Below are 57,671 nucleotides of genomic sequence, written 5' to 3'. Positions count from 1 at the left end.
CCGTCGTGGCCGTGTCCGCGCACCACCCCGGGCAGCCGGGACTCGACCGTGTCGTCCACGCTCAGCCTGCCCTCCGCCTCCAGCTGCAGCACGACCGTCGCCACGAACGTCTTGGCGATGCTGCCGGTCCGGAAGTGGTCCCGGGGCAGGAAGGGCCGTCGCGTGGTGAGGTCGGAGACGCCGGCCGAGCCCCGCCAGGCGCCGCGCCCGTCGTGGGCCCGGCCCAGCACTCCGGGCACGCCGTCCCGGACGGCGGCCTCCATGGCGGCCAGGGTGCGCTCGTGGCCCCCGCCGCCCCGGGCTCCCGGGCCGGAGGCCGCGGCCGCGGTGACGGCCGCGACGAGCACGGCCAGGAGGGTGCGCAGCCTGCGCCGGCCACGCCCACGTCCCGCCGGCCGTGCCCGCTCCCCCACGGCATCCGCCATCGCTCCGCCCCCCGTGCGCACGACGTCCCCCTTGCCCAGGCCCCACTCCCCCCGTGCGGCCGGGGCGAAACGCACCGGCCCGGCCACTCACCCGAGTAGGTGAACTGACGTTCCGTCGGGGTGTCCTGAAGACCACGCCCACGATCCGTCGCATCCTTGACTCACCGTCACCCCGGGCGCACCGTCGGCGCTGACATCGATGCCGCTTCGAGGGGCGTGGTCTATGAGACGGGCCGTACACCCACTGCTGCGCCGCGCGGGCGCGGGCGTGCTCGCCCTCGTGGCGGTTCTGGGCTCCACGGCGCTCGCGCCCCCGAGGACGGACGGGGCGGACGGCGAGGAGCTCACCTCCCTCGTCAACCCCTTCATCGGCACGCAGAACGAGGGCAACACCTTCCCCGGCGCCGCCGTGCCGTTCGGCATGGTGCAGCTCTCCCCGGACACCGGGCACAACACCGGCTACGACTACAAGGACCACCACATCCGCGGCTTCAGCACCGTGCACCTCTCCGGTGTCGGCTGCCGCATCGGCGGCGACCTGCCCGTGCTGCCGACCACCGGCGACGTCGTGCAGACGGACAACGCCCGGTACGCCGCGGAGTTCAGCCATGCTGACGAGCGGGCCCGTCCCGGCTACTACCGGGTCCGCCTCGCCTCCTACGGCGGCATCACCGCGGAGCTGACCGCGACCGCCCGTACGGGCCGGCAGCGCTACACCTTCCCCGCCACGCAGAAGGCCAACGTGCTCTTCAACGCGGGCCAGTCGCTGCACAAGACGGTCTCCACCAGCATCGAGGTCGTCGACAGCCGTACGGTGCGCTCCACCATCACCGGCCGGGGCTTCTGCCAGGACACCCGCCCGTACACGCTGCACACCCTCACCCGCTTCGACCGGCCCTTCACCGGCCACGGCACGTGGAACGGCGACGGGCTCTCCGAGGGCTCGCGGGCCTCCAGCTCGCGGACCGGCAACGGCGCCTGGGTCCGCTTCGACACCACCCGCGACCGGGACGTCGAGGCGACCACCGCCATCAGCTACGTCGACGCGGCGGGCGCGGAGCGCAACCTGCGGGCCGAGGAGGCCGGCTTCGACCGCACGGCCCTGGCGGCGCAGGACGCCTGGGAGCGGCGGCTGGGCGACGTGCGGGTCCGAGGCGGCGCACCGGCCCTCCGCCGGACCTTCTACTCCTCGCTCTACCGTTCCTTCCTCGCCCCCAACGTCGGCAGCGACGTCGACGGCCGCTACACGGGCTGGGACCAGCGCGTGCACCGGGCGGACGGCTTCACCTACTACCAGAACTGGTCCCTGTGGGACACCTACCGCACCCAGGCGCAGCTGCTGGCCCTGCTGGCGCCGCGGGAGTCGAGGGACATGGCGCTGTCGGTGCTGCGGATCGACGCCGAGGGGGGCTGGCTGCCCAAGTGGGGTTACGGGACGGTCGAGACGAACATCATGACCGGTGACCCGGTGACGCCGTTCCTGACCAACGCCTTCCACCACGGCCTGCTCGCGGGGCACGAGGAGGAGGCGTACCGGGCGTTGCGGAAGAACGCGGACGGGGTGCCGCCGGCGGGCTCGCCGTACGTGGGGCGCGAGGGCAACGCCGAGTACGTGCGGAGCGGTTACGTCCCGCTGCTGCCCGACCGGACCCGGCACAAGCCCGGCGACTCCGACTACCACGAGGGCGCCTCGGCCACCCTGGAGTACGCGCTGGCCGACGGGGTGCTCGCCCGGATGGCCCGGGACCTGGGCCACCGCGCGGACGCCGAGCGCTATGCCGGCCGGTCCCGCAACTACCGCAGGCTCTTCGACCCGGCGACCGGCTTCTTCCGGCCGCGGGACGCCGGCGGGGCGTTCGCCGGGTCCGCGGACCCGGCGAAGAGCCCGGGCTTCCACGAGGGCACGGCCTGGCAGTACCAGTGGCTGGTGCCGCAGGACCTGCCGGGCCTGATCGGGCTGCTGGGCGGCAGGGAGGCGACGGAGCGGCGGCTGGACTCCTTCTTCGCCTACGACCGGCTGCTCGCCGACCCGGCGCGGACCGCACGCCAGGTGTGGGTCAACGGCCCGTACGACTACTACAACGCCGACAAGTACAACCCGCAGAACGAGCCGGACCTCATCGCCCCGTACACCTACCTCTCGACGGGCAAGCCGTGGAAGACCACGGACGTGGTGCACGCGGCGCTCACCCTCTTCACCGACTCCCCGACCGGCATGACGGGCAACGACGACCTGGGGACGATGTCGGCGTGGATGGTGCTCTCCGCCATCGGCGTGTACCCGGTGCAGCCGGGCGCGGACGTGTGGGGGCTGAGCACCCCGGTCTTCGACCGGGTGGACCTGCGGCTGGACCGCCGCTGGTACCCGCGGGGCCGGTTCACGGTGAGCGCGCCGGGCACCTCGGACCGGGACCGGTACGTGCGGTCGGTGCGGCTCGACGGGGCCGCGCACGAGCGCACGTACCTGACGACGGAGGCGATCCGCGAGGGCGAGCGGCTGGAGTTCACGGTCGGGCCGGAGCCGTCCGGGTGGGGGACGGGTGCGCGGTCCGTCCCCCCTGCCATCGGCTGATACGCGCCCGGGGTGCGGGGCGGCGCCTTCCGTCGCCGCCCCGGCTCCGCCATGATGGCCGCGATTCGCGGCTTATGTGTCCAGGGGCGAGCCGCCTCGGGGCCGACGGGAGGACAGGCCATGGCAGAGCTCGGGACGGGCCGGGGGGTATGGCGCCGCAAACCGATCGAGACGATCGAGGAGGCGGAGGAGACCGAGGCGCACGGCGAGCACCTGACCCGCACCCTCGGCCTGTGGCAGCTGACGGCCATCGGCGTCGGCGGCATCATCGGCGCGGGCATCTTCAGCCTCGCGGGCACCATCGCCAACGGCGTGGCGGGCCCGGCGGTGCTGGTGTCCTTCCTCATCGCGGGCGTGGCGAGTGCGGCGGCGGCCTTCTCGTACGCGGAGTTCGCGGGCCTCATCCCGCGGGCCGGTTCCGCTTACACGTACGGCTACGCGGTGCTCGGCGAGATCGGCGGCTGGTTCATCGGCTGGGACCTGCTGCTGGAGTACACGGCGATCGTGGCGGTCGTGGCCATCGGCATCTCGGGGTACATCAACTTCCTGCTCGGGGAGACGCACGCCCAGCTGCCCGACTGGATGCTGGGGGCGCCCGGGACGGGCGACGGGCACCGGGTGGACCTCTTCGCGGCGCTGCTGTGCCTGCTGATCGCCTGGCTGCTGACCATGGGCATCAAGAACGCGGCCCGGTTCGAAACGATCGTCGTGGGGCTGAAGATCCTGGTGGTCCTGCTGGTGGTCGTCGTGGGGTTCTTCCACATCGACACCGCCAACTACCACCCCTTCTTCCCCTTCGGGCTCAGCGGCGCCTTCACGGGGGCGGCGACGGTCTTCTTCGCGGTGTTCGGCTACGACGCGATGTCGACGGCGGCCGAGGAGTCCAAGGACGCGCAGCGGCACATGCCCCGCGCGATCATGTACTCCCTCGCCATCTCGATGGTCCTCTACGTCCTGGCCTGCCTGGTGCTGACGGGCATGCAGCACTACACGGAGATCGACAAGGAGAGCGGCTTCTCGACCGCCTTCAAGTCCGTGGGGCTGAGCGGCATCGCCGACGTCATCGCGGTCGGCGCGATCATCGGCATCCTCACGGTGATGTTCACCTTCATGCTCGGCGTGACCCGCGTGTGGTTCGCGATGAGCCGCGACGGGCTGTTGCCGAAGTGGTTCGCCCACACGCATCCGACGCGGCACGTGCCGACCCGGGTCACGTGGATCGTCGGCGTGGCCTCCGCGCTCATCGCGGGCTTCGTGCCGATCGGCGAGGCGGCGGAGCTGACCAACATCGGCATCCTGCTGGCCTTCGCCGTGGTGTGCACCGCCGTGATCGTGCTGCGCTACCGGCAGCCGGAGCTGCCGCGCTCGTTCCGCTGCCCGGGCATGCCGGTCGTCCCCGCCATCGGGGTCGCCGCGTCCATCTGGCTCATCACCTACCTGGCGTGGCAGACGTGGGTGCGGTTCGCGGTGTGGTTCGCGATCGGGCTGGTCGTGTACTTCGCCTACTCCTACAAGCACTCGGAGCTCTCCCACGCGGACGCCCGGGGCATTCCGCGGGACTAGGACGCCGGCTCGCGGCAGGTCGCGTCAGCCGGCGAAGCGCGGCACGACCAGACCGGACTCGTACGCGATCACCACCGCGTGGGTCCGGTTCTGCGCGCCGAGCTTGGTCAGCACGTTCCCGACGTGCGTCTTCACCGTCTCCAGGCTCACCGTGAGCGACTCCGCGATCTCCGGGTTGGACAGGCCGGTGGCCATCAGCCGCAGCACTTGCTCCTCCCGCCCCGTCAGCGCCGCCTTCGGCAACGCCTCGGCGGACCCCAGCGGGCGGGCGGCGACCATCCGGCGCAGTGCCGCCGGGAAGAGGATCGTCTCCCCTTCCGCCACCACCCGCACCGCCTCGGCGATCCGCCGGACCGGGAGCCGCTTGAGCACGAACCCACTGGCCCCCGCGCCGAGCGCGGCGGTGACGTGGTCGTCGTTCTCGAAGGTGGTGATCACCACGACCTTCGGCGGTTCGGCCGATTCGGCCAGCAGCTGCCGGGTGGCCTCGATGCCGTTGCGACGGGGCATGCGCACGTCCATGAGGACCACGTCCGGCCGGAGCCGCCGCGCCTGTTCGACCGCCTCGATGCCGTCGGCGGCCTCCCCGACCACCGCGATCCCCGGCTGTGCCGCAAGCAGGGTGCGCAGACCGCTGCGGGTCACCTCGTCGTCGTCCGCGATCAGCAGTGTGACGGGGGTGCCGGTGGGGCTGGTGGAGCCGGGGCCGGTGCCGGTGCCGGTCATGACGGCTGCGCTCGCGTCGGAGCCGGTCATGCCGGCAACCGGACCGGCAGCCGGACCGCCAACCGCCAGTGCTGCGGCCCGTCCGGACCGGCCTCGATCTCACCGTTCAGCAGCCGCACGCGCTCGGCCAGCCCGGGCAGACCGTGCCCGGACGTCGGGAAGGCAGCCCGGCCCGTACCCACGCTCGTCCCCGCCCCGGTCCGGTTGACCACGCCGATCTCCAGCCCGTCCGGCGCGGCCGCCACGCGGACGTGGACGGGACCGCCCGCCCCGTGCCGCAACGCGTTCGTCAGCCCCTCCTGCAGGATCCGGTACGCCGCCCGGGAGAGCGGCCCCCGCACCAGCGTCAGCTCGCCCGACAGCACCGGCTCCACCACCGCGCCCGCATGCCGCAACCGGTCCAGCAGTTCCGGCAGGTCGGCCAGGGTCCGGCTGGGCGCCGTCTCCGCCTTCTGTTCGCGCAGCGCGCCCAGTACGTAGTCCAGGTCCTCCAGCGCGGCCCGGGCCGACTCCTCGATGCTGCGCAAGGTGGCCCGCGCCGCCACCGGGTCGGCGGAGAGCACCTCGCCCGCCACCGCCGCCTGGATCGTGGTCGCCGTCAGCGTGTGCCCGATCGAGTCGTGCAACTCGTGGGCGAGCCGGTTGCGTTCGGCCAGCGCCAGTTCCCGCTCGGCCGCCAGCGCGAGCCGCTCGGCCGGCGACGGCCCCAGCAGCCTCGGTGCCAGCCCCCGCAGGACGTTCGTCACCACCACGCACACGGCCGCCGCCAGCAGCACGCAGCCGAGCGCCACCGCCCAGCTGCCCCAGCCGTCCTTCACCCGCACCGTCCGGCCGAACAGACTCAGCCCCGCCTCGGCGCCGAGCGGGAGGGTCAGGCCCGCGAGGATCAGCACACCGCCCACCAGCACCCCCGTCCACCCCAGTGCCACGTGCAGCAGCAGCCAGAGAGGAGTCCGCCAACGGTCGCCGCCCACCGGACGGCGCGCGGCCACAGGGTCCGGCAACGGCACCTTCAGCAGGCGACGGGCGCACGCGATCAGCACCCGCCGCGTGGGGCGGGCCAGCCCGGCCACGCCGATCAGTGCCGCCCAGACCAGCAGGGCCAGAACGCACTGCACCCCATAGGGAGCGGACGGCCACACCAGCGCCGGCAGCATCGCCAAAGGCAGCAGCGGAAGGCTCACCAACGCGCCGCACGAAGCGAACAGCACACCCGCATACGTGGAGCCGCGCAGCAGCGGCCGGACTCTCATGATCATCACCGGCCAGTATGACCGGACGGCTCACCGGGGGTCCTCCCCCGATCGAGGGAGCACGATGTCCCGCCTTTCCGCGATGCGCGCCCAGGAGCCGGAAGCCAGGATCGTGTCCTGCCCGGTCGACCTCCCCAGAAGGACCAGCATCACCATGCGCAACGGACGAATGGCACCTCTTATGACTGCCGGCATCACGGCGGCGGCTTCCCTTTCGGCCCTGACCCCCGCAACGGCCTTTGCCGCGTCCGGGCCGTCCGCCGCCGAGGACCCCCTGCGGCAGTACACGCAGCAGCAGCTCACGTGGCAGCGCTGCGAAGCCGGCGGCCCCGCCACCTTTCAGTGCGCGACGGTCAAGGTGCCGCTGGACTACGACGATCCCGACGGCAAGAAGATCGACATCGCGATATCCCGGCTGAAGGCGAGCAGCGCGACGGAACGCCGCGGCGTTCTGCTGCTCAACCCCGGCGGCCCCGGGGCGCCGGGGCTGAATCTGCCCGTCGACCCGATACTGAAGGTTTCCGCGGAAGTGAAACGGCAGTACGACGTCATCGGGTTCGACCTGAGAGGTGCCGGGCAGAGCTCTCCCGTCAGCTGCGGTCTGACCGCGGACGAGCAGGACGGCACCCCGTACAAGGCCGGGACCTTCGCGAAGGACGCGGAGCGGGCACGTACGTTCGCGGGAGAGCGGGTCCCGCGGGCTCACTTCAGCAGGCGTGACAGCCGCCGGTCGGCCAGCGGCTTGCCGCCCGTCTGGCAGGTCGGGCAGTACTGCAGCGACGAGTCGCTGAAGGAGACCTCGCGGACGGTGTCGCCGCACACCGGGCAGGGCTCCCCGGTGCGGCCGTGCACCCGCATGCCGCTCTTCTTCTCCGCCTTCAGTTCGGCGGCGGCGTGCCCGCGCGACCGTTCGACGGCCTCCCGCAAGGTGGTGCCCAGCGCTTCGTAGAGGTCGGCCGTCTCGGTGTCGGTGAGGGCCGCGGCGAGCTTGAACGGCGACATGCGGGCGGCGTGGAGGATCTCGTCGGAGTAGGCGTTGCCGATGCCGGCGATGACCCCCTGGTCGCGCAGGACGCCCTTGATCTGGCGTCGCTCGCCGCGCAGCAGCCCGGCGAAGACCTCCGCGGTGAAGCCGGGGGCGAGCGGGTCCGGGCCGAGGCGGGCGACGCCGGGGACGTCGGCGGGGTCGTGCACGCAGTACACGGCGAGCCGCTTCTGGGTGCCCGCCTCGGTCAGGTCGAAGCCGTCGCCGCCGGCCAGCCGCACCCGGAGCGCGAGCGGCCCCCTGCCCGGGCGCGGGGGTGCGGCGGGCAGGCTGTCGTGCCAGCGCAGCCAGCCCGCCCGGGCGAGGTGGAAGACCAGGTGCGGCCCGTCGTCCGTGTCCAGGTCGAGGAATTTGCCGTGCCGCCGCACCGCGGTGACCGTGTGCCCTTCGACGGCGCTCAGGGGCGGGTCGTAGGTCTTGAGGACGCTCACCGCGGCGGGCAGAACGCGCTCGACCGTACGGCCCACGAGGCGCTCGGTCAGGAACCCGGTGAGGGCCTCGACCTCCGGCAGCTCCGGCATGGCTCCAGTCTGCCGCAGCGGGCCGGGGCGGCAACTCAGTGGACGGGGGCGCCCCAGTCGATGCGGTAGCCGGTGAGCCACTCGGTGCCGCCCCCGGTGTCCTCCGCCATGCGGCGGGCCACGTCCTCGTCGCGGGCGCGCCGCTCCTCGGGGGTGGCGGCCACGCGTCCGGCCATGGCGGCGCTCATGGCGACGACCCGCTCGACGCGCTCGCGCCGCAGCCGCTCGTACGCCGCGAACGCCTCCGCCGGGACCGGCAGGTCGCGCAGGCAGCGGGCCAGGACGACGCCGTCCTCGATGGCCATGGACGCGCCCTGGGCGGCGTTGGGGGCGGTGGCGTGGGCGGCGTCGCCGACGAGGACGGTGCGGGTGTCGTGCCACACGGGCGTGGTGGGGATGTCGTAGGCGTTCGTTCCGACGATGTCGTCCCCGGTGGCGGCGGCGATCGCGGCGGCGGGCGTACGGTCGTCGGCGAAGGTCCCGGTGACGCGGCTGCGCCACCGGTCGGGGGTGAGGGAGGTGAGCGAGGCCCTGGGCAGTTCCGCGCCGGGGATGTTGGCGAACCAGTAGGTCGTGCCGTCGGGCCCGGTGGTGCAGCCGAAGAAGCCGCGGCGGCCGTACATCATCCGGTAGGTACCGGCCGGCACGCGATGGCCGGTGGCACGGGTGCGGCCGCAGACGGTGAGCTGGCCGGTGTGGCGGGGGACGGGCGCGGTGGCGTCCAGCAGGGTGCGGGTGCGGGAGTGGATGCCGTCGGCGCCTATGACCAGGTCGCCTTCGGCGCGGGTGCCGTCCGCGAAGACCGCCGTGACCGCCGGGCGACGGCCGCTGGACGTGGCGGTGGAGGTGGAGACGAGCCGTTTGCCGTGCTCGACGCGGATGCCGCGCCGCGCGGCCTCGTCGCGCAGCGCCCGGTAGAGGGCGGCGCGCGGGAGCGTCCGCGGCCTCGGCCCGTCACCGCTGCCGGCGATGGGCCGGGCGCCGAGCGTGCTGCCCGTGTCGCTGAGGAACTCGACGGTGCCGGAGGGGAAGGAGTTCTCGCGCACGGGCCGGTCGGCGTCGATGACGGCCAGCGCCTCCAGGCCGTTGGCGAACAGGACGAGGAACGCCCCGGCGTGGTCGGCGCCGCTGGGGTACGCCTCGTAGACCGTGGAGCCGATGCCGGCCCGCTGGAGCGCCATCGCGGTGACGGGCCCGGCGATGCCGCCCCCGATGATCAGGGCATGGGTCATGGCGCTCCATCCCAACACGTCGCGTCCGGCCTCCCGGTCCCCGGATGCACCGATCGCCCGGTCGAACATTCATGCACGACGAAACCAGACGGAGTGCGGCGCGTCCAGAGCCCGTGGCGGCCGCCGTCCCGGCCCGCGCGGCCGCGCGTCGCCGTCGACGCGCGGCCGCGGCCGGGGCTACCGCCCCGTGCGGAGCGCCGCGGCCAAGTAGGGCGCCGTGGCGCTCCCGGCGGTCTCCGCGACCTCGCGCGGGCTGCCGGCCGCCACGATCCGGCCGCCCTCCTCGCCCCCGCCGGGGCCGAGGTCGATCACGTGGTCCGCGCCCGCCACCACGGCCATGTCGTGCTCGACGACCACGACCGTGTTGCCCGCCTCCACCAGCCCGTGCAGCTGACGCAGCAGCACCTCCGTGTCCGCCGGGTGCAGCCCCGTCGTCGGCTCGTCCAGCACGTACAGCGTGTGCCCGCGGTGGGTGCGCTGCAGCTCGGCCGCGAGCTTGATGCGCTGCGCCTCCCCACCGGACAGCTCCGTGGCCGGCTGGCCCAGCCGCAGGTAGCCCAGGCCCACGTCCTGCAGCGTGCGCAGGCCGCGCAGCGCGGCGGGCACGTCGGCGAGGAACGCGGCGGCCGCGTCCACGGTCATGTCGAGGACGTCGGCGATCGTCCTGCCGCGGTGGGTGATCTCCAGGGTGCCGGGGTTGTAGCGCGCTCCGCCGCACGCGGTGCAGGGGGCGTACGTCCCGGGCAGGAAGAGCAGCTCCACGGCGACGAACCCCTCGCCCTGGCAGACCTCGCAGCGCCCGGCGACGACGTTGAAGGAGAAGCGCCCGGCGCCGTAGCCGCGGGCCCGGGCCTCGTCCGTGGCCGCGAAGAGCTTGCGCACGGCGTCGAACAGGCCGGTGTAGGTGGCGAGGTTGGAGCGGGGCGTGCGGCCGATCGGCTTCTGGTCGACGCGCACGAGCCGGCCGAAGGCCGCGAGCCCCTCGGCCTTCACCTCCGGCTGCCGCCCCTCCAGGTGCGCCCCGACGGTCTCCGCCAGCGCCTCCCCCACCAGCGTCGACTTGCCCGAGCCGGACACGCCGGTGACGGCCGTGAAGACGCCGAGCGGGAAGTCCGCGTCGACGCCGCGGAGGTTGTGCCGGGTGATGCCGCGCAGCCGCAGCACGCCGGACGGCTCGCGGGGTGTGCGGGCGCGGGGTGCGGCCCCGCCGGGGAACACGAACCGGCGCGTCGCCGACTCCGCGACGTCCGCGAGCCCGGCGACGGGTCCGCTGTAGAGCACCCGGCCCCCGTGCTCGCCCGCCTGCGGGCCGACGTCGACGATCCAGTCGGCGCGGCGCACGACGTCCATGTGGTGCTCGACGACGAACAGCGAGTTGCCCGCGGCCTTGAGCCGGTCCAGCACGGTCAGCAGGGCGGCGCTGTCCGCCGGGTGCAGGCCCGCGGAGGGCTCGTCGAGGACGTAGACGACGCCGAAGAGGCCGGAGCGCAGCTGGGTGGCGAGCCGCAGCCGCTGCAGCTCTCCGGCGGAGAGGGTCGGGGTGGGCCGGTCGACGCTGAGGTAGCCCAGGCCCAGCTCGGTGAGGACCTCGATGCGGGCGAGAAGGTCCTGGGCGAGGGCCGCGGCGGCGCCGTCGCCCGTGCCGGCGGCCGGGCGCAGCGTCCGCGCCAGCTCGGCGAGCGGCAGGGCGGCGAGGGCGGCGATGTCCCGCCCGGCGAAGGTGACGGCGAGCGCCTCGGGCCGCAGCCGCCGTCCTTCGCACGCGGGGCAGGGCCGGCTCACCAGGTGCCGTTCGGCGCGGGCCCGCAGAGCGGCGCTCTTGGAGTCGGCGAAGGTGTGCAGCACGTAGCGGCGGGCGCTCATGTACGTGCCCTGGTAGGGGCGTTGGATGCGGTCGGCGTCCCGCACGGGGTGGACGGTGACGACGGGCTGCTCGTCGGTGAAGAGGATCCAGTCGCGGTCCGCCCGCGGCAGCTCCCGCCAGGGCCGGTCGACGTCGTGGCCGAGGGTGTGGAGGATGTCCCGGAGGTTCTTGCCCTGCCACGCGCCCGGCCAGGCGGCGATGGCGCCGTCGCGGATGGACAGCGACGGGTCGGGGACGAGGGAGTCCTCGGTGACGGTGTGGACCCGGCCCATGCCGTGGCACTCGGGGCAGGCGCCGGTGGCGGTGTTGGGCGAGAAGGCGTCGGAGTCCAGCCGCGCGGCCCCTTCGGGGTAGGTGCCGGCGCGCGAGAAGAGCATGCGCAGGGAGTTGGAGAGGGTGGTCACCGTGCCGACGGAGGAGCGCGAGGTGGGCGCGGAGCGCCGTTGCTCCAGCGCGACGGCGGGCGGCAGCCCGGTGATCTCCTCGACCTTGGGCGCGCCGACCTGGTGGATGAGGCGGCGGGCGTAGGGGGCGACGGACTCGAAGTACCGGCGCTGGGCCTCGGCGTAGACGGTGCCGAAGGCGAGGGAGGACTTGCCGGAGCCGGAGACGCCGGTGAAGACGACGAGGGCGTCGCGGGGGATGTCGACGTCGACGGCCCTGAGGTTGTGCTCGCGGGCGCCGCGCACGCGGACGCAGGGGTCGTGCGGGGTGGCCTCCGGCCGGGTTGCCGGGTCGTGCATGGGGGGCTCCGCGGATCGGGTCGGCGTGCGTTGCGGGGGGGGACCGATTCTATTTCCCCGGCCCCGCCCCTTCCCGTAACCGGGGCTCCGCCCCGGGCCCCGGTCCTGGGGAAGGGGCGGGGCCGGGGACGTGCCCTCCGGGGTGCCAAGCTGGGGACATGCACGAAGGCCCCCCGCCCCACGTCCTGGTCGTGGACGACGATCCGACCGTCGCCGAAGTGGTGGCGGGCTATCTGACCCGCGACGGCTGCACCGTCGACCGCGCCGCGGACGGGCCCACGGCCCTGGCGAAGGCCGCCGCGGCCCGTCCCGACCTGGTGGTCCTCGACCTGATGCTCCCCGGCGGCATGGACGGCCTCGACGTCTGCCGCGCCCTGCGGCACGACCACGGCCGGCTGCCCGTCGTCATGCTCACCGCCCGCGGCGAGGAGGAGGACCGCATCCTCGGTCTGGAGGTCGGCGCGGACGACTACGTCACCAAGCCGTTCAGCCCCCGCGAACTCGTCCTGCGGGTACGGTCGGTCCTGCGCCGCACCCGTCCGGTGGCGACGACGGCCGCGCCGCCGCTGTGCGCGGCCGGCCTGACGCTCGACCCCGTGGCCCGGCGCGCCGCCAAGGACGGCCGGGAGCTGGCCCTCACGCTCCGCGAGTTCGACCTGCTGGCGTTCCTGCTGCGCCACCCGGGGCGGGCCTGTGCCCGCGAGGAGCTGATGCGCGAGGTGTGGGGCTGGGAGTTCGGCGACGTGTCCACCGTGACGGTCCACGTGCGGCGGCTGCGCGCCAAGGTCGAGGACGACCCCGCCCGGCCGCGGCTGATCCAGACCGTGTGGGGCGTCGGCTACCGCTTCGCCGCGTACCCCGGCGAGGAGGCACCCGGCCGTGCGTGACGTGCTGCTCATCGCCCTCTACGCCCTCCTCGGCGCCGCTGCCGCCGGGCTGCTGGGCGCCCTCGCGCTACGGGCCGTGCGCCACCGGTCCGTCGCCGTGTCGCTCGCCGTGGTGGCCGCGGTCCCGGTGGCCGCGATGCTCGCCGGGACGCTGACGGTGGCGTGGGCGATGTTCCTGTCCTCGCACGACCTGACCGCCGTGACGACCGTGTGCGCGATGGCCGCCGTGATCTCGCTGGCGACCGCGCTGCTCCTCGGGCGCTGGGTGGTGGCGCGCAGCGCGGACCTGACCCGCGCCGCCCGTTCCTTCGGGGAGGCCGGCGCGTTCGCGGCCCCCGGCGGCGCGGCCACGGCCGAACTGGACGCGCTCTCCCGCGAGCTGGCCGCGACCAGCGCCAGGCTGGCCGCGTCCCGCGAGCGCGAGCGCACCCTCGACGCGTCGCGGCGCGAGCTGGTCGCATGGATCTCGCACGACCTGCGCACGCCGCTGGCCGGGCTGCGCGCCATGTCCGAGGCGCTGGAGGACGGCGTGGCCGAGGATCCGGAGCGCTACCACCGGCAGATCCGCACCGAGGTGGACCGGCTCAACGCCATGGTCGGCGATCTCTTCGAGCTCTCCCGCATCCACGCCGGCTCCCTGCCGCTGCGCCCGAGCCGCATGTCGGTGAACGACCTGGTGGACGGGGCGCTGGCAGGCGCCGGCCCGCTGGCCCGCGAGCACGGCGTCCGCCTGGTGGGGGACGCGGTCGAGGCGGTGCCGGTCGAGGTGGACGGCAGGGAGATGACGCGGGTGCTGGGGAACCTCCTGGTCAACGCCATCCACCGGACGCCCGCCGACGGGACGGTCGCGGTGGCCGCGCGGCGCACCGGCGCCGGCGTCGTGCTCTCCGTCACGGACGAGTGCGGCGGCATCGCGGAGGAGGATCTGCCGCGCGTCTTCGACACGGGCTGGCGCGGCTCGGCGGCCCGTACCCCGCCGGCCGGCGGCCGCGGCGGCGCGGGCCTGGGGCTGGCGATCGTGCGGGGCATCGTCGAGGCGCACGCCGGCCGGGCAACGGTCCGCAACGTGCCCGGCGGTTGCCGGTTCGAGGTGACGCTGCCGGCGGCCGGACCGTAGGAACGGGCCCCGGCCGCCGTCAGCTTGGGGCCTGCGCGGCCCCGCCGAGGGTGATCACGGGCCAAGGCGCTGACGTGATCAGGGGTGGTGCGCCACGATGCACCCTCCGGCAGAGCCACGAGCGTGGAAGTGAACGGGATAGCCCATGTCCGACACTGACGCAGCAACAGATTCCGGTACGGGCGGCAGCGGCTCCGGGCCCCTGCGCAGGATCGCCGCCGCGGTCGACCGGGAGCGGGACGTCTCCTCCCGCACGTGCCTGACATGCGGCGGACCGACCAGGGTGGTGGTGCGGGAGGAGCTCACCGGGCACAGCCCGCCCGTCGTCAGCGCGCGGAAGGAGTGTGCGGGCCCGGGGTGTCCCCGTCCGTGACCGCAGCCGGCGTCCCGGGGCCGGCGGCCGGTGCGGCGGCCGTGCGGGAGGCCCAGCGCTGCTCGACCTTCGCCAGGCGCCAGTAGGCGAGCGCGATCGCCCACACCACCACGAACAGGCCGACGATGACGAAGCCCACGTTGTCCAGGTTCAGCCCGGCGATCCAGCCGCTGACCGGGTCGTCGAGGCCGAGCTTCTCGTGCAGGACGCCGACCAGTTCGATGGTGCCGATGAGGAAGGCGACGGCGATGGACAGGCCGGTGATGGTGAGGTTGTAGTAGACCTTGCGCACCGGGTTGGAGAACGCCCACTGGTAGGCGAAGTTCATGAATGTGCCGTCGAGGGTGTCGAAGAGGCTCATGCCGGCGGCGAACAGCAGCGGCAGGCACAGGATCGCGTACCACGGCAGCCCGGCGGCGGCGCCGCTGCCGGCCATCACCATCAGCGTGACCTCGGTGGCCGTGTCGAAGCCGAGGCCGAAGAGGAAGCCCAGCGGGTACATCTGCCCGGGGCGGGTGATGGAGCGGGTGAAGCGCCCGAGGAGGCGGTTCATGAACCCGCGCGAGTCCAGGTGCTGTTCCAGCTCGGCCTCGTCGTAGCGGCCCTCCCGCATGGCCCGGAAGATGCGCAGGATGCCGGCGAGCGCGATGAGGTTGAGGGCGGCGATGAGGTAGAGGAAGCCGCCGGAGACGGTCGTGCCGACGATGCCGAGGGTCTGGTGGGTGGTGGACTCCTCGTCCATCAGCGTCCCGGCGAGCTGGGTGCCGCCGGCGACCAGCAGGGCCATCAGGACGACGACGCTGGAGTGCCCGAGGGCGAACCAGAAGCCGACGGAGACCGGGCGCTTGCCGTCGGCCATCAGCTTGCGGGTGGTGTTGTCGATGGCGGCGATGTGGTCGGCGTCGAAGGCGTGCCGCATGCCGAGGGTGTAGGCGGTGACGCCGAGGCCGACGCCGAAGACCTTGGAGTCGACGGTGTAGTGGTTCGGGACGACGAGCAGGAAGAGCACGCCGAACGCGACGACGTGCAGGGCGGCTATGACGGCCAGGAGGCCGGCGGTCCGCACGGTGTCCTGGCGGCGCCAGCGGAAGGCGGGCAGGACACCGCCGGGCGACGCGGCGGGATCGGCGGAAGGGGTGGAAAGGGACATGGTGGGGTGAACGCTCCAGCACCTCGTGGATCATTTCGAGATGCCGTGGCCGGTCTCCTGGCTTACGGGTCCGTTCGCCACCGCCCCAGCCTTCCCGGCAGCCGGATGCTGCCAGTGGCTCCGCGCACCCGGGGTGCGCGGAACGGGACGGTCACTCCCCGATCACAGTGGCGAGGGCCGCTCCGGAATCGGACCACGGGGGTCTGTCACCGGTCTTCCCGAACACCACGGCCGGGCCACCTTAGCGCCCGGCCGCCCTCCTATGGCGCAAAAGTGGCTCTTGCCACGTCGTCGCAACAAGGACGGCCCGGCTCACGGACGCCCCGTCACGGAGCGGGCCGTTCCAGCGCGTGGCCGCCGAAGCCCCGCTCGCCGTCGGAGATCCGCCGCCACCAGTCCTCGACCGTCCGCTGGTCCATGGCCGCCCAGTCGGGAGTGGCCTCGACCTGCGCCCGGCCCAGCCGCCGGGCGAGGTCGACCACGGCTCGCCCGCTGGGCGAGCGTTCGGCGTCGTAGGCCCGCACCCCCTCCGCCCAGGAGTCCGCCGCACACAGGGAGCGTTCCAGCACCACCACGTCCTGGAGCGCCTTGACGGCGCCGCCGCCCATGTGCGGGCGGGCCACCGAGGCCGCGTCGCCCACGAGGACGAGGCGGTCCTGGCCGTAGTGGGGCACGGCGAGGTCGTACAGCGGCTGGACCGCGGCCGCGGAGCGCGGCGTGGCACGGACCACGTCCTGCCAGTAGGGCGGGAAGTACCGCTCCACGATGCCTTCGTGATGCTCAGTCAGCTCCGCCGTCACCCTGCCGGGCGGCAGGCTGGTCGGGTCGGCCGATGCCAGGGCGGCGGTGGACGGCGGGGTGGCGTAGAAAACCCAGTTGGCCGAGACGCCCTCCCCGCGCGCACCGGGAATGCGGTAGGCGATCATGTGGCCTCCGGGGAAGGTGACGGTCGTCGCCTCGCCCTCGGGCCAGGCGGACCGCGGCTCCGGCAGCAGCTCACCGGGGACGGCGCCGCGCCAGGCCAGGTAGCCCGCATAGCCGGGCACCTCGGGGGTGCGCGTCGCGGCCCGGACGACGGAGCGGTATCCGTCCGCGCCGACCACCAGGTCGAAGCGCTCTTCTCCCCCGCCGGCGAAGCAGAGCGTGACCCCGTCCGGTGCGGGCACCACCCGTTCCACCACGGCGCCCTGCACGTAGGCCACGGAGGCGGGGATGCGGGCCCGCAAGGCGCTCCACAGCGGACCCCAGGCGTACGAGCGGAAGGGGAACGGCACCCCGCCCAGCAGCCGTCCGGCGTGCCCGCCGCCCTCGGCGGTGATCCAGGTGCGCCGGGTGAGCCGCACCCACGGCATGGAGCCGTCGGTGTACCCGGCGGCCTCCAGCTCGGCGTAGCGCTCCTTGTGCACCGCGAGGCCGATGCCGCGGTCGTGCAGCGCGCCGGCCGCCCGCTCGTAGACGACGACCTCGCCGGCGCCGGCCCTGGTCAGCGCCAGGGCGGCCGCGCACCCCGCGACGCTGCCGCCCACGACGGCCACTCTTCCTCCGCGCATGCCCCGCCCCTTCCTTCGCTTCACGCCACTTCCCGCCCGGTAGCAGTCCGTGCACAGATCTTGACCGACCGTCGGGCGTACGACCAGAGTCTCCGACACTCCGCAGGTGATGGACGCGTCAGGCGGGCCGGTGTACCAGTGCAGTATGACGAGAAGGGGCTGACGCCATGACAGATTCGGCAGCGCGCACGGAACACGGGCCCGGGGAGCCGGCGGTGCCGGGCCAGCGGGGCGCGTTCGTGCGCCGCATCGGCCTGTTCCAGGCCACCGCCATCAACATGAGCCAGATGTGCGGCATCGGTCCCTTCGTGACCATTCCGCTGATGGTGGCCTCCTTCGGCGGGCCGCAGGCGGTGATCGGCTTCGTGGCCGGTGCGGTGCTGGCCCTGGCCGACGGGCTGATCTGGGCCGAGCTCGGCGCGGCGATGCCGGGCGCCGGCGGCAGCTACGTCTACCTGCGGCAGGCGTACCAGTACCGCACGGGCAAGCTGGTGCCGTTCCTGTTCGTGTGGACGGCGATGCTCTTCATCCCGATCGGCATGTCCACCGGCATCATCGGCTTCGTGCAGTACCTGGGCTACCTCTGGCCGGGCATGGGGCAGACGGAGGGCGACGTGACGGGCCTCGTCGTCATCGCGCTCATCCTCACGCTGCTGTGGCGGCGGGTCGACCACATCGCACGGATCACGGCCGCGCTGTGGTGCGTCATGCTCACCTCGGTGCTGCTCGTCATCATCGCCGCGTTCAGCAACTTCAGCCCCGACCGGGCCTTCACCTATCCGGCGCACGCCTTCGAGCTGACGACCCATCACTTCTGGGTCGGCTTCGCCGCGGGCCTGACCATCGGCATCTACGACTACCTGGGCTACAACACCGTCGCCTATCTGGGTGCCGAGATCAAGAACCCCGGCCGCACGGTGCCACGGGCGATCGTCTACTCGATCCTCGGCATCATGGGCATCTACCTGCTGCTGCAGATCGGCACGCTGGGCGTGATCGACTGGAAGGAGATGCTCGACCCCGACTCGACGGCCTCCTCGTCCGTGGCCTCCGCGGTGCTGGAGCGCTCCTGGGGCAAGGGCGCGGCGGACGTCGTCACGCTGCTGATCCTGGTCACGGCGGGCGCGTCGGTGCTGACCGGGCTGCTGGGCGGTTCGCGCGCGCCCTACGACGCCGCCCGCGAGAAGGTCTTCTTCCGCCCGTACGCCAAGCTCCATCCGCGCCACGGCTTCCCGGTGCTGGGGCTGGCGACGATGGGCGTCCTCACCGCCGTGGGCTTCCTGATCGGCCGTCACACCGACCTCGCGACGCTCATTCAGCTGCTGACCGCCGTCATGGTGATCGTGCAGGCCCTGGCGCAGGTGCTGGCGCTGTCGGTGCTGCGGCGGCGGCAGCCGGGGCTGCGCCGGCCGTACCGGGTGTGGCTCCACCCGCTGCCCAGCGTGGTGGCGCTGGTCGGCTGGCTGGTCATCTACGGCTACGCGGACGAGAACGCACCGGGGCGGCACCCGATCGAGTGGTCGCTCGCCTGGGTGGCCGCCGGCTGCGTGGCGTTCGTGCTGTGGGCGGCGTACGAGAAGGTGTGGCCCTTCGGGCCACGGGAGATCAGCGAGGAGTATCTGCACGCCCCGGACCCCGACGCCGTGGCCGATGCCGCGGACGACCGGGGTCAGGATCCCGACGGGAACCCCGACAGCAAGGAGCCGACCCCCGCCTGACGGGGCGTCGGTGCCGTCGGCCCCACGGACCGGACTCCGGTGGTCCGGCCGAACGGTGATAAAACGGCACCCATGCCCGTGACCACTGCCCCCTCCCCGTCCCCTCCCGCCGCCCAGCAGCGCAGGCTGCTCTGGCACCGCCTGATATTCGGGCTCTGGTACCGGCCCGTCGAAGTCCTCGACGAGGCCCGGGACCGGAGCGTGTGGGGGGCGGCCGCGTTCGTGTCCCTGCTGTGCGGGGCGCTCGGGACGCTGGCCAAGGACTCCTTCTGGGGGCAGTGGGGCGTGAGCCCCGTGCTCGCGCTGGAGGCGATGGCCATCGGCTCCGCGGTGATGATGCTGGCGAGCCTGCTGCTGGGCGCCGCCACCCACGCGATCGCGCGGCGACTGGGCGGCAACGGCAGGTTCGGGCCCACGACGAGCCTGTTCGTGGTCATCTTCTGGGCGAGCGACCTGCCCCGGCTGGCCCTCGACACCTGGCTGTCGGCCGGCTCGATGCCGGTACGGGCGGCCGCCTCGGTGACGGCGGCCTTCGGCTGTGCCCTCGCGACGCTGCTGATCCGCGGCCAGCACCACCTGCCGACCCACCGGGCCGTGGCGTCGGTGAGCATCCAGATGCTGGCGGCGGTGGTCCTGCTGAAGTTCCCGCCGGGCAGCGGCTGAGCCGGACGACGAAGGCCCGCCCGGTGCGACGGGGGATGCACACCGGGCGGGCTCGATGACAGTTCTACCTCATCAAGGATGGGTTATGCACCAAAAACCTGTTCGGCTTCTCGATTACCAGCGCACCGGGAGCGAGATCAGGCCACGCGCCCGGATGGTGGGACGCCACCGCAGCGCCTCCCTCGGAACGTCGAGTTCCAGCTTCTCGAAGCGCTCCAGGAGCGCGGCCAGCGCGGTCTCCGTCTCCATCCGGCCCAGCGCGGCCCCCAGGCAATAGTGGATCCCGTGCCCCAGCGCGAGGTTCCCGGAGCGGTCCCGGTCCAGGTCAAGGCGGTCCGGGTGGGCGAAGTGGGCCGGATCGCGGTTCGCGGAGGCCAGGGACAACAGCACCGTCTCACCGGCCGGTACCAGCACGCCGCCGATCTCCATCTCCTGTGCGGTGAAGCGCCGGATCGCCAGCGGAACCGGACCGTCCCACCGGCTGACCTCGTCGACGAGCGCCGCGAGTCCGTCCGGATTCGTTCTCACCGAACGCAGCAGTTCGGGACGGTCCAGAAGGGCGAGGACCGTGTTGCCGATGAGGTGGACGACGTTCTCGTAGCCGCCGAAGAGGATGAGGAAGGCCAGCGAGGTCAGTTCGTCCTCGGAGAGCGTGTCACCGGCCTCCCGTACGGCGATCAGGTCCGAGAGCAGGTCGTCGCCCGGCTCGGCCCGCTTGCTCGCGATGAGCCCGGTGAAGAAGCGCATCAGGGAGACGACCGCTTCCTTCGCCTGGTGGGGCCGCTCGGGGTCGGGGGTGATCAGGGCGTCGGTCCAGGCCCGGAAGTCGACCCGGTCCTCCTGCGGCACCCCGAGCAGGTCGCAGATGACGATGACGGGCAACGGACCGGCGTAGGCGGCCAGCAGGTCGGCCCCGCCCGCCGGTTCCACCGCGTCCAGCAGCGCGTCGGCGACCTTGCGCACCGGCGTGCGGAGCTTGTGCACGCGGCCGGGCGTGAACGCCTTCACCACCAGGCGGCGGACCCGGGTGTGGTCGGGCGGGTCCATGTTGAGCAGGTTCGCGTCCAGCGCCGGCGGCAGCGAGAAGCCGCTGTAGTTGCCCGGGCGCGCGGTGCTCTTGTCCAGGGAGAGCCGCGGGTCGGCCAGGCCCTTGCGCACGTCGTCGTAGCGGGTGACCAGCCAGGCGGGCCGTCCGTCCGAGCCGGTCACGCGGTGGACGGGGCCGCTCTCGCGGAGTTTCTCGTACGTGCCGTACGGGTCGTCGATCAGGGTGTGGGCATCGATGGGGTGCATGTGACCCGACTCTAGACCGGACCGGAGGATCGGTTTGTAGCAGTCGTTCGCACGGGCGGCGCCGGGGGCGGTGCGGATCGTGCGATCCGCACCGCCCCCGGCGCCGGCCTGTGTCGCAGGCGGCCTTGACCCCCGTCCAGGGCCGCCTCGTCCATGGGCCGCCGCGCCGTCAGGGACGGCGGGCCGCGCTGATGTCTCTCAGCTCGGTGAGCACCGCGTCCACCATCGGGTCGTGATAGACGTCCGCGACGCGGGCCAAGTGCTCGTGCTCCTCGGCCGGGTCGGCGCTGACGGTCACCACGACGCTGTCGGCGTGGGGCGTCGGCACGTGCCCGGTCTGCTGGTTGGCCAGCCCCCGGCGCAGGGCGGCGGCCTCGACGACGGCGGCGGTACGGTGCTCGTCGAGCGCGGCGGCGCGCGCCTTGCTCCGGGCGATGTCCAGGGCGGCCTGCTCGACGTGGCGCCGGACGCCGCGCTGGATGTCGCGGATCTCGGCCATCTGCCGGTTGGCCCGCCACTCCAGGTCGGAGAAGGGCCAGCGGGTCGTCCAGCGGGACTCGCCGATGGTGACCTCCGGGGCGTGGGCGGTGACCTCACGCCACAGCGGGGCGAGCCGGCGCAGCCGGCGCCAGGCCGCCGCGCGCGGGCCGATGGCCGGCAGCGAAAAACCCAGCAGGACCAGCAGGGCGGCCACCGAGGCGCTCATCGGCGCCACCCCGTTGGAAAGCCAGTACACGTCGTGCCCGGCCCAGGTCAGGATGAAGCCGACCAGCTTGCAGGCGCAGTACAGCAGCCCGAGCCAGCAGCCGGCGGCCAGCGTCCGCAGGCCCCTGGAGAGCCAGGACCGGCCCAGCTGGGCGGCGTAGCGCGGGCAGAGGGTGCCCAGCCCGGCGAGGCTGATCCCGAAGATGGCCAGGTACAGGACGAGGAAGGCCACCACGCCGGGAGCGTCGGCGTAGGCGGTGCTGAAGTCGCGGGGGTGCTCCACGTCGTCGGGCCGCCCGACGGCGAAGCAGACGATCGCGGTGGTCCAGGCCACCGCGAGGGCGGCCACGGCGAACCGCGAGCGGGCGGCGGCCCGGGCGTGGGCCGCGGCGTCGCCCCTGCTCGTCCAGCGGAGCAGCAGGACGGTGGCGCCCGACGCGAACAGCACGACGGCCGAGTACAGGAACACCATCGCCAGGTTCGCCACGCCGGTCAGCCGGTCGAACGCGCGGTAGACGCTGGGCGCGGAGAAGAGGAAGACGACGGGGACGCCCGAGGTCATCAGGGCGGTCAGCCCGAGGTCGGTGTTGCCGCGGTCGCGGAACCAGGCCCGGGCCTTGTAGCCGACGATGGCCCAGGCGATGGCGCTGAAGGTGAGGTAGAGGGCGTCAAACACCGGCGTCACCCCGCGGGTGCGGGCCGTGCGCGGCGTCCGCGGTGCGCAGCTGCCGGCGCACGTGCTGCAGCGCCGGGCCGAGGGACGCGGCGAGCGCGGCGGCCTCGCCCTCCAGCGGCTGCTCCTGGCCCGGCGGCGGCGGGACCACCTTCGCCATGAGCAGGGTGCCCAGGATCTCCGTCTCGCGCTCGGTGAGGTTGTCGTAGCAGTGGTGGCGCGCCAGACCCATCGTCAGGCCCATGCGCCGCATGGCGGTGGCGACGTCGACCGACGGCGTCCACACCTTGAGGGCGTCCTCGGTGACGGCCGGGTCCTGGTCGTGGCCGAGCAGCAGGTGGCCGATCTCGTGCAGCACGATGTGGACTTGGTGCCAGGGCGAGGTCTTCTGCTCGTAGACGATCCAGAAGGCGTCGTCGGTGGTGGCCGTCATGCCCGAGACCACGCCGTCCAGGCTCATCGGCACGAGGTGGATGGGCCGGTCGACGTGGCGGGCGACGGCGTCGCACATGCCCCGCAGATCGGTCGACGCGGGCAGCGCGAGCTCATGGATGAGCTGCTTGCAGCGCCGGCGTATCCGCCCCACCCGCATGCTTGCACCGTCCTCGTCCTCGGTACGCCGCCAGTAAGTGAAGAGCCGGTCCTCCGCCAAGACGGTCACGAGCGCTCCTCACCACCCGCGTCGGGCGGGTCGGACGGAAGGTTCATCTGCTGCCGGAACTGCGAGATGATCGTGGTCAGGCTGTCCTGCACCTCCGGCGGCAGACCCACCGAACGCAGGGCGATCGCCCGGACGCGCTGATCCCTCATGGCGACGAGGAAGCGGACCTCCTCCTCGACGCGTTCGGCCTGGGAGGCCGACAGGTCGCCCAGCAGATAGCCGACCGGCACGGCGAAGAACTTCGCCAGCGCCCGGAGCACATCGGGGCTGGGGTTGGCGCGCTTGCCGTTGCGCAGCATCGACAGATACTGCTCGGTGAGCGTGACCCCGCCGTACTCCTCCCCCCGGCTGATCTCCTCCGCCACGTGCCCGTTGGTGTAGGGAGCGCCCGGCGGGTGCATGTTCGCGAACAGGTAGTTGAGCCGCTGCGCGAGCGGGCTGCCCGCGTCACCTGCCGGCCTGTCCCCCCCGACTGCCATCTGCCCCGTTCCTTCGAACCCTTTGCGTCACACGGCTTCATGGCCTTTCACGGCCAGTTAAGTGCCGACCGGCCACGAGAGGCATCCTGTCACGGGATGAGCGCCGAGCACTAGTCCGCGTGCGATGACGAGCGGATGAACGACTTAACCACGAGTTGATGCGGGCTCGGGGCCCGGACCGCTCGTCTACGGTGGGGGCACGGCGGAACGCGGGGGCAAAGGTCTGGTCATGCTATCGGCGAAAGGTTGCGGGGGCGGCGTGCTGGACGGTAAGGGCGACACCAACATGGACCGCCGGACGCCGGACGCCGGACGCCGGACGCCGGACGCCGGACGCCGGACGCCGGACCGTGCGGGGCGGCGGCCGGGGGATCTGCGGGTACCGGTCGGGGCGGACGCCGGACGGTGGCGGACGTTCGGGGGTGGGCGCGTCCTCGTCGCGGCGGCCCGCACCGTCACCTCGACGGTCCGTCTCCTCGACGTGCTCCCCGCCCTCCTGCGCTCCGACCCCCGCGTCGACGTCGTCTTCGCGTTCGACCCCACCTCCGCCTTCGACGACGGCGTCCATGACCTGCTCCGCACCGCCGGCGTGCGCGTCATGCCGTGGGACCAGCTCTCCCGCACCCGCTGCCACCTCGTCGTCTCCGCGAGCGAGAACATCGACCTGACGGCCGTCGCGGCCGACTGCCCCGTGCTCGTCCTGCCGCACGGCGTCGGCTTCCACAAGCTGGTGCCCGACTCGCGCGGCGAGGGCCGGCGGCTGTCCGGGGTCATGGACGACGCCCGCGCCTGGCACGCCGTCTCGCACCCCGGCCAGATCGCCCAACTCGACGCGCACCACCCGCGGCTGGCCGCCCGCAGCCGGCTGGTGGGCGACCCGTACCACGACCTCATGCTGGCCTCGCGGCCGCTGCGCGCCCGCTACCGCGAGGCGCTCGGCGCCGACGACGGCCGGCGGCTGGTGGTGGTGACGTCCACGTGGGGACCCCAGTCGGTACTGGGGACGGACCCCGGCCTGCCGGCCCGGCTCGTCGCCGGGCTGCCGCTCGACGAGTACCGCGTGGCCGCCGTGGTGCACCCCAACGTCTGGTTCGCGCACGGTCGCTGGCAGGTCCGTGCCGTCCTGGCCGCCGCCCTGGACGGCGGGCTGCGGCTCATACCCCCGGAGCGCGGCTGGCAGGCCGCGCTCGTCGCCGCGGACGCCGTGCTCGGCGACCACGGCTCGGTGACCTTCTACGCCGCCGCCCTGGGCAGACCGCTGCTCCTGGCGGCGTTCGGCGAGGAATCGGTGCCGGACACGCCCATGGCCGAACTGGGCCGCATCGTGCCGCGGCTGGAGCCGTACGGGCCGCTCGGCGCACAGCTGGAACGCGCGATGGCCGAGCACGACGCGGAACGCGTGCGGAAGGTGACGGACGGCGCCTTCGCCGAGCCGGGCCACGCGCTGGAACGGCTGCGCTCGACGGTGTACGAGCTGCTGGAACTGGCCGCGCCGGCCGCCGCGGGCCCGCCCCCGCTGTACGCCTGCCCGGTGCCGGACGCCGAGGGCGGCGAGGTCACGGCGGCGTGGGTGAGCACGTCGGTCACCGGCGACGGCGTGTCCGTCCGCCGGCTGCCCGCCACCGGGAACCAGCCGGAGGAGGGGGACGGAACGTTCTGCCATCTGTCCTGCGACGAGGAGGAACGGGACCTGCGGCTGCTGGGCAGCGCGTCGGCGGTCGTCTCCGGAGCGCTGCGGGAATCGGCCGCGGCCGGGGTGCGGTGGGCGTGGCGGACGCTCGCGGCATGGCCGGGCAGCCGCCTCGCGACGGCCGTGGTCCCCGGGGGCTGTGTGACGGCACTGCGGGACGGGCGGGTCGTGGAGTCGACGGCCACCGGACCGCTGCCGGATGCCGCGCTGCACGCGGCCGTCGTCTACGCCCGGCTACGGGCAGGCCACGCCCTGACGGGGACGGTGTCCCTGAACGTGGCCGGGCGGGCGGAGGACATGACGCTCGCGGTACGCCCGGCCATCCCCTCCCCCGGCCGGGCCGTCCCGCAGGAGCCGATGACCGGTCCCCCTGCGTGACGGCCCGGCAGGCGCCCGCGGCGGGGCCGGGCTCCGCTCCTCAGGTGCCGGGCGGGGGCGGCGTGCCGGGACCGTTCAGGGCCTCGAACCGTTCGCGCACCTCTGCGGCCCGCGGGCTTCCGTCCCGTTGCAGCAGCTCGACGGCCCGGGCCAGGTGCCGGCGCGCGGCGGCCGGATCCCCGGCACGCACGGCGTGCTCCGCCAACTCCTCGCGCACCGGGGCCTCGTAGAACGAGGCCCGCTGCTCCTGGAGCGTCTGCGCCGCGCGTTCGAGTGCCCGTACGGCCTCGTCCGTGCGCCCCAAGTGGCCGTGGGCCCTGCCCAGCGCCGCCAGGGCGCGCCCCGCCATGCGCGCGTCGCCGAGGCCGGTCAGCCGGTCGCAGGCGTCCGTCAGCGTCCCGACGGCGCGCTCGTGCTCACCCATGGCGTCCTGCGTGCAGCCGGTGAAGTAGCGCACGAGGGCGACGCCCCGCCGTTCCCCGGCCGCCTCGTTCAGGGCGAGGGCCTCCTCGTACTGGGCCAGGGCGCGGGGCGGATCGTAGCGGTCCCAGTAGCGCGCGGAGAACTCCCGCACCGAGGCCCGCAGCACGCGATGGTCCGTGGCGTCCGCGAGTTCGAGTGCGGCGTCCAGCTCGCGGCGGGCCCGGTCCGTGAGGCCCATGTCCATGAGCGGGCGGGAGAGCAGGCTGCGCAGCCGGGCCTCCATCGCCCGGTCCCCCAGGCGGGCTGCGGCGTCGGCGCCGAGGGTCCCCGTGTCGACCCAGTCGGTGGGGTGGCGGTGGTTGAGGAAGAGGGCGGTGAGGGATTCGGCGAGCTGGGCCGTCTGCCGGTGGAGGCCGAGGCCGGCGGCGGCGTGCACGGCGGCCACGGCGTTGTGCCGTTCGGCCTCCAGCCAGTCGAGCGCGTCGTTGCGGGCCCCGGCTCCGGTGAACGGCCTCGCGTGCCCGGCCAGCAGCACGGCGTGGTCGGTGATCCGCAGCCGGTCGCCCATGACCGCGCCGTCGGCGAACGCGGCCCGGACGACGTAGAGGTCGACCACCCGGCGCAGTGCGGTGTCCCGTTCGGCCTCCGTGTCGCCGTCGTCGCCTTCCGCCAGGGAACGGGCGTGCAGCCGTACGAGGTCGTGCATGCCGTAGCGGCCGGTCGGCTTCCCGTCCACGATCTCTTCCTCCAGCAGACTGGCGGAGTACAGGTCCTGGAGCGCTTCGTGCACGGTGAGCGGGTCCCCGCCGGCCACGGCGGCGGCGACGTCTGCGGGGAACGTGCGGCCGGGCAGGAGTCCGAGCCTGCGGTAGAGCCGCAGGGGCTCGGCGGAGAGGTCGCGGCAGGCGACGGAGAGGGCCGCGGCGACGCCGCGCCGCCCGCGGCCGGAGCCGATCGACAGCGTGGCCAACCTGCCCCGCTCGGCGTTCAGTTCACTGGCGACCGAGGCCAGGCTCAGTCCCCGGCGGGTGGCGAGGCGCGTGCCGGCGACGGTGAGCGCCATGGGCAGTCCCCCGCACAGCTCGACCAGGCGTGCGGCCGCCTCCGGTTCGGAGCGGACGCGCTCGGCGCCGCACAGATTCGCGAGCAGCTCCGTTCCGTGTCCGGGGCCCAGGGGTTCGAGGGGCATCAGGTGGGCGCCGTCCAGAGCGAGCTCGTCGAGGCGCCTGTTGCTGGTGACCACGACGGCGCTGCCGGGAGCGGTGGGGATCAGGGCGAGGACCTGTGCGGGCTGGGTGACGTTCTCCAGGACGAGCAGAATGCTTCCGTACCGGGAGGTCTCGGTGCGGTAGAGGTCGTCCAACTCGGGCCCCGGCAGGTCCAGGTACCGCTCCCCCACCCCGGCCACGGAGCGCAGGACCTTGGCCTGCGCGCCGCGGACGTCGCCGCCGTCCGCACCGCTGCGCAGCTCGGCGAAGTCCACGTAGGGGACGCCGCCGGGGTACGCGTCGCGCACGCTCTCCGCCCAGCGGCGGGCCGTGCTGCTCGTACCGATGCCGGGCAGGCCGCTGATCACGCAGGTGCGGGGCGGCCCGTGGCCGGTGCGGCCCAGCCATGCGCGCAGGCGGGCGAGTTCGTCGCTGCGGTTGGTGAACCGGGGCGTGCTCGGCGGAATGTGGTACGGACGTACCGGCCGCTTCGGGGCGGGGGGACGGTGGTCGTGGTAGTGGATGTCCCCGCCGGCCTGGAAGACCTGGCCGGCCTCCCCGGAGAAGTCGTTGCGGACGTGCGGGCCGCTCATCGTCCCGTCACGTTGATGCTGTGTCCCTGGTAGAGCGTGCCGACCCTGGCGTTGCCCGAGACGGTGTTGGTGACCGTGGTGTTGCCGACGGACACTCCGGCCGTCCGTGCCTGCTCCTCCCAGCCGCGGTACTCGGCCGCGAACGCCTCGTCCTGCAGGATCCGTCCGAACAGCATCGCCGCCAGGGCCTGGACCTCCTGCCCGTTCGCCGCGTCGAGGGGCAGCGGCGCGACGTCGCCCCCGTCCTGCCGGCCCCTGCCGAAGGCGCGGCGCGTGAGGTCCACGAGCGAACCCCAGACCTGGCGTCCCGCCTCCGTCCCCACGGAGCCCGCGGCGGCCGTCACCGCGGTCGTGACCGCATCGAGCGACACCGGATCGACCATTGCCAACTCCCCACCCCGCGGCCCCTGCAGGCCCGGACAACCCGACTCACTGGTGCCCACAGGCTACCGGCCGCCTCCGACAGCGGCGGTGCGTCGTTGTGGTGAATCCTGTCGCGTCGGCGTCTCACCACGCGCACCCCGCCCGTAGGACGATGGCACGCTCACCCCGTGCGTGCACCTCCGCGCACTCGGCTTCCGGGAGGTTCGTCCATGCGCTGCAGACCCCTCGCCATACGTGGATGCGTCACCGCCGCCGTCACCGGCCTGCTGGTGGCGGTCACCGCCCTCCAGGGGCCGGCCGCGGCCGGCGCGGGCGGCCCGGGGCGCGCCCGGGCCGCGGAGGCGGCCCCTTCCGTCTCCGCCGCGACCGCCGACGCCTACTGGACGCCCGAGCGCATGCGGGCCGCCCTGCCCGCCGGCAGCGACCGGAGGGGCCCCGCGGCGGACGACCCCGTACCGCCCAGCCACCCCTTCGACGGCCTGCCCCAGGTGGGGACGTTCTTCTGGACCGACGGCCAGAACACCGGCCGCTTCTGCGGCGGCACGGTCGTCCGCAGCCCGCACCGCGACCTCGTCGTCAGCGCCGCCCACTGCCTGCGCTCGCCGGACCCGAGGAAACGGCTGTCGTTCGTGCCGCAGTACCACGACGGCCTCAAGCCGCACGGCGTCTTCCCCGTCGAACTCATCTACATCGACCAGCGGTACTACGACCTGGGCACCGACGGCGGGGCGCGCTGGGACTACACGGTGGTCCGGCTCGGCCGGCGCGCGGACGGCACCCGGGTGGAGCGGGCCGTCGGCGGGTTCGACCTGGCCGTCCGCCCCGGGTACCGGCACGGGAACGTACGGCTGATCGGCTATCCGGGCAGCAGCGACGCGAAGTACCCCAAACCGCTGGACTGCAGCTCCTCCACGCACCGCTACACCAGCACGGACCCGGCCGCGCCCGGTGACTTCCTGGAGATCGCCTGTGCGGGGTACGTCGGCGGCACCTCCGGCGGGCCGTTCCTGGTGCGCGGGTTCGGCGGGTACGCGCTGATCGGGGTGATCGGCGGCTACCACACCGGCGGTGACACCCCGGACATCTCCTACAGCTCGTACTTCACCGAGGATCTGTGGGAGCTGTACCTGCAGGCGGTGCGCGGCGACGACCCCGCCGGCCCCTGAACGCGGGCCGGCGGCGTCCTCGCCGTGCGAGGACGCCGCCGGTCACCGGTGCGGCCGCGGCTAGCGGCGGCGCGGGTGGCGGGTCAGGGTGTACCCGCCGATGGCCGCGAGGGCGCCGAGTACGGCACCGCCGACCGTCCATCCCCAACGGGACGAGAACCAGCTGCCGTTCCAGCCGCTGTCGGGCTCGGTGACGGCCTTCGCGTGCAGCGGCGCACCCAGCTCGCCGCCCTCGGCCCGTTCGCCGCCCATGTCCTCGGCGGTGGCCTCGACCGCCGCCTTCACCGGCAGGCCGAGGTCGCGCTCGGGGGCGTCGGTGACGGTGAGCCGGATGTAGTAGGCGCCGGGCAGCGGGTCGTTGGCCCACCGCTCGGCCCAGGGGCGCACGGTCCGCAGGGTGCAGGTCAGGTCGACGGTGGCGGCCTGGCCGGAGGCCCGCTGCGTGGGCCGGCCGGACGTGCACGCCTGGCGGCGGCGCAGCCCGTCGAAGACGTCGAGCCGCCAGGTGGCGGAGCCGTGCCGCGCGGACGTCTCGGGCAGCGTCACCGTCGCCTTGACGGTGGGCCGCTGCCCGGCGCCCGCGGGGAACTGCCAGTAGAGGTAGTCGCCGGTGGAGGCGTCGGCGGTGGCCTTCTCGCCCTGCTCGATCGCCACGGCGGTGCGGAAGGCGGTGCCCGCCTCGGTGGGTGCCTCGTCGTCGGCCACGGCGAGGGCCGCGGGGCCGAACGCTGCGGCCGCGGCGAGCAGCCCGGCCGTCAGCACACGTGTCGTCCGTCGCATCAGTTCTCCCTCCACACCGCTACGCGCCAGCGGGCCAGCCAGCCCCACGCGAGCCCGGCCAGCAGCCCCGTCACGCCCAGGACCAGGAGCAGCACCCAGCCCCGGCCGAGACCGAAGGCGGCCAGGTCGGAGGGGTTGTCGGGGGCGTCCACCAGATCGACGGCGAGCTCGACGGGCAGGCCCGGCTCCCGCTTGACGGAGGGGGGCGCGGAGAAGGAGTTGGAGACCTCCAGGCAGATGTTCCTGGGGTCCTTGTCGTCCTTCTTGGCCTTCCACACCGGAAGGCGGAGCCCCGACGCCATCACGTCCGTGCGTCCGCTGCCGGCGTCCGACCCGCGGACGAGTTCCTGGCCGCCTTCGCCCACCGCACGGACCAGCACCCCGTAGTCCCGGTCGACGGCGCGGTCGGCACCGACGCTGACGGAGGCGCGCAGCTCCTGCCCGGGCTTGACCTTGACGCGGTACCAGCGGTGCTCGGAGAACTTCTCCCGGTCGGTCCAGGTCCCGGCACCGATCTCGGGCGCGGTCGGGCACGCGTTCGCGCCCTCGACGGGCTTCGGGATGTCGACGGGCGTCTCCGCCCGGCGCACCAGCTGCTTGATCCGGCCGGAGAGCTCCTTGCGGTGCCGCACGGTGGTGTACGTGCCGCCGGTGGCCTCGGCGATGCAGCTGAGCTGCTCGCGCGTCTTGTCGTCCTGGGTGAGGCCGAGCGTGTCGACCGTCAGGTGCGTGCCCTTGGCGGCGAGTTCGCGCGCCACGTCGCACGGGTCGGGCAGCCCGCAGGAGTCCTCACCGTCGGTGATGAGCACGATCCGGCGCGTGCCGCCGTCCGTCCCCAGATCCTGGTCGGCGCCGCGCAGGGCCAGACCGATGGGCGTCCAGCCGGTGGGCTGGAGCCCCGCCACGGCCGCCTTGGCGTCGGTCCTGTCCACCTTGCCGACGCGGTACAGCTGCTGGCTGTCGCGGCAGCCGAGCTCCTTGTCCTCGCCGGCGTAGGAGGCGCCGAGCGTCCGGATGCCGAGCCGGACGCCGTCCGGCACCGAGTCGATGACCTCGTTGAACGCCTGCTTCGCGGCGACCATGCGGGTGTCGCCGTCGACGTCCCGCGCCCGCATCGAGCCGCTGACGTCGAGGACGAGTTCGACCTTGGGCGAATCCTTCGGGGGCCGGTCGGCGGCGCTCGCCGGCGCAATGCCCCCGGCCAGGGCGGCGAGCAGGGCACAGGCACCCGCCGCCAGCCGTTTTGTGATGATCATCGGGTGATCCTAGTGATCCCCGGGTGGCGGACCCAAATGGCCGGAGCGGGCCCGCGCCCGCTCCGGCCGGGGCGTCACTCCCCGCCCTCCAGGTTCCCCTCCGTCTCCAGGAAGACCTGGCGCAGGGCTTCGAGGGTCTCGGCGTCCGGCTTGGCCCACATGCCGCGGCTCTCGGCCTCCAGGAGGCGTTCGGAGATGCCGTGGAGGGCCCAGGGGTTGGCGTCCTCAAGGAAGGCGCGGTTGTCCGGGTCGAGGACGTAGGTCTGGGCGAGCTTGTCGTACATCCAGTCGGGGACGACGCCCGTGGTGGCGTCGTAGCCGAACAAGTAGTCGACGGTGGCGGCGAGTTCGAAGGCCCCCTTGTAGCCGTGGCGGCGCATGGCCTCGATCCAGCGGGGGTTGACCACGCGGGCGCGGAAGACCCGGGAGGTCTCCTCGACGAGGGTGCGGGTGCGGATCGTCTCGGGGCGGGTGGAGTCGCCGATGTACGCCTCGGGGGCCGATCCGCGCAGGGCCTTGACCGTTGCGACCATGCCGCCGTGGTACTGGAAGTAGTCGTCGGAGTCGGCGATGTCGTGCTCGCGGGTGTCGGTGTTCTTCGCCGCGACCGCGATGCGCTTGTACGCCGTCTCCATCTCCTCGCGGGCCGGGCAGCCCTCCAGGCCGCGGCCGTAGGCGTAGCCGCCCCAGACGGTGTAGACCTCGGCGAGGTCGGCGTCGGTGCGCCAGTCGCGGCTGTCGATGAGCTGGAGGAGGCCGGCGCCGTACGTGCCCGGGCGGGAGCCGAAGATGCGGGTCGTGGCCCGGCGCTCGTCGCCGTGGGTGGCGAGGTCGGCCTGGGCGTGGGCGCGGACGTGGTTCTGCTCGGCCGGCTCGTCCAGGGAGGCGACCAGGCGCACCGCGTCGTCCAGGAGGCCGATCACGTGCGGGAAGGCGTCACGGAAGAAGCCGCTGATGCGGAGGGTGACGTCGATGCGGGGGCGGCCCAGTTCCGCCAGGGGGACGGGCTCCAGGCCCGTCACGCGCCGCGACGCCTCGTCCCACACCGGGCGGACGCCCAGCAGCGCCAGCGCCTCCGCCACGTCGTCGCCCGCCGTGCGCATCGCGCTCGTGCCCCACAGCGACAGGCCCACCGACTCCGGCCACTCGCCGTTGTCCGTGCGGTAGCGCTCCAGGAGGGAGTCCGCCAGGGCCTGGCCCGTCTCCCAGGCGAGGCGGCTGGGGACGGCCTTGGGGTCGACGGAGTAGAAGTTGCGGCCCGTCGGCAGGACGTTGACCAGGCCGCGGAGCGGGGAGCCCGAAGGGCCGGCCGGGACGAAACCGCCCGCCAGGGCGTGGACGGCGTGGTCGAGCTCGTCGGTGGTGGCGGCCAGGCGGGGGACGACCTCCGTGGCGGCGAACGTCAGGATCGCGGCCACGGGATCGGTGCCCGGCACCGTGGGTTGTGCCCACCCTCCCCCAGCTACCGCTGGGAGGTGCCCCCATCGCCCTGCGGGACGATTGCCCACAACGGTGGGCACGGCCGCCGGGTCCCAGCCTGCGTCCTCCATCGCCTGGACCAGCGCCCGGGCCTCGGCCTCCGCCTCGTCCGCCGTCGTGCGGGTGGCGGCGGACTCGTCGAGGCCCAGGGCCTCGCGCAGGCCCGGCAGCGCGGACTTGCCGCCCCAGATCTGACGGGCGCGCAGGATCGACAGGACGAGGTTCACCCGCGCCTCGCCGGTGGGCGCGCCGCCCAGCACGTGCAGGCCGTCGCGGATCTGGGCGTCCTTGACCTCGCACAGCCAGCCGTCGACGTGGAGGAGGAAGTCGTCGAAGCCGTCGTCGTCCGGGCGCTCCTCCAGACCGAGGTCGTGGTCGAGCCTGGCGGCCTGGATGAGGGTCCAGATCTGGGCGCGGATCGCCGGGAGCTTGGCCGGGTCCATCGCGGAGATCTGCGCGTACTCGTCGAGGTGCTGCTCCAGGCGCGTGATGTCGCCGTAGGACTCGGCGCGGGCCATGGGCGGCACGAGGTGGTCGACGAGCGTGGCGTGGGCGCGGCGCTTGGCCTGGGTGCCCTCGCCGGGGTCGTTGACGAGGAAGGGGTAGACCAGGGGGAGGTCGCCGAGGGCGGCGTCGGGGCCGCAGGCGGCGGACAGGCCGGCGTTCTTGCCGGGCAGCCACTCCAGGTTGCCGTGCTTGCCGAGGTGCACCATCGCGTCGGCGCCGAAGCCGCCGTCCTCGCGGGTGGCCGCGATCCAGCGGTAGGCGGCGAGGTAGTGGTGCGAGGGCGGCAGGTCGGGGTCGTGGTAGATGGCGATGGGGTTCTCGCCGAAGCCGCGCGGCGGCTGGATGAGGATGAGCAGGTTGCCGCGGCGCAGGGCCGCGAGGACGATGTCGCCCTCGGGGTTGCGGCTGCGGTCGAGGAACATCTCGCCGGGCGCCGGACCCCAGTGCTCCTCGACGGACTCGCGCAGCTCGGCGGGCAACTGCGCGTACCAGCGCTTGTAGTCGGCGGCCGGGATGCGGACGGGGTTGCGGGCGAGCTGCTCCTCGGTGAGCCAGTCCTGGTCGTGGCCGCCGGCCTCGATCAGGGCGTAGATCAGCTCGTCGCCGTCGCCGGAGGCGAGGCCGGGGACCTCCTCGTCGCCGAAGTCGTAGCCCTCCTCGCGCAGCCGGCGCAGCAGCGCCACGGCGCTGGCGGGGGTGTCGAGACCGACGGCGTTGCCGATGCGGGAGTGCTTGGTGGGGTACGCGGACAGGACGAGCGCGATCCGCTTGTCACCGGCCGGGATGTGGCGCAGCTTGGCGTGGCGCACGGCGATGCCGGCGACGCGGGCGGCGCGCTCGGGGTCGGCGACGTAGGCGGGCAGGCCGTCCTCGTCGACCTCCTTGAAGGAGAACGGGACGGTGATGATGCGGCCGTCGAACTCGGGGACGGCCACCTGCGTGGCGGCGTCGAGCGGCGAGAGCCCCTCGTCGTTCTCCTCCCAGGCGCTGCGCGGGCCCGTCAGGCACAGGGCCTGCAGGATCGGCACGTCGAGGGAGGCGAGGGCGCCGGCGTCCCAGGATTCGTCGTCGCCGCCGGCGGAGGCCTCGGCGGGCCGGGTGCCGCCGGCGGCGAGGACGGTGGTGACGACGGCGTCGGCCGCGCCGAGCGCCTCGACGAGCTCGGCCTCGGGGGCGCGCAGGGAGGCCACGTACAGCGGCAGGGCGCGGCCGCCGGCGTCCTCGACGGCGTCGCAGAGGGCGTGCACGAAGGCGGTGTTGCCGCTCATGTGGTGGGCGCGGTAGTAGAGCACCGCGACGAGCGGGCCGTCGGCGCCCGGCTTGGGGGTGCGCTCCAGCTCGCCCCAGGTGGGGGCGGCGGCCGGGGCCTCGAAGCCGTGGCCGGTGAGCAGCACGGTGTCGGAGAGGAAGCGGGCCAGCTGTTCGAGGTTGGCGGGGCCGCCGTGGGCGAGGTAGGCGTGGGCCTCGGCGGCGATGCCGATGGGGACGGTGGACGCCTCCATCAGCTGGGCGTCGGGGGCCTGTTCGCCGGTGAGGACGACGACGGGGCGCTCCTGGGCGAGCAGCAGGTCGAGCCCCTCCTGCCAGGCGCGCAGGCCGCCGAGGAGCCGGACGACGACGAGGTCCGTGCCCTCCAGGAGCGCCGGGAGGTCGTCGAGTGCGAGCCGGGCGGGGTTCGCCAGCCGGTACGGGACCGGGCCCCCCTGGGCGGCGGCCGCGCGGGCACTGAGCAGGTCGGTGTCGGACGTCGACAGGAGAAGGATCACGCGGCGCTCCCGAGTGCTTCGAGGGTCGCCCGGGGTGCGCGGCACCGGAACGTGCGCATGCTGCGGCTGGCCTTCCTCGGGGTCCGCGCCCCGGGCGGTTGGAGGACGGCGGGAGTTCCTGACTCGCGCGGCATCGCTGCCGCGCTCACAGTGGCGGGACCGTGCCGGAGTCTCACCGGCTTCCTCCCCTGACGCCGTCGCTGGCGTACGGCGGGCCGGATATCCGACGGGACTGCTGGATACTGCCCACCTGGTGAGCATAGTAAGCGCTGGTGATCCGGTACGGGACGGTGCACCGGGCCCCGGCGTCGGTATGCTCGCCGCCATGCCTGTGCCCCCCACATCTCCCGCGGACCGGGACGAGACGTGCCGAACCGGCGCGTCCCCGCGCAACCGCGGCGACGCGTGCCCCGGCGCGCTGCGGCTGCACTCCGCGGCCGACGGGGCACTGGCCCGCATCCGGCTGCCCGCCGGGCTGTTGACGGCCCGTCAGGCCGAGGTCCTGGCCGGGCTGGCCGGGGAACTGGGCGACGGGCACCTCGACCTCACCTCGCGCGGCAACCTCCAGCTGCGCGGCCTGCCTTCGGACTGCGGGGCCGTGCTGGGAGCGCGGCTGCGCGCGGCCGGCCTGCTGCCCTCGGACGCGCACGAGCGGGTGCGCAACCTGGTCGCCTCGCCACTGAGCGGACTGGATGGCTCCGGGTACGCCGACGTCCAGGCGTGGGCACGGGACCTGGACCGGCTGCTGTGCGCGAACCCTGACATCACTGCGCTTTCCGGGCGCTTCCTCTTCGGGCTGGACGACGGGCGGGGCGACGTCGCCGCCCTCGACCCCGATGTGACATTGATCGCAGAGGAGGGCGGACGGGCCGTCCTGCGCTACGGCAGGGGGCCGGCCGGGCTGCGGATACCGGCCGCGGACGCGCCGCGGGCGGCGGTCCTGGCCGCCGAGCACTTCCTCGGCACGTTGCGCGCACACGATGCGACCGCCTGGCGGGTCAAGGACCTGGCTCCGCAACACCGGCCGGCCCTGGGCGCCTTGGCCGACCGCCTTGCGGAGGCCGGCATCCGGGCCGAGCCGACGGCCACGACGCCGACCGGAGGGCCGACCGTATGCGGGGCACCCACCGGTGCCGGGCCGGACGGGGGCGGATCGGCCGATACCGGTCCCCCGGCGGCCGGACCCACCCACGGCCCGACGCCGTCCCTCGCCGCAGCAGCCGAACCGGGGGCGGTGGCCGAACCTGCGTCGGTAGCCGAACCGGGGGCGGTGGCCGGACCGGGGCCAGTGGCCGAACTAGGGGCTATGGCCGGACCCGCGTCGGCAACCGAACCAGGACCGGCGGCTGGACCGGGGGCCGTGGACGGGCCCGGCGGCCGGTGTGCCCTGTCCGTCATGGCGCCCCTCGGCCGGCTCACCGTCGCGCAGTGGCGGCTCCTCGCCCGTACCGCCGCCGAAGCCGGCACCGGCGAACTGCGGGTGACGCCCTGGCGCGGCATCGTCGTCCCCGGCCTGACCCCCGGGGCGGCTCCCGCCCGGCTGGCCGCGCTCGCCGACGCCGGCCTCGTCACCTCCCCCGCCTCCCCCTGGCACCGCGCAGGCGCGTGCGCCGGGCGCCCGGGCTGCGCGAAGTCGCTCACGGACGTACGGGCCGACGCGGCCGCCGCTCTCACCGGCGCGCGCCCTGGCGGCCCCCGGGCGCTGCCGGTGTACTGGTCCGGATGCGAACGGCGCTGCGGCCACCCCTCCGACGGCCCGTGGGTCGACGTGCTGGCGACCGCGGACGGCTACCGCGTCGCCGTACGCACCGGGACCCCGGACACGGCACGCACCGCACCCCATGCGGTGGCCCCGGAGACGGCGCAGGAGTTGGCCGACGCGGTGGCCACGGCCCGTACGACCGCAACGACGACCGCCGCGGCAACGGCGGCACCCCCACCAGGCACCACCCGTACGACATGAACGACGAAGGCGACGAGGGCACAGTGTTCGACTACGAAAAGGACGGCGCGTCCATCTACCGCCAGTCCTTCGCCACCATCCGCGCCGAGGCCGACCTCGGCGGGCTGCCGCCGGACGTCGGCCAGGTCGCGGTGCGCATGATCCACGCGTGCGGGATGACCGATCTCGTACGGGACCTCGCGTACTCCCCGCAGGTGGTCGCGCGGGCGCGCGAGGCGCTGCGCGCCGGGGCGCCGATCCTGTGCGACGCCAACATGGTGGCCAGCGGGGTCACCCGCAAGCGGCTGCCCGCGGACAACGAGGTGCTGTGCACGCTCGCCGACCCGGCGGTGCCGGAGCTGGCCCGCCGCATGGGCACGACCCGCAGCGCCGCGGCGCTGGAGCTGTGGCGCGAGAAGCTGGACGGCGCCGTGGTGGCGGTCGGCAACGCGCCCACCGCGTTGTTCCGTCTGCTGGAGATGGTGGCCGAGGGGGCGCCGCGCCCGGCCGCGGTCCTCGGCATTCCGGTCGGCTTCATCGGCGCCGCCGAGTCCAAGGACGCGCTGGTGGACAGCCCCCTGGGGCTGGAGTATCTGGTGGTGCGGGGCAGGCGGGGCGGCAGTGCCATGGCCGCGGCCGCGATCAACGCGATAGCGAGCGAGGAAGAGTGAGCGAGCAGCATCCGCAGACGGCCGGCCGGCTGTACGGCGTCGGGCTCGGTCCCGGCGACCCGTCACTGATGACCGTACGGGCCGTGGAGGTCATCGCGGCGGCGGACGTCGTGGCGTACCACAGCGCCCGGCACGGCCGCAGCATCGCGCGCTCGATCGCCGCAGCGCACCTGCGTCCCGGCCAGATCGAGGAGCAACTGGTCTACCCGGTGACCACGGAGGCCACCGACCACCCCGGCGGCTATCGCGGGGCGATGGAGGAGTTCTACGAGGAGGCCGCGGCCCGGCTGGCCGCCCACCTCGACGCCGGGCGGACGGTCGCGGTGCTTGCCGAGGGCGACCCGCTCTTCTACAGCTCGTACATGCACATGCACAAGCGGCTGTCCCACCGCTACCCGACGGAGGTCGTGCCCGGGGTCACCTCGGTGAGTGCGGCCGCCGCCCGCCTGGGCGAGCCGCTCGTCGAGGGCGAGGAGGTGCTGACGATCCTTCCCGGCACGCTGCCGGAGGAGGAGCTGACGGCCCGCCTGGCCTCGACGGACTCGGCCGTGGTGATGAAGCTCGGCCGGACCTTCCCCGCGGTGCGCGGCGCGCTGGAGCGCTCGGGCCGGCTGGCGGAGGCGCGGTACGTCGAGCGCGCGACGATGAGCGGCGAACGGACCGGCCGGCTGGCGGACGTGGACCCGGAGTCGGTGCCGTACTTCTCGGTGGCGGTGCTGCCCAGCCGCATCGACGCGCCGCCCGTTGCCGGGGGCGGCGAGGTCGTGGTCGTCGGGCTCGGCCCGGCGGGCCCGCTGTGGCTGACGCCCGAGGCGCGGGGTGCGCTGGCGGCGGCGGAGGACGTGGTGGGCTACAGCACGTACGTGGACCGCGTTCCCGTACGCCCCGGCCAGCGCCGGCACGCCTCCGACAACAAGGTGGAGTCCGAACGCGCCGACTTCGCCCTCGACCTCGCGCGCCAGGGCCGGCGCGTGGCCGTCGTCTCCTCCGGCGACCCGGGTGTCTTCGCGATGGCCACGGCGGTGCTCGAAGTCGCCTCCGAGGACCCCTACCGCGAGATCCCGGTCCGGGTGGTCCCCGGCATGACGGCCGCCCACGCCGCCGCCGCCCGTGCGGGCGCCCCCCTCGGCCACGACTACGCGGTGGTCTCCCTCTCCGACCGCCTCAAGCCGTGGGAGGTCATCGCGGAGCGCCTGCGCTCCGCAGCGGCCGCCGACCTGGTGCTCGCCCTCTACAACCCCGGCTCCCGCAGCCGCATCTGGCAGGTCGGCAAGGCCCGCGACCTCCTCCTGGAACACCGCACGCCCGACACCCCGGTGGTCCTCGCCCGCGACGTGGGCGGCCCGGAGGAGTCCGTCCGCATCGTCCGCCTGGGCGAACTCGACCCGGACCAGGTCGACATGCGCACCCTGCTCATCGTGGGCTCGACGCAGACGCGGACGGTCCGCCGCGGCGAGTCCGGCGCCGAGGAGATCGTCTGGACACCTCGGCGGTACCCGGAGCGCTGACGCACTGCGGATCACAGTCCGAGGAAGGAGACCTGGCGGATGCAGACCCGCTGGTGGCGGGGCACGACCTGATACACGAACATCCCCGACGCGTCGATGGTCTCCTCCTGCATGCGGGGCGAGGTACCCGAGTACTTCGCCCCGTCCAGGTAGAGCGCCGCGCCGCGCGGACCAGTTCGTCGGCCCGCTCCTCGACCCTCGCGATGAAGGCGAGGTTGTCGATGCCGCCGATGACGTACCCGGGGTCGGGGTCGTACTCCCACGCCCAGGTCTCAGTCACAGGTCACCGCAGCACGGGCCTCGTTCCGGACGGCCATGCACTCGTCCATGGCCGCACGCCACCTCGGGTCGTCGCGGTCGAAGGTGTTCGCGCCGTCCAGGGCAGCTCGGTATCGAGCGGCCAGGGCCGGCCTGCGCTCGATCTCGATCTCGGTCGCCCACTTGACCTGGAACATACGGATCGGGTTGAAGGAGGCGTGCTGAGTGGCCGCGGTGAACGCGGAATCACGGTCTGCCTGGAACTCGGCAAGGCGGGAGGACGCGACGCGGGCCAGTGCGGCGCGCAACGCCGGGAAGGTCATCTCCGGCCTCGGAACGAGCTCGGCAGGTTCTTCGGCGTGCTGTGCGGTCACGGGTCCTCCGTCCTCAGGCGCTCTTCGCACCGTACCGGCTCACCCACCGATGCCGGACCGGAACCCACCCGTCACCGACCGTCCAGGACCCCTCGCACCCACTCCACCGCCTCCGCCGGGCCGGCGGCGGTCGGTACCCCCTCCGGCACACTCGGCCGCCGGACCACCACGACCGGGATGCCCGCCTCGCGGGCCGCGGTCAGTTTCGCGGACGTCGCCGCCGCCCCGCTGTCCTTCGTCACCAGGACGTCGATCGCGTGCCGGCGCAGCAGGGCGCGTTCGCCCTCGACCGTGAACGGGCCGCGGTCCAGCAGCACCTTTGTGTGCGGGGGCATGGGCGGCTCGGGGGCGTCCACGGAGCGGACCAGGAACCACCTATCCTCAAGGTGCGCGAAGGCCGCCAGGCCCATCCTGCCCGTGGTCAGGAAGACGCGCTCCCCCAGCGCGGGCAGTGCGTCCGCCGCCTCGGCCAGTGAGCCCACCGGGTGCCAGTCGTCGCCCGGGCCCGCGACCCAGCCGGGTCTGCGGACGGCCAGCAGGGGAACATGGACGGCGGCGGCCGCCCGTGCCGCGTTGAAACTGATCGTGCCGGCGAAAGGATGGGTGGCGTCGATGAGCGCGTCCACCTGCTGCTCGCGCAGCCAGCGGGCGAGGCCCTCGGGCCCGCCGAAGCCACCGATCCGCACCTGCCCCGCCGGCAGCCGCGGTGCGGCGACGCGTCCGGCGAGTGAGGTCGTCACCCGCAGCGCGGTGTCGGCGGCGAGGGTGTCCGCCAGGCGGCGGGCCTCGGTCGTGCCGCCGAGGATCAGGACGTGGCGCGTGGCGCTCACCGGGTGCCTCTCGTCGTGCTGTGCCCGGCCCGCCGGGCCGGCGCGGCGGGAAGGCCAAGCCTACGACCGCGCCCGGAGGCCCTCATGACCGAGGTCGCCGCCGGCACGCCGGGGGCGGCGGAAGCGGCGGCCCCGGCCGGCCAGGCCATCGGCGGGCGCACGGCCCAGCTGCAGCACACCGGTCTCCGGCACGGCTGGACGACGGGCGCCTGTGCCACCGCCGCCACCACCGCCGCCTACACCGCGCTGCTCACCGGCGAGTTCCCCGACCCCGTGACGATCACGCTGCCCAAGGGGCAGACGCCCGCCTTCGCGCTCGCCGCCGAGGAGGCGGGTGACGGGCGCGCCATGGCCGCCGTGGTCAAGGACGCCGGCGACGACCCCGACGTCACGCACGGTGCCCTCATCCGCGCCACGGTACGGATCCTGCCCGCCGGCTCCGGAGTCGTCTTCCGGGCGGGCCCCGGCGTCGGCACGGTCACCCGGCCCGGGCTGCCGCTGCCCGTCGGCGAACCCGCCATCAACCCCGTGCCCCGGCAGATGATGCGCGACCACGTCGCCGAGGTCGCCGCCCGGCACGGCGGCACCGGCGACGTCGAGATCGAGGTCGCGGTCGATCACGGCGAGGAGATCGCCCGTTCCACCTGGAACCCGCGCCTGGGCATCCTCGGCGGCATCTCCATCCTGGGCACCACCGGCATCGTCGTCCCCTACTCCTGCTCCGCCTGGATCGACAGCATCCGGCGCGGCGTCGACGTGGCCCGCGCGGCGGGCCGTACACACGTGGCGGGCTGCACGGGCGCGACGTCCGAGAAGGTCGCGGTCGCCGTGCACGGGCTGCCCGAGGACGCACTCCTCGACATGGGCGACTTCGCGGGGGCCGTGCTCAAGTACATCCGCCGGCACCCCGTGGACCGGCTCACCATCGCCGGCGGCTTCGCCAAGCTCTCCAAGCTGGCCGCCGGCCACCTCGACCTGCACTCGGGCCGCTCGCAGGTGAACAAGGCGTTCCTCGCCGAACTCGCCCGCCACGGCGGTGGCGACGACGTCCTCGCCGCCGCCGTCACCGACGCCAACACCGGGCTGGAGGCCCTGCGCCTGTGCGAGGCCGCCGGCGTCCCGCTCGGCGATCTCGTCGCCGCCCGCGCCCGTGACGAGGCCCTGGCCGTGCTGCGCGGCGCGCCCGTCACGGTCGACGTCATCTGCATCGACCGCGCGGGCGTCATCGTGGGACGGGCGGAGCCGCGGGGGTGGTGACCTAGCGGTTCACGGGGCCGAGCACCGCCGGCTTCTTGAGCGTCTTCCCGGTCGTGCCGCAGAACGCACCCTCGAACATGTTCTCGAAGGGCGGGCTCTGGTCCAGCCAGTCGCCGTTGATGTTGAAGGTGAGCGCGTTCTTGCCGTCGCGGGTCACGGCCGCTCCGGACAACGAGCCCCAGACCACGCCGTCGTGGCCCCAGACCGTGGTGCCGCAGGTCAGCGAGCGCGACATGATGCCCAGGCCGTACCGGAACTGCTGCCCGGTGTCCACGGTCGTGAGCATCGCGTCCAGCTGCTTGCGCGGCAGCAGCTTGCCCTGCAGCAGTGCGCTGTAGAAGCGGTTCAGGTCGCCGCTGGTGCTGACGACCTCACCCGTCGCACCGGACCAGGAGGGGCGGTACTCGGTGGCGTCGTGGACCTCCGGGCCGGGGTTCTGGACGTAGAGCTTGGAGTAGCCCACCGGGTGCGGCGCCGGCAGCTTCGGGTCGGTGCCCGGGAACGTCGTCTCCTTCAGACCCAGCGGCTTGACGATGCGGCGCTCGACCTCGCTCGCGTACGGCTTGCCGGTCACCTTCTCGATGACCATGCCGGCGAGGACGAAGCCGGTGTTGGAGTAGTTCCAGCCCTTGCCCGGCTCGAAGTCGGGGCCGTACTTGAGCCCGTACGCGATGACCTCCTGCGGGGTCTTGACGTCGTAGCGGTGCTCCAGGAAGCCGGGGCCGTTCATGTCCTTGTCCCACTCCGGGGTGTACACCATGTCGTGCACACCGCTGGTGTGGTTGAGGAGCTGACGGATCGTGATCTTGTTGGCGTCGTAGCCGTTGCCCTTCACGACGCCCGGCAGCCAGCGCTCCACCGAGTCGTCCAGGCTCAGCTTCCCCTCCGCTTCGAGCTGGAGGAGCGTGGTGGCCACGAACGTCTTGGTGATGCTGCCCGCCCGGAAGTGGTCGGCGGCGGTGCGCTTGCGCTGGGTGGCGGTGTCCGCGTAGCCGGACGAACCGAACCAGCTCCCCCTGGGCGTACGGGTCTCGGCGGCGACGCCCGGCATCCCGGCCGCGACGAGGCCGTCGAGGGCCCGCTGCGTCGCGGCACGGGTGCCGCCCGACTCCTCCGCTCCGGTCGCGGCGCCGGCCGGCCCGGCCGCGACCGTTCCGCCGACCACGGCCACGGCCGCGGCGAGCGCGACGAGCCTGCCACGGGTACGGGTTGTGCGCTTCTGCATGGATTCCCCCCTTGGAACTGCGCGGCCCGGCCGGCCGCCTCATGATCATTCCAAGGTGAGCACACCCCGGGAGGCGTGGCTATGACCGATCACACAACCGGGCTCACCCGGCGTCGGTCACCGGCTCCTGGATCTCCGTCACCCATCCCGCGGGGTCGCCCTCGCCGTACGCGAGGTACACCTCGCGCGCGTAGCCCGTCGACCGGTAGCCGTTGGCGCCGATCCAGTGGGCCAGGGTCTGGGCCGTGGGCACGATCTCGTCCATGGAGCCGTGGTGGACGAGGGCCGCCACGGTGGGCACGGCCGGCAGGTCGACGACCTCGAAGTCCTCGCCGCGGGCGGCCGCGCCGACCGGGAAGGCGACGTGGACGACGATCCCGCCGCCGTCCGGGGCGTCCTCGTAGTGCTGGACGCCCGGTCCCGCCGGCGCGACGCCCGCGGCCGCCAGCCGGCGGCACAGTTCGTCGAACAGCGGTCCGGCGACGGGGCCGATGTCCTCCGGGTCGAAGCTCGCCACCTGGGTGCTCAGCCGGGCCACCCGGACCGCCGGCACGCTCTTGACCACCACGTCGTGGGTGCTCATCCGTCCCTCGCTCTCGATCGTGCGGAGCCTCGCCTCGACCTGCGCCAGCCGGGCCGTGGCCGCCGCGGCGGCGGCCTCCAGCTCGGCGCGGCGCAGCCGCAGCATCCCGCGCAGCTCCTCGGCGCTCACCTCCTCGTCCACGATCGCCTGGACCTGCTGGAGGGTGAATCCGAGGTCCTTGAGGGCGATGACGCGGTTGAGGCGGGCGAGCTGTCCGGCCTCGTAGAGGCGGTAGCCGCTGAACGGGTCGACACGGGCCGGGCGCAGCAGTCCGATGGCGTCGTAGTGGCGCAGCATGCGGACGGACACACGGCCGTGGCGGGCGAAGTCTCCGATGGTGAACATGATGTGCTCAGTCCACGGCCTGACACGGTGTGAGGGTCAAGCGGTCAGGGGCCGGTGGGGTCCGGGACCGTCAGCCCGCAGCTGTCCCGGTCCCGTTCGGCCGAGTACAGGAAGCTGTCGGGGAACTGCTCGGCCGCGAGGGTGCGGCCGACGACGATGACGGCGGTGCGGACGACGCCCGCCGCCTTCACCTGCTCCGCGATGTCGGCGAGCGTGCCGCGCAGGACGAGCTCGTCGGGGCGGCTGGCCATGGCGACGACGGCGGCGGGGCAGTCGGCGCCGTAGTGCGGGAGCAGTTCGGCGACGACGCGGTCGGCGTGGCGGGCGGCGAGGTGGAGGACCATCAGGGCGCCGCTGCGGCCGAGGGTGGCGAGGTCCTCGCCGGGGGGCATGGGGGTGGCCCGCTGGGCGACGCGGGTGAGGATGACGGTCTGGCCGACGGTCGGCACGGTCAGTTCGCGGCCGAGGGCTGCCGCGGCGGCGGCGAAGGCGGGGACGCCGGGGACGATCTCGTAGGGGATGCCCAGCGCGTCCAGGCGGCGCATCTGCTCGGCGACGGCGCTGAAGACGGCGGGGTCACCGGAGTGCAGGCGCGCCACGTCGTGGCCGGCCTCGTGGGCGCGGACGAACTCGGCGGTGATGTCGGCGAGGTTCAGGTGGGCGGTGTCGACGAGGCGGGCACCGGGCGGGCACTCGTCGAGGAGTTCGGCCGGGACGAGGCTGCCGGCGTAGAGGCAGACGCCGCAGCGGGCCAGGGTCCGGGCGCCGCGGACCGTGATGAGGTCGGCCGCGCCGGGGCCGGCGCCGATGAAGTACACGGTCATGCGGTCTCCTTGGATGTCGGTGCGTTCGTGGGGCGGGGCCGGGGTGGGACGGGCCCTTCTGGGGACTGGAATATTTACGGCCCCTGTCAGCGGTGTCGGTTACCCGGCAGGCATCCGCAAATATCCCTTACGTCCCCTGCCAGGGCCCATCCCACCCCGGCCCCTCCGGTCGTTTGTCGGCCATCGCCCCGCTGGGCCGGGGGCACCTCCCAGCGGTAGCTGGGGGAGGGTGGGCACAAACCGGCCCACCGGGCCGCACCCGTCACGGCTTGACCACCGACCACTGCGTCACCGGCATGGCCTGCCGCCACCCCGTGAAACCCCCCACGGGCACGGCGTGCGCGACCGCAAGGCGGGTCAGGTCACCGCCGTGGCGGCGGTACCACTCCGTCAGCAGCGCCTCGGATTCGAGGGTGACGGTGTTGGCCACCAGGCGCCCCCCGGCCCGGAGCCCGTTCCAGCAGGCGTCGAGCAGGCCGGAGGAGGTCAGGCCGCCCCCGATGAACACCGCATCAGGAGTGGGCAGGCCCACCAGGGCCTCCGGCGCCCGGCCGGTGACCACCCGCAGCCCCGGCACCCCCAAGGCATCCGCGTTGCGCGTGATGCGCTCAGAACGCACCGCATCGCGTTCGACGGCCACGGCCCGGCACGAGCGGTGGGCGCGCATCCATTCGATGCCGATGGAGCCGGAGCCGCCGCCCACGTCCCACAGCAGTTCGCCGGGGGCGGGGGCGAGCGCGGCGAGGGTCGCCGCACGTACGTGGCGCTTCGTCAGCTGGCCGTCGTGTTCGAAGGCGTCGTCGGGCAGGCCGGGGGTGAGGTGGACGCGGAGTGCGTCCGGGTCGCGGTGGCAGGTGACCGCGATGACGTTGAGGGGGTCGCCCGGCGGGTGCGGCCAGGTGTCGGCGGTGCCGTCGAGGCGGCGTTCGCGGTCGCCGCCCAGCTGTTCCAGCACGGTCATCCGGCTCTGCCCGTAGCCGAGCCGGCACAGCAGACCGGCCACCTCGGCGGGCGTCTTCGCTCCGGCGCCGAGCACGAGGAGGCGGCGGCCGTCGTGCGCCGCGGCCGCGAGCGCCGCCAGGGGGCGGCCGACGAGGCTGATCACGTCGGTGTCGTGCAGGGACCAGCCCAGGCGGGCGCAGGCGTACGAGACGGAGGAGGGGTGCGGCAGGACGTGGAGCCGGTCGGCACCGAGGACGTCGGCGAGGGTGCTGCCGATGCCGTAGAACAGGGGGTCCCCGCTGGCCAGTACGCATACGCGCCGGCCGGCGTGCGCGGCCAGCAGCCCCGGTACCGCCGGGCGCAGCGGCGAGGGCCAGGCGATGCGCTCGCCGGGGCACTCGGGCGGCAACAGGTCCAGCTGACGGGGGCCACCGATGATCACCTCGGCCGCGCGCAGCGCCTCCCGGGAGGTGGGGGCGAGGCCGGGCCAGCCGTCGGCACCGATTCCTACGACCGTCACGGGGGCGGGGCTCACGGGCGTACCTCGGTGTTCGCGGCGTACGGGGGCACCGGAACTCTACTGACCTGCGGCGACGGCACGACGGGCGGACCCTTGTTGCATATGCTGTGCAATTACTGAATCAAGGCAGGAGGCGCGCTCGTGAGGCGTTCACCGGTGGTGCTGGGTATCGAGTCGTCCTGCGACGAGACCGGCGCCGGTCTGGTCCGGGACGGGAAGCTGCTGGGTCACGCGGTGGCCTCCAGCATGGACGAGCACGCCCGGTACGGGGGTGTCGTGCCGGAGATCGCGGCGCGGGCGCACGTCCACTCGGCCGCCCCCGTGGTACGGGCGGCGTTGGACGACGCGGGCATCGCCATGGGCGACATCGACGCGGTCGCGGTGACGACCGGGCCCGGGCTGTCCGGTGCCCTGCAGGTCGGCGTCGCGGCGGCCAAGGGGCTCGCCTACTCACTGGGCGTCCCCCTGTACGGCGTGCATCACCTCGCCGGGCACGTGGCCGCCGACACGCTGGAGCACGGGCCGCTGCCGAATCCCTGCATGGTGCTGATCGTCTCCGGCGGGCACACCTCGCTGCTGCTCGTCCGGGACCTGGCGCGGGATCCGATCGTCCATCTCGGGGACACCCTCGACGACGCGGCCGGCGAGTGCTTCGACAAGGTGGCCCGCGTCTTCGGGCTGCCCTATCCCGGTGGCCCGGCGGTCGACCGGGCGGCCCGGGAAGGCGATCCGCGGGCGGTGGCGTTCCCGCGGCCGCTGACCGGGCCGCGGGACGATCCGTACGCCTTCTCCTTCTCGGGGCTGAAGACGGCGGCCGCCCGGTGGGCCGAGCAGCATCGCGCCGCCGGTCGCGAGCTGCCCGTCGCGGACGGGGCCGCCTCGCTGCAGGAGGCCGTGGCCGACGTGCTCACCCGCAAGGCCGTCGGCGCGTGCCGGGAACACGGCGTGGGCACCCTGGTGGTCGTCGGCGGCGTGGCCGCGAACTCGCGGGTGCGGGCGCTGGCCCAGCAGCGCTGCGATGCTGCGGGCATCGAGCTGCGCGTGCCGCCGCTGCGGCTGTGCACCGACAACGGAGCGATGATCGCCGCCGTCGGTGACCTGCTGGTGCGGGCGGGAGCCGAACCCGCGCCGCTCGACGTGTCCATCGATCCGTCCGCGCCCCTGGAGTACGCGGCGCTCCACCCCGTGACCCGCATCGTCCGCGCCGCCTGATCGGAGCCCCCTGTGCGAACCGCCGACATCCGCAGCCGCTTCCTCGACTTCTTCGCCACGCGCGGCCACACCGTGGTGCCCAGCGCGCCCCTGCCCACCCCCGACCCGACGCTGCTGTTCGTCAACGCGGGCATGGTGCCGTTCAAGCCGTACCTGACCGGCGAGGCGTCGCCGCCGTGGCCGCGCGCGACCAGTGTGCAGAAGTGCGTGCGGACGCTGGACATCGAGGAGGTCGGCAAGACCACCCGGCACGGCTCGTTCTTCCAGATGAACGGCAATTTCTCGTTCGGGGACTACTTCAAGGAGGAGGCCATCGCCTTCGCCTGGGAGTTGTCCGTCTCCGCTGTCGAGAACGGTGGGTACGGGCTCGATCCCGAGCGGATCTGGGCCACCGTCCACCATTCCGACGACGAGGCCGCCTTGCTGTGGCGGCGCGTCGCGGGGCTGCCCGAGGAGCGGATCGTGCGCCGGGGCGACGAGGACAACTTCTGGTCCATGGGCGTCCCCGGCCCCTGCGGTCCCTGCTCCGAGCTGTACTACGACCGGGGGCCCGCGCTCGGCCGCGCGGGCGGGCCGGCCGTGGACGAGGACCGGTACATGGAGTTCTGGAACCTGGTCTTCATGCAGTACGAGCGCGGGGAGGGGGCCGGCAAGAGCGGCTATCCGATCCTGGGCGAGCTGCCGCGCCGCAACATCGACACGGGCATGGGCCTGGAGCGCATGGCCACCTTGTTGCAGGGCGTCGACAACCTCTACGAGATCGACGAGACGCGGCCCGTGCTGGACCGGGCCGCGGAACTGACCGGTGTGCGGTACGGCGCCGATCACCAGGCGGACGTGCGGCTGCGGGTCGTGGCCGACCACGTGCGCACCGCCCTGATGCTGCTCGCCGACGGCACCGCCCCCGGCAACGAGGGCCGTGGATACGTGCTCCGGCGCATCCTGCGCCGGGCCGTGCGCTCCGTGCGGCTGCTGGGGTACCAGGACCCGGCGCTGCCCGAGCTGCTGCCGGCCGCGCGGGACTGCATGAAGCACAGCTACCCGGAGGTGGCCGAGGAGTTCGGCCGCATCTCCCAGCAGGCGTACGCCGAGGAGGACGCCTTCCGGTCGACGCTGCGGCAGGGCACGACCGTGCTGGACACGGCGGTCGCGGACGTCAAGGCGCGCGGCGGTCACCTCCTGCCGGGCAAGCAGGCGTTCCTGCTGCACGACACCTACGGATTCCCCATCGACCTGACCCTGGAGATGGCCGAGGAACAGGGCGTCGAGGTCGACCGCGACGGCTTCACCGCCCTCATGACCGAGCAGCGGGAACGCGCCCGCGCCGACGCCCGGGCCCGCAAGTCGGGCGGCGCGCTCGACACCTCGGCGCTGCGGGCGGTGCTGGGCGCCCACGGGCCGACCGACTGGCAGGCGTACGACACGCTGGAGACGGAGTCGCGGGTGCTGGCCCTGCTGGGCCCGGCCGGTCCGGTGACGTCCGTCCGCACCGGCGAGATCGCCACCGCCGTCCTGGACCGCACGCCCTTCTACGCCGAGTCCGGCGGCCAGGACAGCGACGCCGGCGCCCTCACCGGCGCCTCGGTGGAGGCCGAGGTGCTGGACGTGCAGCGGCCGCTGCCGGGGCTGGTCGTCCATCAGGTCCGGGTGTCGGCCGGCGAGCTGGCCGTGGGCGACGCGGTACGGGCCGCCGTCGACCCGGAGTGGCGGCTGGGCGCCCGGCAGGCGCACTCCGGTACGCACGTGCTGCACGCGGCGCTGCGGCAGGTGCTCGGCCCCACGGCCCTGCAGGCCGGTTCGTACAACCGGCCCGGCTACCTGCGGCTGGACTTCCCCTGGCGCGGCGCGCTGGGGCCGGCGGCGCGCAGTGAGGTCGAGGAGGCCGCGAACCGGGCGCTGCGCCGGGACCTGCCCGTCGACGTGCGCTGGATGACGCTGCCGGAGGCCAAGGAGATCGGTGCGCTGGCGCTGTTCGGCGAGACGTACGGCGAGCGGGTGCGGGTCGTCGAGATCGGCGGCGCGTGGTCGCGCGAGCTGTGCGGCGGCACGCACGTGGAACGCGCCGCGCAGGTGGGCGTGGTGGCGTTGACGGCGGAGTCGTCGGTGGGGGCCGGCATGCGGCGGCTGGAGGCAGCCGTCGGCTTCGAGGGCTTCGGCTACCTGGCGCGCGAGCGCGACCTGGTCTTGCGGCTGGCGGAGCAACTGCAGGCGCCGCGGGCGCAGCTGCCCGAACGGGTGGCCGGTCTCCTCGACCGGCTCAAGGCCGCCGACCAGCAGGCGGAGGAGCTGCGGCGGCGGGCGGCCCTCGCCCGGGCCGCCGAGCTGGCCGCCGAGGCCCAGGACGCGGGCGGCACGCTCGTGGTCACGGCGACGGCCGACGAGGACGCCCGCTCCCTGGCCCTGGCCGTCCGCGACCGGCTGCCGGACGCCCGGCCGGGTGTGGTGGCGATCGGTGCGGAGACCGACGGCGGAAAGGCCGTCCTGACGGTCGCCCTCAACGCGGCGGCCCGGGCCGCGGGTCTGTCGGCCGCGACGCTGGTGAAGTCCGCACTCGGCGGCCGTGGTGGCGGCAACCAGGACGTCGCCCAGGGCGGTGGCATCCCGGCGGCGGACCTCCCGGCAACGCTGGGTGCCCTGCGGGGCCTTCTCCCCTGACCCGCCCTTTCACCGTTTCCCGGGGCTCCGCCCCGGGAAACGGTCCTCACACGCCGGACGGGCCGGTTTTCTCACCCGGGCCGGCCGGAAGATCCAACTCCGGCTGCGCCCCCGCCCTCCCCACCGCCGCCGCTCCGGCCCGCACCGCATAGCGCGCCGCATCGGCCGGCCCGGCCCCCGCCGCCAGCCGCACGCACAGGGCACCGGTGAAGGCATCGCCCGCACCGGTCGTGTCGACCACCCGCACCGGCACCCCCGGCACCCGCACCGCCGTCCCCCCGGCGTCGAGGACCAGCGCGCCCTCGCCCCCCAGCGTGACGACGACCGAGCGGGCCCCCTGCTCGTGCAGGGCGCGGGCCCAGGACTCGGGGTCGCCGTCGGGCGCGCCCGACAGTCGCCGCGCCTCATGCTCGTTGACGACCAGCGGATCCGCCGCCGACAGCAGCTGCGCGTCCAGCGCGTCCGGTACCGGCGAGGGATTGAGCACGACCCGGGCGCCGGCCTCCCCGGCGGCCTCCGCCGCCGCCCGCACCGTCTCCGGCGGTACTTCGAGCTGCAGGGACACCACCGCCGAAGCGGCGATCGCCTCGCGTGCCGCCGTCACGTCGGCCGGGGCGAGACGGGCGTTGGCGCCGGGTGAGACGACGATCGTGTTGTCCCCGTCCGGCCCGACGACGATCATCGCGGTGCCCGTCCGGGCGCCCTGCTCCACCAGGACGTGCCGCACGTCCGTGCCCGCGGTGCGCTGCGCGTCCAGCAGCAGCTCCGCGTACGCGTCGTCACCGACCCGCGCCAGCAGGGCCGTGCGGGCGCCCAGGCGGGCTGCCGCCGCGGCCTGGTTGGCGCCCTTGCCGCCGGGCGACTCGGTCAGGTCCGTGCCGTGGACGGTCTCGCCCGGGCCCGGGCGCCGGGCGACCCGGACCGTCAGGTCCGCGTTGGCGGAACCGATCACCAGTACGTCGTACATGCTCGTGTCACCCATCGAACTCCGCCGCGTTCTCCCCGGTCACCAGGACCACCGGTACCTTCACCCGCTCCGGCAGCTTCTCACCCCGGGACGCCTTCAGCGCCCACTCCACCGCCTGCCGGCCCAGCAGCTTCGGCTGCTGGGCGACCGTCGCGGTCAGGGTGCCGCCGCGCACGGCCGCGATGCCGTCGGGCGTGCCGTCGAACGCCACCACCCGTACGTCCTTCCCCGACCGGGCGCCGAGCGCCTTCGACGCGCCCAGCGCCATCTCGTCGTTCGCCGCGAAGACGCCGCCGATGTCGCCGTGGGCCTGGAGCACGTTGGCCATGACGTCCATGCCCTTGGTGCGGTCGAAGTCCGCGGGCTGCCGGGCGACGACCTCGATGCCGGGGTAGGCCCTGATGCCCTCCTCGAAGCCCTTGCCGCGCTCGCGCGCGGCCGACGTGCCGGGCCGGCCCTCCAGGAAGGCCACCTTGCCCCGGCCGCCGAGCGCCTCGGCGAGCGTCCGGGCCGCCAGCCGGCCGCCCTCGACGTTGTCGGAGGCGATGGTCGAGCCGACCGCGGCGCCGTTGACCCCGCGGTCGATGGAGATCACCGGTACGCCGGCCCGGTTGGCCACCCCCACCGCGGGGACGGCGGCGTCGGAGTCGACGGGGTTGATGACGGCCGCCCTGACGTTCTGGCTGGTGAAGGTCTCCATCTGGTTGATCTGCTGGAGGGGGTCGTTCTGCGCGTCCGTGATGTTGATCTTCAGTCCCCGGGCCTTCGCCTCCGCCTGGGCGCCCTGCTTGATGCCCACGAAGAAGGGGTTGTTCATCGTGGACAGCGCCAGGCCCAGGTCCGTGTTCCCGCCGCGGTCGCAGCCGCCGAGGGCAAGCGGCGCGATCAGTGCCGCTGCGGCCAGTGCGCCCCTGCGCGCCCTCATCGCGTGCTCCGGCGGCGCAGCGTGTCCAGCAGCACGGCCACGGCGATGACCAGGCCCGTGGCGACCTGCTGCCAGAACGCCGAGACGCTCAGCAGGTTGAGCCCGTTGCGCAGCACCGCGAGGATCAGTGCGCCGATGAGGGTGCCGGACGCCTTGCCGGAACCGCCCGACAGGCTCGCGCCGCCGATCACCACGGCGGCGATGGCGTCCAGTTCGTAGCCGGCCGCGGCCTGCGGCTGGGCCGAGGTCAGCCGGGCGGCCAGGACGATGCCGGCGACGGCCGCGAAGAGCCCGGACAGCGCGTAGACGACGAGCTTGCGGCGCCTGACGTCGATGCCGGAGAGCCGGGCCGCCTCCTCGTTGCCGCCGATCGCGAACATCGCCCGGCCGGTGTACGTGCGGGCCAGGACCAGGGCCGCCAGCAGGCCCATGGCGGCCATCACCAGGACGGGCACCGGCAGCCAGCCGCCGAGCGTGTCGCCCAGCCCGCCCAGCGACGCGGGGAAGGCGATCGGCGAGCCGCCCGAGACGACCAGGGCCAGGCCCCGGGCCACCGAGAGCATCGCGAGCGTGGCGATGAACGCGGGCAGTCTGCCGTAGGCGACCAGTGCGCCCGACAGCAGGCCCGCCACGGCGCCGACGGCGAGACCGAGGAGCAGGGCGAGCCAGACCGGCAGGCCCTCGCGCGTCGCCGCCCAGGCCGCGACCGTCGCCGAGAGCGCGGCCACCGAGCCGACGGACAGGTCGATGCCGGCCGACACGATGACGAACGTCACCCCGAAGGCGAGGATCGCGGTCACCGACGCCTGGACGCCGACGTTGAGCAGGTTCTGCCCGTTCAGGAAGTCGCGGGAGAGGACGGCCATCACCACGACCAGGGCGACGAGGCCGCCCAGCGGACCGTTGCGCAGCACCGCTCCCCTCAACCACTGCCCGGAGGTGGTCCCGGGCGCCCGAAGCACCTCAGCCGACATCGGAGCCCTCCATCGCGCTCTGGTCGTTCGTGTTCCCGTGGGCCGGCCGGACGGCCAGCTCCATCACCGCGTCCTGGGTCGCCGCCGGACCCGCCAGCTCCCCGACGAGCCGCCCCTGTGCCATCACCAGCACCCGGTCGCTCATGCCGAGCACCTCCGGAAGGTCACTGGAGATCATCAGCACTGCGCAGCCGGCCGCCGTCAGCTCGTTGACGAGGCGGTAGATCTCGACCTTGGCGCCGACGTCGATGCCGCGCGTGGGTTCGTCGAGGATCAGCAGCCGGACGCCGGCCAGCAGCCACTTGCCGATGACGATCTTCTGCTGGTTGCCGCCGGACAGGGTGCGGGCGCTCCGGTCCAGCCCGGTGGTGCGGACCTTCAGCCGCGCGGCGACCTCGGCGGCCTCGCGCCGCTGGGCCCGCCGGTCGACGAACCCGGCGCGGGTGTCGCGGTGCAGCCGGGCCAGGGTGAGGTTGTCCTGCAACGAGGCGTCGAGCACCAGCCCCTGGCCCTTGCGGTCCTCCGGTACCAGCCCGAGCCCGGCGCGCATCGCGGCCCGGACGTCGCCCCGGGGCAGGGGCCTGCCGTCGATCTCGACCGTTCCGGCGTCGTACCGGTCGGCGCCGAAGAGCGCGCGGGCCACCTCCGTACGGCCCGCGCCGACCAGCCCGGCGAGTCCGACGACCTCGCCGGCCCGGACGTCGAAGGCGACGTCCTGGAGGGCGGGGCCCCCGGCGGCGCCGGCCCGGGTCAGGCCGCGGACGCGCAACAGGGGTGCTCCGGGGGTGTCGGGGCGCCGGCGCGGGTACTGCTCGGCGATGTCGCGGCCCACCATCAGGCGGATCAGTTCGTCCTCGCCGGCCGTGGCGGGCACCTCGGCCACCGAGCGGCCGTCGCGCAGGACGGTGACCCGGTCGCCGAGGGCGGCGATCTCCTGCAGGTGGTGGGTGATGAAGAGGACGCCGACGCCGCTCGCACGCAGGGCGCGCACGATCCCGAAGAGCGTCTCCACCTCGCCGGAGGTGAGGACGGCGGTCGGCTCGTCCATGATCAGGACACGGGCGTCCAGGCTCAGCGCCTTGGCTATCTCCACCATCTGCAGCTGGGCGATGCCCAGTTCACGGACCGGTGTGGCGGGTGAGGCGTCCAGGCGGACGCGGCGCAGAAGTGCGGCGGCGCGCGTGTGCAGGGTGCGCTTGTCGATCAGGCCGAGGCGGGTGCGCGGCTGGCGGCCCAGGAAGAGGTTCTCGGCGACGGTGAGGCCGGGGACGAGGTTGAACTCCTGGTGGATGGTGGCGATGCCCAGCCGTTCGGCGTCCTGCGCGGAGCGGATGGCCACCTCCCGCCCGTCCATCAGGATGCGGCCCTCGTCGGGGCGGTGGACGCCGGAGAGCATCTTGATGAGCGTGCTCTTGCCCGCGCCGTTCTCCCCGAGCAGGACGTGCACCTCGCCCGCACGCAGGCTCAGGTCCACGCCGTCCAGCGCCCGTACGCCGGGGAAGGACTTGGCGGCCCCTTCGATGCGCAGCAGCTCGTTGCGCACCGGGGTGGTCCCGCGGCCCGGTACGTCGTCGACGCCGGTCATGCGCTGCCCCTCTCGTGGTTCAGCGGGTGGGTGGTTCGCCGCAGGAGCGGCGGCGGACGAGCCGGGCGGGCAGCAGCACGGAGTCGGCCGGGCGTCCTTCGATCCGCTCCAGCAGGGCGTGCACCGCCGCCCGGCCCAGCTCGCGCGTGGGCTGGGCGATGGCGGTGAGCGGCGGGTCGAGGTGGGCGAACCAGGCGACGTCGTCGAAGGCCACGAGCGCCAGGTCGGCGGGGACGCGCAGGCCGCGGTCCCGGATCTCGTCCCAGGCGCCGAGGGCCATCAGGTTGTCCGTGGCGAGCACGGCGTCGGGGGCTTCGGGCAGGGCCAGCAGGGCGCGCATCATGCACCGGCCGCCGGCGGGGCTCGGGTCCGCCGACTCCGCGATGCGCTCGGGGGGCAGCTCGATGCCGTGTCCGGCCAGGGCCGTGCGGAAGAGGTCCAGGCGCTCGTCGCCGGTCGGGGTGCCGGCGGGCGCCACGATCACGGCCGGCCGGCGCCGGCCCAACGCGGCGAGGTGGGCGGCCAGTTCGGTCAGCGCCTCGCGGCCCTCCGCCCGGACGCAGGGGGCGGCGACGCCGGGGACGGCACGGTCGAGGAGGACCAGGGGCGTGCCGGAGGCGACGACTTCGCCGAGCATGGCGGAGCCGGTGCCGGCGGAGCTGACCATCAGTCCGTCGATGCGCCGGTCGAGCAGGGTGCGGATGTAGTCGTCCTGCTGCTCCGTGCTCTCGCCGGCGTTGCCGATGATCAGGCTGTAGCCGAGCCGCCGGGCCTCCTGCTCGACGGCGTCGGCGAGCTCGGTGAAGAACGGGTTGCGCAGGTCGCTGATGACGAGGCCGAGGGTGCGGGTGCGGGCGGTGCGCAGGGCGCGGGCGACGACGTTGGGGCGGTAGCCGAGCTCTGCGACGGCGGCGAGGACCCGCTCGCGGGTCCCGGCCACGGGAGAGCGGCCGTTGAGCACGCGGGAGACGGTGGCGACGGACACGCCGGCCCGCTCGGCCACGTCCTTGATGTTCGTCACGGCGCCTCCGGGCCGCTCGGGGAAAGGCGGATGTAATCGTTTTCGCGGTGCCCAGGTAATCGATTACACCGAGCGGGCGTCAAGGCGCCGGCACGGTGACGCCCGTCACGACGCCGTGGCCGTTTCCGGCCGCCTCGCTCTGCGTGAGCACGCGCACGCTCCGAGTCGCGGGAAGCGGGGTGCCGGGTCATGCTGGGACGACCGTGGCCGGCTCCGAGCCGGCGCGGCCCCGAGGCACCGGCCCGCCCGTACGCGGGGCCCGGGCGGACGCACCACGGCACGGTGCTCCGGAAAGTGCTCCGGCCGGCAGGCATCCGGCACTCCTTGGCGTCCTTGACGCACGAACGAGGGGACAGCTGCGACCATGGCTGAGACAACGCCTTGCCCCCGCGGGCGCGACTGCGACTCGCCCGACACCCTGCACCTCTTCCGGCGCCTGGCCGCACTCCCCCACGGCCCGGAACGCGACCGGCTGCGGCAGGAGATCATCGCCGCCTGGCTGCCCATGGCGGAGCGCGTCAGCGTGCGGTTCCGCAAGTGCGGCGAGAGCCCCGCCGACCTGCGGCAGGTGGCCGCGCTGGCCCTCGTGCACGCCGTCGACCGCTTCGATCCCCGGCTCGGGTGCGCGTTCGAGTCCTTCGCCATCCCCACCATCACCGGGGAGCTCAAGCGCCATGTGCGCGATCACGTGTGGTCACTGCACATACCGCGCAGGGACCAGGAGTTGCGGGCCGCCGTCCGCGCCGCCCGCACCCGGCTGGAGCAGCGCGACGCCGGCACGCACGTCACCGCGGCCGAGCTCGCCGCCGAGGCCGGGCTCACCGAGGAGGAGGTGCGGCGCGGCCTGCACGCCGACGGGGTGCACCACACCCTCTCCCTCGACCATCCGATCGCCGGAGCCGACGACCTCCCGCTCGCCGAGACGCTCGGGCTCCCCGACCGCGCGCTGGAGCTGGTGATCGACCGGCAGTCCCTCAAACCGCTGCTGGACGCGCTGCCCGAACGCGAGAGGTACGTCCTGTACTGGCGTTTCTTCGGCAATCTCACCCAGCAGCAGATCGGCGCGCGCCTGGGGATCTCCCAGATGCAGATCTCCCGCATCCTCAGCCGCACCTGCGCCCATCTGCGCCGGCAGCTGCTGGCGGCGGCGTGACCCCTGCCCCCGGGCAGGGGGCCGGGCCGTCGCCCTTCGATCCTCGTTCCGTCCCCGCGATGGAGGGCAGGCGCATCACCATGACCGCACACCACACGCATCTCACCCCCGACCTGCCGCCGATCGTCGAGGTGCCCGACCTCCCCGGGGCCCCGCACGGCCGGCCGGCGGGCGGCTCCGAGGCCGAGGGCCCGGGGGCGGCGTCCGGGAACGGCAGTGGCGCCCATCAGGAGGTCGATGGGCGCCACGAGCGCACAGGAGAGGGTTCCGGCGGCTGACTGTGACCCTCTGCCCGCGCAGTACGCGCGAGTCCGGCTGTTGACGCGCGCGCTCTGGGGGGGGTGCGGCTCAGCGGTTGATGCAGACGTTGCCGAAGGTGGGGTTCAGCAGGGCGACGATGTCGATCGAGTTGCCGCAGAGGTTGATCGGGATGCTGATCGGGACCTGAATGACGTTGCCGGAGATGACGCCGGGGGAACCCACGGCGGCACCCTGCGCGCCGGCGTCGGCCGAGGCGATGCCGGAGGCGCCGGCTACGACGGTGCCGACGGCGGCGGTCAGGACGGCTGCCTTGGCGATACGCGACATGGCTAAACCTTTCTAAGGGGTGTTGAGAGGCAATTGTGACCGGCGTTTCAGGAGGAGTTCGGTCAATATGGGCCAGGAAAGCGGGAATTAACCCGGAAAGGCCAATAAGTCGTATGTGATGCCCGGGTTTTGGTGCGAGCGGTTCCTGCAGTTCCCCGCACCGCCCGGCCGGCGCGACGGGCCGGAACGGACGGCCCCCGCCGCGACCGGGGGCGCTGCCGGCGGCCGCCCGGCGCACGGCCCGGCCCGGCGCCCCCGGAAAACCGGTTTGGCGCTCCCGCACCCCTCTACGTACAGTTTCCTGGAACCCTTATCGAACAAACGGACTGGAAACAGCAGCGGCCATGACCGTCACTGAACACACCCTCGACGGTGCAGGCCACCTGTCGGACGCCCCCGGCACCGCCCCGGACGGGCCGGGCATCGACCCCGAGCGCATGGCCGTCTGCCTGAGCGTCCTCGAAGAGCT

At 74.0% G+C, this 57,671-nt stretch carries 44 protein-coding genes, 1 pseudogene and 2 riboswitches (2 of these 47 running past the window's edge); of the genes and pseudogenes, 17 read left to right on the top strand and 28 right to left on the bottom strand.

Features of this window, described 5'->3' with window-relative positions; genetic code table 11:
* Window positions 1–425, bottom strand: the beginning of a protein-coding gene (locus tag IE182_RS00640) for a serine hydrolase domain-containing protein (RefSeq protein ID WP_190107586.1). Its footprint begins 757 nt before the window's first position; 425 of the gene's 1,182 nt are visible here — the first part of the coding sequence; its start codon is at window positions 423–425; its stop codon lies off the left edge, out of view.
* 223 nt (window positions 426–648) lie between these two features.
* On the opposite strand from IE182_RS00640, the gene IE182_RS00635 reads away from it, so the two are divergent.
* Window positions 649–2,997, top strand: a complete 2,349-nt coding sequence (locus tag IE182_RS00635) for a GH92 family glycosyl hydrolase (RefSeq protein WP_190107585.1) — start codon at window positions 649–651, stop codon at window positions 2,995–2,997.
* A 120-nt stretch (window positions 2,998–3,117) separates the two neighbouring features.
* Window positions 3,118–4,560: an amino acid permease gene (locus IE182_RS00630; RefSeq protein ID WP_190107584.1), complete on the top strand. Its 1,443-nt coding sequence runs from the start codon at window positions 3,118–3,120 to the stop codon at window positions 4,558–4,560.
* Window positions 4,561–4,584: 24 nt separating this feature from the next.
* On the opposite strand, the gene IE182_RS00625 is transcribed toward IE182_RS00630, so the two are convergent.
* The 5 genes from IE182_RS00625 to IE182_RS00600 all read right to left on the bottom strand — a co-directional run bounded on the left by IE182_RS00625 (window position 4,585) and on the right by IE182_RS00600 (window position 11,944).
* On the bottom strand, window positions 4,585–5,316 hold the full coding sequence (locus tag IE182_RS00625; RefSeq protein ID WP_373303488.1) for a response regulator transcription factor: 732 nt from the start codon (window positions 5,314–5,316) through the stop codon (window positions 4,585–4,587).
* On the bottom strand, window positions 5,313–6,545 hold the full coding sequence (locus IE182_RS00620) for a sensor histidine kinase (protein WP_190107583.1): 1,233 nt from the start codon (window positions 6,543–6,545) through the stop codon (window positions 5,313–5,315). Before IE182_RS00620 ends, IE182_RS00625 begins: the two co-directional genes overlap by 4 nt.
* 696 nt (window positions 6,546–7,241) lie before the next feature.
* Window positions 7,242–8,105: an Fpg/Nei family DNA glycosylase gene (locus IE182_RS00610; RefSeq protein WP_190107582.1), complete on the bottom strand. Its 864-nt coding sequence runs from the start codon at window positions 8,103–8,105 to the stop codon at window positions 7,242–7,244.
* A 35-nt stretch (window positions 8,106–8,140) separates the two neighbouring features.
* Window positions 8,141–9,337, bottom strand: a complete 1,197-nt coding sequence (locus IE182_RS00605) for an FAD-dependent monooxygenase (RefSeq protein ID WP_190107581.1) — start codon at window positions 9,335–9,337, stop codon at window positions 8,141–8,143.
* A gap of 177 nt (window positions 9,338–9,514) precedes the next feature.
* On the bottom strand, window positions 9,515–11,944 hold the full coding sequence (locus IE182_RS00600; protein ID WP_190107580.1) for an excinuclease ABC subunit UvrA: 2,430 nt from the start codon (window positions 11,942–11,944) through the stop codon (window positions 9,515–9,517).
* A 158-nt stretch (window positions 11,945–12,102) separates the two neighbouring features.
* Here IE182_RS00600 and IE182_RS00595 point away from each other — a divergent pair, with 158 nt between their 5' ends.
* Window positions 12,103–12,831, top strand: coding sequence for a response regulator transcription factor (locus IE182_RS00595; protein ID WP_190107579.1), 729 nt, complete (start codon window positions 12,103–12,105; stop codon window positions 12,829–12,831).
* Window positions 12,824–13,948 (top strand): sensor histidine kinase, encoded by a 1,125-nt coding sequence (locus IE182_RS00590; RefSeq protein WP_190107578.1) that lies wholly within the window; start codon window positions 12,824–12,826, stop codon window positions 13,946–13,948. Before IE182_RS00595 ends, IE182_RS00590 begins: the two co-directional genes overlap by 8 nt.
* A 326-nt stretch (window positions 13,949–14,274) precedes the next feature.
* Here the strand turns inward: IE182_RS00590 and nicT are convergent, their stop codons facing one another.
* Window positions 14,275–15,471 (bottom strand): Nickel transporter NicT, encoded by a 1,197-nt coding sequence (nicT, locus tag IE182_RS00585; RefSeq protein WP_229844483.1) that lies wholly within the window; start codon window positions 15,469–15,471, stop codon window positions 14,275–14,277.
* A 30-nt stretch (window positions 15,472–15,501) separates the two neighbouring features.
* Window positions 15,502–15,716, bottom strand: a riboswitch (cobalamin riboswitch).
* 81 nt (window positions 15,717–15,797) lie between these two features.
* Complete coding sequence (locus tag IE182_RS00580) at window positions 15,798–17,021, bottom strand: FAD-dependent monooxygenase (RefSeq protein ID WP_190107577.1); 1,224 nt, start codon at window positions 17,019–17,021, stop codon at window positions 15,798–15,800.
* Window positions 17,022–17,188: 167 nt separating this feature from the next.
* Here IE182_RS00580 and IE182_RS00575 point away from each other — a divergent pair, with 167 nt between their 5' ends.
* Window positions 17,189–18,739: an APC family permease gene (locus IE182_RS00575; RefSeq protein ID WP_190107576.1), complete on the top strand. Its 1,551-nt coding sequence runs from the start codon at window positions 17,189–17,191 to the stop codon at window positions 18,737–18,739.
* A gap of 72 nt (window positions 18,740–18,811) precedes the next feature.
* On the top strand, window positions 18,812–19,402 hold the full coding sequence (locus tag IE182_RS00570; protein WP_190107575.1) for a YIP1 family protein: 591 nt from the start codon (window positions 18,812–18,814) through the stop codon (window positions 19,400–19,402).
* Window positions 19,403–19,516: 114 nt separating this feature from the next.
* Here IE182_RS00570 and IE182_RS00565 read toward each other — a convergent pair whose 3' ends face one another.
* The 4 genes from IE182_RS00565 to IE182_RS00550 form a co-directional block, all read right to left on the bottom strand.
* Entirely contained in the window at window positions 19,517–20,695 is a 1,179-nt protein-coding gene (locus tag IE182_RS00565) for a cytochrome P450 family protein (protein WP_190107574.1), read from the bottom strand.
* Between the two features lie 169 nt (window positions 20,696–20,864).
* On the bottom strand, window positions 20,865–22,076 hold the full coding sequence (locus IE182_RS00560) for an MAB_1171c family putative transporter (RefSeq protein ID WP_190107573.1): 1,212 nt from the start codon (window positions 22,074–22,076) through the stop codon (window positions 20,865–20,867).
* Window positions 22,069–22,734 carry a hypothetical protein gene (locus IE182_RS00555; RefSeq protein WP_190107572.1) on the bottom strand — a complete coding sequence of 222 codons (666 nt, stop codon included), beginning with the start codon at window positions 22,732–22,734 and terminating at the stop codon, window positions 22,069–22,071. Before IE182_RS00555 ends, IE182_RS00560 begins: the two co-directional genes overlap by 8 nt.
* A complete protein-coding gene (locus IE182_RS00550) occupies window positions 22,731–23,213 on the bottom strand; it encodes a helix-turn-helix domain-containing protein (protein WP_190107571.1) in 483 nt (160 codons plus the stop codon). Before IE182_RS00550 ends, IE182_RS00555 begins: the two co-directional genes overlap by 4 nt.
* Window positions 23,214–23,472: 259 nt before the next feature.
* On the opposite strand from IE182_RS00550, the gene IE182_RS00545 reads away from it, so the two are divergent.
* Entirely contained in the window at window positions 23,473–25,281 is a 1,809-nt protein-coding gene (locus IE182_RS00545) for a hypothetical protein (protein WP_229844482.1), read from the top strand.
* Between the two features lie 40 nt (window positions 25,282–25,321).
* Here the strand turns inward: IE182_RS00545 and IE182_RS00540 are convergent, their stop codons facing one another.
* Window positions 25,322–27,505 (bottom strand): tetratricopeptide repeat protein, encoded by a 2,184-nt coding sequence (locus tag IE182_RS00540; protein ID WP_190107570.1) that lies wholly within the window; start codon window positions 27,503–27,505, stop codon window positions 25,322–25,324.
* Complete coding sequence (locus tag IE182_RS00535) at window positions 27,502–27,888, bottom strand: hypothetical protein (protein WP_190107569.1); 387 nt, start codon at window positions 27,886–27,888, stop codon at window positions 27,502–27,504. Before IE182_RS00535 ends, IE182_RS00540 begins: the two co-directional genes overlap by 4 nt.
* Before the next feature lie 210 nt (window positions 27,889–28,098).
* On the opposite strand from IE182_RS00535, the gene IE182_RS00530 reads away from it, so the two are divergent.
* Window positions 28,099–29,055, top strand: a complete 957-nt coding sequence (locus tag IE182_RS00530; RefSeq protein WP_190107568.1) for a trypsin-like serine peptidase — start codon at window positions 28,099–28,101, stop codon at window positions 29,053–29,055.
* 60 nt (window positions 29,056–29,115) lie between these two features.
* Here IE182_RS00530 and IE182_RS00525 read toward each other — a convergent pair whose 3' ends face one another.
* The 3 genes from IE182_RS00525 to cobN form a co-directional block, all read right to left on the bottom strand.
* Window positions 29,116–29,835, bottom strand: a complete 720-nt coding sequence (locus IE182_RS00525) for a hypothetical protein (RefSeq protein WP_190107567.1) — start codon at window positions 29,833–29,835, stop codon at window positions 29,116–29,118.
* On the bottom strand, window positions 29,835–31,091 hold the full coding sequence (locus IE182_RS00520; RefSeq protein WP_190107566.1) for a VWA domain-containing protein: 1,257 nt from the start codon (window positions 31,089–31,091) through the stop codon (window positions 29,835–29,837). Before IE182_RS00520 ends, IE182_RS00525 begins: the two co-directional genes overlap by 1 nt.
* 74 nt (window positions 31,092–31,165) lie before the next feature.
* Window positions 31,166–34,843, bottom strand: a complete 3,678-nt coding sequence (gene cobN, locus IE182_RS00515) for a cobaltochelatase subunit CobN (RefSeq protein ID WP_190107565.1) — start codon at window positions 34,841–34,843, stop codon at window positions 31,166–31,168.
* Between the two features lie 97 nt (window positions 34,844–34,940).
* A riboswitch (cobalamin riboswitch) is annotated at window positions 34,941–35,067 on the bottom strand.
* A gap of 101 nt (window positions 35,068–35,168) precedes the next feature.
* Between cobN and cobG the strand changes: the two genes are divergently transcribed.
* Genes cobG through IE182_RS00500 form a run of 3 tightly spaced genes read left to right on the top strand, consistent with a single transcriptional unit; the run spans window position 35,169 to window position 38,964 of the window.
* Window positions 35,169–36,806, top strand: coding sequence for a precorrin-3B synthase (gene cobG, locus IE182_RS00510; RefSeq protein WP_229844481.1), 1,638 nt, complete (start codon window positions 35,169–35,171; stop codon window positions 36,804–36,806).
* Window positions 36,803–37,456, top strand: a complete 654-nt coding sequence (locus IE182_RS00505; RefSeq protein WP_190107563.1) for a precorrin-8X methylmutase — start codon at window positions 36,803–36,805, stop codon at window positions 37,454–37,456. The genes cobG and IE182_RS00505 overlap by 4 nt, the downstream gene beginning before the upstream one ends.
* Complete coding sequence (locus IE182_RS00500) at window positions 37,453–38,964, top strand: precorrin-2 C(20)-methyltransferase (protein WP_190107562.1); 1,512 nt, start codon at window positions 37,453–37,455, stop codon at window positions 38,962–38,964. Before IE182_RS00505 ends, IE182_RS00500 begins: the two co-directional genes overlap by 4 nt.
* A 272-nt stretch (window positions 38,965–39,236) precedes the next feature.
* Here the strand turns inward: IE182_RS00500 and IE182_RS00490 are convergent, their stop codons facing one another.
* Both IE182_RS00490 and IE182_RS00485 read right to left on the bottom strand, forming a co-directional pair.
* Window positions 39,237–39,596 (bottom strand): hypothetical protein, encoded by a 360-nt coding sequence (locus tag IE182_RS00490; RefSeq protein WP_190107561.1) that lies wholly within the window; start codon window positions 39,594–39,596, stop codon window positions 39,237–39,239.
* Between the two features lie 71 nt (window positions 39,597–39,667).
* Window positions 39,668–40,426 (bottom strand): cobalt-precorrin-6A reductase, encoded by a 759-nt coding sequence (locus IE182_RS00485; protein WP_190107560.1) that lies wholly within the window; start codon window positions 40,424–40,426, stop codon window positions 39,668–39,670.
* Window positions 40,427–40,510: 84 nt separating this feature from the next.
* On the opposite strand from IE182_RS00485, the gene IE182_RS00480 reads away from it, so the two are divergent.
* A complete protein-coding gene (locus IE182_RS00480) occupies window positions 40,511–41,683 on the top strand; it encodes a cobalt-precorrin-5B (C(1))-methyltransferase (protein WP_190107559.1) in 1,173 nt (390 codons plus the stop codon).
* Between the two features lies 1 nt (window position 41,684).
* On the opposite strand, the gene IE182_RS00475 is transcribed toward IE182_RS00480, so the two are convergent.
* The 4 genes from IE182_RS00475 to cbiE all read right to left on the bottom strand — a co-directional run bounded on the left by IE182_RS00475 (window position 41,685) and on the right by cbiE (window position 46,137).
* Window positions 41,685–42,908: a serine hydrolase domain-containing protein gene (locus tag IE182_RS00475; RefSeq protein WP_190107558.1), complete on the bottom strand. Its 1,224-nt coding sequence runs from the start codon at window positions 42,906–42,908 to the stop codon at window positions 41,685–41,687.
* 103 nt (window positions 42,909–43,011) lie between these two features.
* On the bottom strand, window positions 43,012–43,836 hold the full coding sequence (locus tag IE182_RS00470) for a MerR family transcriptional regulator (protein ID WP_190107557.1): 825 nt from the start codon (window positions 43,834–43,836) through the stop codon (window positions 43,012–43,014).
* Between the two features lie 44 nt (window positions 43,837–43,880).
* Entirely contained in the window at window positions 43,881–44,660 is a 780-nt protein-coding gene (cobM, locus tag IE182_RS00465; RefSeq protein ID WP_190107556.1) for a precorrin-4 C(11)-methyltransferase, read from the bottom strand.
* Window positions 44,661–44,922: 262 nt separating this feature from the next.
* A complete protein-coding gene (gene cbiE / locus IE182_RS00460; protein WP_190107555.1) occupies window positions 44,923–46,137 on the bottom strand; it encodes a precorrin-6y C5,15-methyltransferase (decarboxylating) subunit CbiE in 1,215 nt (404 codons plus the stop codon).
* Window positions 46,138–46,278: 141 nt separating this feature from the next.
* On the opposite strand from cbiE, the gene tsaD reads away from it, so the two are divergent.
* Together tsaD and alaS are read left to right on the top strand one after the other, a co-directional pair.
* Window positions 46,279–47,334: a tRNA (adenosine(37)-N6)-threonylcarbamoyltransferase complex transferase subunit TsaD gene (gene tsaD, locus IE182_RS00455; protein WP_190107925.1), complete on the top strand. Its 1,056-nt coding sequence runs from the start codon at window positions 46,279–46,281 to the stop codon at window positions 47,332–47,334.
* A gap of 12 nt (window positions 47,335–47,346) precedes the next feature.
* A complete protein-coding gene (gene alaS, locus IE182_RS00450; RefSeq protein WP_190107554.1) occupies window positions 47,347–49,989 on the top strand; it encodes an alanine--tRNA ligase in 2,643 nt (880 codons plus the stop codon).
* 46 nt (window positions 49,990–50,035) lie between these two features.
* Here the strand turns inward: alaS and IE182_RS00445 are convergent, their stop codons facing one another.
* From IE182_RS00445 to IE182_RS00425, 4 genes and pseudogenes are all read right to left on the bottom strand, one after another.
* Window positions 50,036–50,956, bottom strand: a complete 921-nt coding sequence (locus IE182_RS00445; protein WP_190107924.1) for a ribokinase — start codon at window positions 50,954–50,956, stop codon at window positions 50,036–50,038.
* Between the two features lie 7 nt (window positions 50,957–50,963).
* Window positions 50,964–52,855: pseudogene (locus tag IE182_RS31710) on the bottom strand (ABC transporter permease/substrate-binding protein).
* The gene (locus tag IE182_RS00430) at window positions 52,845–54,440 is read right to left on the bottom strand and encodes a sugar ABC transporter ATP-binding protein (protein ID WP_190107551.1); all 1,596 of its coding nucleotides are present in this window, start codon (window positions 54,438–54,440) and stop codon (window positions 52,845–52,847) included. Before IE182_RS00430 ends, IE182_RS31710 begins: the two are co-directional and overlap by 11 nt.
* A gap of 19 nt (window positions 54,441–54,459) precedes the next feature.
* Window positions 54,460–55,461 (bottom strand): LacI family DNA-binding transcriptional regulator, encoded by a 1,002-nt coding sequence (locus tag IE182_RS00425; protein WP_190107550.1) that lies wholly within the window; start codon window positions 55,459–55,461, stop codon window positions 54,460–54,462.
* A 364-nt stretch (window positions 55,462–55,825) separates the two neighbouring features.
* On the opposite strand from IE182_RS00425, the gene IE182_RS00420 reads away from it, so the two are divergent.
* Both IE182_RS00420 and IE182_RS00415 read left to right on the top strand, forming a co-directional pair.
* Window positions 55,826–56,614, top strand: coding sequence for a sigma-70 family RNA polymerase sigma factor (locus IE182_RS00420; RefSeq protein ID WP_190107549.1), 789 nt, complete (start codon window positions 55,826–55,828; stop codon window positions 56,612–56,614).
* A gap of 80 nt (window positions 56,615–56,694) precedes the next feature.
* Window positions 56,695–56,892 (top strand): hypothetical protein, encoded by a 198-nt coding sequence (locus IE182_RS00415; protein WP_190107548.1) that lies wholly within the window; start codon window positions 56,695–56,697, stop codon window positions 56,890–56,892.
* A gap of 70 nt (window positions 56,893–56,962) precedes the next feature.
* Here IE182_RS00415 and IE182_RS00410 read toward each other — a convergent pair whose 3' ends face one another.
* Window positions 56,963–57,202, bottom strand: coding sequence for a chaplin (locus tag IE182_RS00410; protein WP_190107547.1), 240 nt, complete (start codon window positions 57,200–57,202; stop codon window positions 56,963–56,965).
* A gap of 344 nt (window positions 57,203–57,546) precedes the next feature.
* Here IE182_RS00410 and IE182_RS00405 point away from each other — a divergent pair, with 344 nt between their 5' ends.
* On the top strand, window positions 57,547–57,671 hold the 5' portion of the coding sequence (locus IE182_RS00405) for an SDR family NAD(P)-dependent oxidoreductase (RefSeq protein WP_190107546.1). 1,378 nt of this gene lie beyond the right edge of the window; only the first 125 of its 1,503 coding nucleotides appear in the window; it begins with the start codon at window positions 57,547–57,549; its stop codon lies off the right edge, out of view.

This window comes from Streptomyces cinnamoneus (genome assembly GCF_014650495.1).
In the GTDB taxonomy this organism is placed as follows: domain Bacteria; phylum Actinomycetota; class Actinomycetes; order Streptomycetales; family Streptomycetaceae; genus Streptomyces; species Streptomyces cinnamoneus.
Note: the sequence above shows the minus strand (reverse complement) of the source record. Positions and strands in the feature narration are given on the sequence as shown.

Excerpts from the sequence above, each read along its gene's own strand:
- IE182_RS00635 (WP_190107585.1), top strand. The coding sequence starts at position 649 with ATGAGACGGGCCGTACACCCACTGCTGCGCCGCGCGGGCGCGGGCGTG.
- IE182_RS00630 (WP_190107584.1), top strand. The coding sequence starts at position 3,118 with ATGGCAGAGCTCGGGACGGGCCGGGGGGTATGGCGCCGCAAACCGATC.
- IE182_RS00625 (WP_373303488.1), bottom strand. The coding sequence starts at position 5,316 with ATGACCGGCTCCGACGCGAGCGCAGCCGTCATGACCGGCACCGGCACC.
- IE182_RS00620 (WP_190107583.1), bottom strand. The coding sequence starts at position 6,545 with ATGATCATGAGAGTCCGGCCGCTGCTGCGCGGCTCCACGTATGCGGGT.
- IE182_RS00610 (WP_190107582.1), bottom strand. The coding sequence starts at position 8,105 with ATGCCGGAGCTGCCGGAGGTCGAGGCCCTCACCGGGTTCCTGACCGAG.
- IE182_RS00605 (WP_190107581.1), bottom strand. The coding sequence starts at position 9,337 with ATGACCCATGCCCTGATCATCGGGGGCGGCATCGCCGGGCCCGTCACC.
- IE182_RS00600 (WP_190107580.1), bottom strand. The coding sequence starts at position 11,944 with ATGCACGACCCGGCAACCCGGCCGGAGGCCACCCCGCACGACCCCTGC.
- IE182_RS00595 (WP_190107579.1), top strand. The coding sequence starts at position 12,103 with ATGCACGAAGGCCCCCCGCCCCACGTCCTGGTCGTGGACGACGATCCG.
- nicT (WP_229844483.1), bottom strand. The coding sequence starts at position 15,471 with ATGTCCCTTTCCACCCCTTCCGCCGATCCCGCCGCGTCGCCCGGCGGT.
- IE182_RS00580 (WP_190107577.1), bottom strand. The coding sequence starts at position 17,021 with ATGCGCGGAGGAAGAGTGGCCGTCGTGGGCGGCAGCGTCGCGGGGTGC.
- IE182_RS00575 (WP_190107576.1), top strand. The coding sequence starts at position 17,189 with ATGACAGATTCGGCAGCGCGCACGGAACACGGGCCCGGGGAGCCGGCG.
- IE182_RS00570 (WP_190107575.1), top strand. The coding sequence starts at position 18,812 with ATGCCCGTGACCACTGCCCCCTCCCCGTCCCCTCCCGCCGCCCAGCAG.
- IE182_RS00565 (WP_190107574.1), bottom strand. The coding sequence starts at position 20,695 with ATGCACCCCATCGATGCCCACACCCTGATCGACGACCCGTACGGCACG.
- IE182_RS00550 (WP_190107571.1), bottom strand. The coding sequence starts at position 23,213 with ATGGCAGTCGGGGGGGACAGGCCGGCAGGTGACGCGGGCAGCCCGCTC.
- IE182_RS00540 (WP_190107570.1), bottom strand. The coding sequence starts at position 27,505 with ATGAGCGGCCCGCACGTCCGCAACGACTTCTCCGGGGAGGCCGGCCAG.
- IE182_RS00535 (WP_190107569.1), bottom strand. The coding sequence starts at position 27,888 with ATGGTCGATCCGGTGTCGCTCGATGCGGTCACGACCGCGGTGACGGCC.
- IE182_RS00530 (WP_190107568.1), top strand. The coding sequence starts at position 28,099 with ATGCGCTGCAGACCCCTCGCCATACGTGGATGCGTCACCGCCGCCGTC.
- IE182_RS00525 (WP_190107567.1), bottom strand. The coding sequence starts at position 29,835 with ATGCGACGGACGACACGTGTGCTGACGGCCGGGCTGCTCGCCGCGGCC.
- IE182_RS00520 (WP_190107566.1), bottom strand. The coding sequence starts at position 31,091 with ATGATCATCACAAAACGGCTGGCGGCGGGTGCCTGTGCCCTGCTCGCC.
- cobG (WP_229844481.1), top strand. The coding sequence starts at position 35,169 with ATGCCTGTGCCCCCCACATCTCCCGCGGACCGGGACGAGACGTGCCGA.
- IE182_RS00505 (WP_190107563.1), top strand. The coding sequence starts at position 36,803 with ATGAACGACGAAGGCGACGAGGGCACAGTGTTCGACTACGAAAAGGAC.
- IE182_RS00480 (WP_190107559.1), top strand. The coding sequence starts at position 40,511 with ATGACCGAGGTCGCCGCCGGCACGCCGGGGGCGGCGGAAGCGGCGGCC.
- IE182_RS00475 (WP_190107558.1), bottom strand. The coding sequence starts at position 42,908 with ATGCAGAAGCGCACAACCCGTACCCGTGGCAGGCTCGTCGCGCTCGCC.
- IE182_RS00470 (WP_190107557.1), bottom strand. The coding sequence starts at position 43,836 with ATGTTCACCATCGGAGACTTCGCCCGCCACGGCCGTGTGTCCGTCCGC.
- cobM (WP_190107556.1), bottom strand. The coding sequence starts at position 44,660 with ATGACCGTGTACTTCATCGGCGCCGGCCCCGGCGCGGCCGACCTCATC.
- IE182_RS00445 (WP_190107924.1), bottom strand. The coding sequence starts at position 50,956 with ATGTACGACGTACTGGTGATCGGTTCCGCCAACGCGGACCTGACGGTC.
- IE182_RS00430 (WP_190107551.1), bottom strand. The coding sequence starts at position 54,440 with ATGACCGGCGTCGACGACGTACCGGGCCGCGGGACCACCCCGGTGCGC.
- IE182_RS00420 (WP_190107549.1), top strand. The coding sequence starts at position 55,826 with ATGGCTGAGACAACGCCTTGCCCCCGCGGGCGCGACTGCGACTCGCCC.
- IE182_RS00415 (WP_190107548.1), top strand. The coding sequence starts at position 56,695 with ATGACCGCACACCACACGCATCTCACCCCCGACCTGCCGCCGATCGTC.
- IE182_RS00410 (WP_190107547.1), bottom strand. The coding sequence starts at position 57,202 with ATGTCGCGTATCGCCAAGGCAGCCGTCCTGACCGCCGCCGTCGGCACC.